This window comes from Microbacterium sp. JC 701 (assembly GCF_021026215.1).
Classification (GTDB): domain Bacteria; phylum Actinomycetota; class Actinomycetes; order Actinomycetales; family Microbacteriaceae; genus Microbacterium; species Microbacterium algihabitans.
Map to the genome: position 1 here is coordinate 1,071,581 of NZ_JAJNCV010000001.1, position 57,671 is coordinate 1,129,251.

The following is a 57,671-nucleotide window of genomic DNA, read 5'->3' on the forward strand; positions in this document are numbered from 1 at the left end:
CGGCGCGCGAGATCGTCGAGCGTCTCACCCCCGAGGGGGCCGACCTCGACGCGGTGTTCGACGTGAAGGCGGTGTTCCCCGGTCGCTGGGAAGACGTGGTCGACGTGCCGGATCTCTTCCGCCCGCGCTCGGGCCCGCTCGGCCTGACCGACTGGGAGAAGGTCTTCGCCGCCGCGCCCTCGGCCTGGACGAGCGCCGACATCTTCGCGGAGCGCGGGATCGCCGCCGAGGGAGCCGTGGTCGTGGTGCGTCCCGATCAGTACGTCGCCCAGGTGCTGCCGCTGACCGACCCGGCCGGCCTCGAGCGCTTCTTCGCCGGAGTGATGGCGCAGCCGGCGGAGGCGGTCGCGCGCTGACGCGGGCGGCGACGTGCGCCGGGGAGGGCTGGCCACGGCGGCGAGCACGCCACTCCGTTTGTACGCAACGTATATCGGCGCACCCTCGTGTGCTGACGAGAATGGGCGGGACACCCCCGCATCGATCCAGGAGGATTCATGACCGATTCGCGCGAGAGCGAGCTGCTGGCATCCGTACCCACCGGCCTGCTGATCAACGGGGAGTGGCGCGCCGCCACGGGCGGCAAGACCGTCGACGTCAACGACCCGTCCACCGGTGAGGTCATCCACCAGATCGCCGACGCGACCGTCGACGACGGCATCGCGGCGATGGATGCCGCGGCCGACGCGTTCCCGTCGTGGGCGGCGACCCCCTCGCGCGAGCGCGCCGAGATCCTCCGCCGCGCGTTCGACCTTCTGCAGGAGCGCAAGGAAGACATCGCGCTGCTCATGACCCTCGAGATGGGCAAGCCCCTCGCCGAGGCGCGCGGAGAGGTCGGCTACGGCGGAGAGTTCCTCCGCTGGTTCAGCGAGGTCACCGCGCACACCCAGGGCCGCTACGGCGCCAACCCCGAGGGCACCGGTCGCATGATCGTCTCGCAGCACCCCGTGGGCCCGTGCTACCTCATCACCCCGTGGAACTTCCCCCTCGCGATGGCCACCCGCAAGATCGCGCCCGCGCTCGCCGCCGGCTGCACGGTCGTCATCAAGCCCGCGACCCTGACGCCGCTCACGACGCTGTTCTTCGCGCAGATCCTGCAGGACGCCGGCCTCCCCGCCGGTGTCGTCAACGTCGTGACCACCACCAACACCGGCCCGGTCTCGGAGCGCATCATCTCCGACCCGCGCCTGCGCAAGCTCTCGTTCACGGGCTCGACCCCGGTCGGCGTGAAGCTGCTGCAGCAGGCCGCGCCCGGCGTGCTGCGCACCTCGATGGAGCTCGGCGGCAACGCGCCGTTCGTCGTGTTCGACGACGCCGACCTCGACAAGGCCGTCGAAGGGGCGATGCTCGCGAAGTTCCGCAACATCGGCCAGGCCTGCACGGCGGCCAACCGCTTCATCGTGCAGCGCAGCGTCGTCGCGGAGTTCACCCGGCGCGTCACCGTGCGCGTGCAGGGCATGAAGATCGGCCGCGGCACCGAGGAGGGCGTGCAGATCGGACCCCTCATCGACGACCGCGCCGTCGACAAGGCCAAGACGCTCGTCGGTGACGCCGTCGAGCGCGGCGCGACCGTCACCGTCGGCGGCTCGCCCATCGACGGCCCCGGCACGTTCTTCGAGCCCACGGTCGTCTCCGACGTGCAGCCGGGCAGCGACATCCTCCGCGAGGAGATCTTCGGACCCGTGCTCGCGATCATCCCCTTCGACGACGAAGACGACGCCGTGCGCCTCGCCAACGACACCGAGTACGGCCTCGTCTCGTACGTCTTCACCGAGTCGCTCGCGCGCGGTCAGCGCATGATCGACAAGCTCGAGACCGGAATGATGGGCCTCAACGTCGGCGTCGTCTCGAACGCCGCGGCCCCCTTCGGCGGGTGGAAGCAGTCGGGCCTCGGCCGCGAGGGCGGCGACGAGGGCATCCACGAGTACCTGCAGACCAAGTACACGCTGACGGCCAACCCCTACGCCTGATCCGGCAGGAGAAGACACCGGATGCCATGACCCTGGCGCCCCGCGAGGGCCCGGGGTCGTGGCATCCGTCGTTTTACCTGCTCACGGCGTGAGCCGCACTCAGCCGTTCGCGTGCCGGTCGAGGAACGCGAACACCTCCGCGTCGTCGACGCCGGGGAACATGCCACGGGGGAGGGGCGAGAACATGTGCCGGTGCACCCGCGCACTCGGCCACGCCTTGCCCGACCAGCGCTCGGCCGCCTCGGTGTCGGGGCGCCGGCAGCACGACTCGTCGGGGCAGTGCGACACGCCACGCGTCGAGGTTTCGCGTCCGCGGAACCACCGCGCGTCGTCGAACGGCACGCCCACGGTGATCGAGAAGTCGCCGTCGCTGGTGGTGCCCGTCTGGGTCGAGCACCAGAAGGTGCCGGCCGGGGTGTCGGTGTACTGGTAGTGCTCGGTGGTGCGGTTGTGCTCATCGAACGCCGACCGCGCCGAGAACTTCTTGCACACGACCTGGCCCTCGACGGATCCCGTGACGTCGGTGGGCAACGGCAGTCCGTCGTTCTCGTACACGCGCGAGATCGCGCCATCGCCGTCGACGCGCAAGAAGTGCAGATGGATGCCGAGGTGCGTCGTCATCAGATTGGTCATGCGCATCGCGGCGGCCTCGTGGGTCACCCCGAACGCGTCGCGGAAGTCTTCGACGGCGAGGTTGCGGTCTTTCTTCGCCTCCGCGAGGAAGGCGACCGAGCTCGTCTCGGGCATGAGGCAGCTCGCGGCGTAGTAGTTGATCTCGAGGCGCTGCTGCAGGAAGTCGGCGTAGTCGGTGGGCGGGCGGTGTCCGAGCAGGCGGTGCGCCATCGCCTGCAGGGCCATGGAGCGCAGGCCGTGACCGCCCGGGATCGATGCCGGCGGCAGGTAGATGCGTCCGTTCTCGAGGTCGGTGACCGAGCGGGCCGAGTGCGGCAGGTCGCTGACGTAGATCAACTCGAAGCCGAGCTGCTCGGCCATGATGCTCACCGTGCGGTGCGTGAGGGCACCGGTCGAGTGTCCGGCGGCCTTGAGCTGCTTCTCGGCGAGGCGCTCGATCTCGGGCAGGTGGTTCGCGATCTCGCGCATGCGCAGGCGCAGCTCGGTGTTGGCGCGGCGGGCTTCTTCGGGGCTCGCGATGGTGGCGCGTTCGCGGCGCTGCAGTTCGCGGTGCAGGCCCAGCACGGCCTCGATCGTGTCGTCGCTCGTGCCCTTGGTGACCTTGACCGGTGGGATGCCGAGCTGACGGAAGAACGGAGAGGTCTGCGCCTTCTCGAGCTCGATCTCGAGCGCCGCCCGCCGGTTCGGGGGTTCGCGCGAGAGGAGCTCGGTGACCTCGGTCTCGGTCGCGCGGGCGATCTCCTGCAGCAGCGAGAGCTTGGGTTCGCGCTTGCCGTTCTCGATGAGGCTCAGCTGGCTGCCGGCCACTCCGACCAGGGCCCCGAGCTCGTCGAGGGTGTAGCCCCGCGCGAGGCGATGATGCCGGATGCGATGACCCAGGGTCGTGAGTTCGAAGGTGGACGCCATTCCTTGACCATAGCGAAAGAATCCCGCTTCTTACATCGCGAAACCTCTATAAGACGGCGTTCCGCACCCGCACCATGGAGGAACGACACCGATATTCGCTCTCAACCGAGGAGAACGACATGGCACTCGCCGACTTCCTGGCCCCCCGCTCCACCGGCCGCGCCGCTGCGGCCCCCACCGCCCCCGCCCGTTCCGGCTACGGCGTGCGCCCGGCCGTCGACGGTCCCGGCCTCGCCGCCCTCACCGCCTGGGTCGACCAGGTCGCCGCTCTCACCCAGCCCGACCGCATCCACTGGGTCGACGGCTCGGCGGCCGAGAACGACGCCCTGCTCCGCGAGATGGTCGACGAGGGCAAGCTGATCAAGCTCAACCCCGAGTGGCGCCCCGGCTCGTACCTCGCCCGCTCGCACCCCGGCGACGTTGCCCGGCTCGAGTCGCGCACCTACATCGCCTCGAACCGCGAAGAAGACGCCGGTCCCACCAACAACTGGATCGCACCCGCCGAGATCCGCGAGACGCTGAACGGCGTCTTCGAGGGCTCGATGCGCGGTCGCACCATGTACGTCGTGCCGTTCTCGATGGGCGCGGTCGGCGGGCCCCTGAGCCACATCGGCGTGCAGATCACCGACAGCGCCTACGCCGTGGCATCCATCGGCGTGATGACCCGCGTCGGCACCTCGGTCACGCAGCAGATCGCGAACGGAGCGCCGTGGGTCAAGACCGTCCACTCGGTCGGTGCACCCCTCGCGCCGGGCCAGCAGGACGTCGCGTGGCCCTGCAACGACGAGAAGTACATCGTGCACTTCCCCGACACCCTCGAGGTCTGGTCGTTCGGCTCGGGCTACGGCGGCAACGCGATCCTCGCGAAGAAGTGCTTCGCTCTGCGCATCGCCTCGGTCATCGGCCGCGACGAGGGCTGGCTCGCCGAGCACATGCTGCTCATCCGCGTGATCGACCCGAAGGGCAAGGCGTACCACGTGGCCGCCGCGTTCCCCTCGGCCTGCGGCAAGACCAACCTCGCGATGCTCCGCCCCACGATCCCCGGCTGGCGCGTCGAGACGCTCGGCGATGACATCACGTGGATCCGCCCGGGTGAAGACGGGCGCCTCTGGGCGATCAACCCCGAGGCCGGCTTCTTCGGCGTCGCCCCCGGCACCGGCGAGTCGACCAACGTCACCGCGATCGAGACGCTCTGGGGCAACACGATCTTCACCAACGTCGCGCTCCGCCCCGACGGCGACGTGTGGTGGGAGGGCCTGACCGACGAGGCACCCCCGCACCTCACCGACTGGGAGGGCAACGCCTGGACGCCCGCGTCGGGCCGCCCCGCCGCGCACCCCAACTCGCGCTTCACCGTCGGCGCCGCGCAGTGCCCGCAGATCGCCGAGGACTGGGAGGCCCCCGAGGGCGTCCCCCTCGACGTCATCCTGTTCGGTGGCCGCCGCGCGACCAATGTGCCGCTGGTCGTCGAGGCGACCGACTGGTCGCACGGCGTGTTCATCGGCTCGACGGTCTCGAGCGAGAAGACCGCCGCGCAGGAGGGTACCGTCGGCGAGCTGCGCCGCGACCCCTTCGCGATGCTCCCCTTCTGCGGCTACAACATGGGCGACTACTTCGGCCACTGGCTGAAGGTCGGCCAGAAGCTCCGCTTCGACCGCGCTCCCCGCATCTTCCAGGTGAACTGGTTCCGCAAGGGCGACGACGGCCGGTTCCTCTGGCCCGGCTTCGGCGACAACGCCCGCGTGATCGACTGGATCATCCGTCGCGTCGACGGACAGGTGGATGCCGTGGACAGCCCGATCGGCCGCCTGCCCAAGGTCGAAGACCTCGAGCTGTCGGGTCTCGACCTGCCCGCCGCCGACCTCGAGGAGCTGTTCTCGATCGACCGCGCGTCGTGGCTCGCAGAGGCCGACCTGACCGAAGAGTTCTACGACACCTTCGGTTCGCACCTGCCGGCCGCCCTGCGCGCCGAGCTCGCCGCGCTGCGCTACCGCCTGCAGCGCGCCTGAGACCGGCTCGCCCTCCGCGCCGTTTCGCACGGACAGGGCGAGCCCTCGAATCGACGCCCCTCCCGTTCTTGGCGCGCGGGAGGGGCGTCGGTGTTCGTCCGCTCACGATGCCGCGGGCGACTTCTCCTTCTCGCCGGGGCTGTTGGGCGTCCAGCCGTACCAGCCGTCGGTCGTGGCGATCACCGACCACGCCCCGCACGCGAAGACGCGATCCTTCGCGTACACGTCGGGGGCGTCGTCGATGTGCACGGTCGGGGCCGACTGACGCTCCATCTCGACGCAGGTCGCCGTATCGAGGGGCGAGCCGCTCCGCGCCAGAGCGGTGGCGACCTCGCCGTCGCGCTTGGTCTTGACGACGATCGCGGTCGCATCGGCGGGCAGCCACGGCACCGTGGTGTCGGCCCGGGCGGCGACGTCGGCGGTGTCGGTGTACTCCGTGGTGACCTCTTGCGACAGGGCCTCTTCGATGCCGGTGCACCCGGCGAGCGAGAGGGTGAGGGCCCCGCCCGCGGCGACGGCCAGGGCGAACAGGAGCGGTGAGGTGCGGTGCGATGTCATGGTTCGATCGTGGCCGGGTGAGGTCGCCGGGTCGTCGTCCCCGGGGATGACGACCGTCCCTCTCGAGACGCATTTCACCCCGCCGCCCGTGCAGCGTCATCCCCGGGATGTACGACGAGACGACGTCAGGCCGATGCCGCCGGCCGGGGGTGGTTCGTAGCGTCGAAGTCATGCAGCAGAATCCTTCCGACACCGCGCCGATGGCCGCGCGAGTGCAGAACCTCACGAAGACCTTCGGTGCCGGCGAGTCGCGCGTCCACGCGCTCGACGACGTCACGATCGGCCTCCGCCGCGGCGAATTCACGGCGATCATGGGACCGTCCGGCTCGGGCAAGTCGACCCTCATGCACGTCATGGCGGGACTGGATGCCGCGACCTCGGGCCGCGCGTTCATCGGCGACACCGAGATCACCGGGCTCAGCGACCTCGACCTGACCGTGCTGCGTCGCTCGCGCGTCGGGTTCGTCTTCCAGTCGTTCAATCTCGTGCCGACGCTCGACGTGCTCGGCAACATCACCCTGCCGTTCGAGCTGGCCGGTCGGTCTCCCTCGCCCGAGGCCCGACGCCGGATCGACGCGCTCGTCGAGTCGATGGGACTGAGCGGTCGTCTGCGTCACCGCCCGCACGAGCTCTCGGGCGGTCAGCAGCAGCGGGTCGCCATCGCGCGGGCCCTGGCGACGCAGCCCGACCTGATCTTCGCCGACGAGCCGACCGGCAACCTCGACTCCCGCACCGGCCGCGAGGTGCTGGCGCTGCTGGCCGCGGCGAGCCGCGAGCACGGGCAGTCGATCGCGATGGTGACGCACGACCCCGTCGCCGCCTCGCACGCCGACCGGGTGATCTTCCTCGGCGACGGCCGCGTCGTGGCCGACACCCCGCGCCAGGGCGCCGAGGCGATCTCGGCCTACATGCTCTCGTCCGAGGTCGGAGCGTGAGCGCCGTCGCCGAGCGGCCCGTCGGCGCGCCGCGCCCCCGCCGCCTGCCGCGCGCCCTGCCGCGCGCGGAACGCGGTCTCGGTGCCTCGGTGCTGGTCGCCGCCATCTCGAGCGGCTTCGGCACGCTGCTCATCGCCGCCACCGGTTTCATCGGCGCGTGGTTGCTGGCGGCGCCCTACCTCGCGGGTCGCGAGAGCGTCGTCGTGGTCGTGGCGATCCTCAGCGCGCTGCTGGTCGGCGTGGCGATGTTCGTCGCGGCGATCGTGACGACGAACACCTTCGCGACGATCGTCGCCGGCCGGACGCGGCAGATCGCCCTGATGCGCCTGATCGGTGCCTCGGCGCGGTCGGAGCGCGTGCGGGTCGCGCGACAGGGTCTCGTGGTGGGGGCCATCGGAGCGGTCGTGGGGCTGATCGGCGGGACAGCGGTCGCCGCCGCGCTGCTGCCGGTGGCGCGCACCGCGTGGGGGATCGACGTCGACTACGCGCTTTTGCAGCCGGTGCTGGTCGCTCCCGCCGTGATCGTGACCCTCACGACGTGGGCCGCCGCGTGGGCCGGTTCGCGCCGGGTGCTCGAGGTGACGCCCCTGCAGGCGATCTCGGGGGCGACCGAGCGCAACCGGAGTGAGGCCGTCGGCGGTCGCGCTCGCCGCATCGTCGCGGGGATCCTCTTCTTCGGCGGCACGCTGGTGCTCGCCGCAGGGATCGCCCTGGGCCTTCTCTCACCCCTCGGCGTCGTCGTGGCGTTCGTGGGCGGAATCTTCTCGTTCACGGGACTGAGCCTCGGCGCCACCGTGGTCATGCCGCCTCTGCTCCGCGTGACCGGACGTCTGTTCGGCCGTTCGGCCGAGGCGCGCCTGGCTGCCGAGAACGCGCTGCGCTACCCCGAGCGCTCGAGCCGCATGGCGATCGGCGTCGTGATGGGAGTCACGCTCGTGACGATGTTCGCGGTCGCCTCGCAGTCGGCCCGCGACCTTCTCATCCGATCGGGCGGCGGCGAACCGCCGGAGGAACTGCTCGCGCTCATGGACACCTTCGCCACGATCATGATGTCGCTCGTCGCCGTGTCGGCCGTCATCGCCGCCGTCGGTCTGGTGAACCTGCTCACCCTCGGGGTGATCCAGCGCCGTCGGGAGCTCGGTCTGCTGCGCACGCTCGGCTTCGCCGCCCCGCAGATCCGGCGGATGGTGCTGCTCGAGGCCGCACATCTCACCGTGACCTCGGTGGCCCTCGGGCTCGTGCTCGGCGTGATCTACGGCTGGGCGGGAGCGCAGTCGCTGCTCGGTTCGGTCGGCGTCCCGCCGGAGTTCTCGTCGCCGACGTTCCTGCTGCCGAGCATCCCGTGGGCGACCGTGGGGACCGTCGCGGTGGCCACCGCGCTGCTCACCGCTGTCGCCGCCGTCGCGCCCACGCGCCTGGCCACCGCGGTGTCGCCGATCGACGCCCTCGCGGGCGACTGATCCGCCGGCCGGTCCCTGACCGCACCGGGGTCGGACATCGCGGCGGCCCGGGCCCATGCGATCGCGAGACTGCATCCGGCTGACATCTCGGCGTCAGGCTGCAACGGGCTTGTCAGCGAGATGCAGTCTCGCGTTCGGAGCGAGGCACGCGCCCGCCCCTGTCCCACCGCCCGCCGCCCCGCTCAGACGAGCAGCTGGTGCTTCGCGAGATCGCGGTAAAGGGGAGTGGATGCCACGAGCTCGCTGTGCGTGCCCCGACCCACGACCCGGCCCTTGTCGAGCACCACGATGAGGTCGCTGTCGACGACCGTCGAGAGGCGGTGCGCGATGACGAGCAGGGTGCGGTCGGTCGCGACGGCGTCGATCGCCTCGCGCATGCGCTGCTCGTTGACGCCGTCGAGCGACGAGGTCGATTCGTCGAGCAGCAGCACCGGGGGAGCGGCCAGCAGCGCGCGGGCGATCGCAAGGCGCTGGCGTTCTCCGCCCGAGAGCATGACGCCGTCTTCGCCCACGGGAGCGTCGACGCCGAGCGGGCTGCGCTCGAGCACGTCGCCGAGGTTGACCGCGCGCAGCACCCGCTCGCAGTCGGCGTCGGATGCCGCGGGAGAGGCGAGTCGCAGGTTGTCGGCGATCGTGCCGGCCAGGGTCGGCGCATCCTGCTCGACGTAGCCGAAGCGGGCGCGAAGGTCATCGCGGGAGAGGTCGCGCGCGTCGACGCCGTCGACGAGGATCGCGCCGCCGGTCGGGTCGTAGAAGCGCTCGATGAGGGCGAGGATCGTGCTCTTGCCCGCCCCCGAGGGGCCGACGAGGGCGACGCGCGATCCGCGCGGCACCTCGAACGACACCCCGCGCAGCACGTCGCGGTCATCGTCGACCTCGGCGGCGGTCTCGTCGGCCGCGCGCTCGAGGTGCGCCTGCTCGAGCACCGAGCGGGCCTCCGCGGCGGCGGCCTCGCGCGCCTTCACGACGTTGTCGGGATAGCGGAAGTGCACGTCGCGGAACGTCAGCGCCGCGGCATCCGGAACCGCCGCAGGCGACGAGGGACGGTCGGCGTCGTCTTCGAGGGGGAGGTCGAGCACCTCTTGGATGCGCCCCAGCGCGCCCAGCGCCTGGTTGACCGAGGTGATGGCGCCGATCGCCGAGGCCAGGGGCTGCACGAGCAGGAAGAGGAAGATCACGAAGGTGACGAGCGAGGCGACGTCGATGGCGCCGGAGGCCACGCGGTATCCGCCGACGCCGAGCACGACCAGCAGCGACACCTGCAGGGCGACGAAGGCGATCGGCACGATGAGCGCCGACACCCGCGCGATGCGCACGCCCGCGGCGTAGGCGGCCGTGGCGTTCTCGGTCACCGCCGCGATCTCGCGCTCGGTCGCGCCCGACGCGCGGATCGTGCGGATCGAGCCGACGGCGCGCTCGACGCCCGAGGAGAGTTCGCCGACCTTCGCCTGCTGATCGGCGGATGCCGCGCGGATCCGCGTGCTCAGCAGCACGACCACCGCGAGCGAGGCGCCGACCACCACCACGATGAGCCCGAGCAGCAGCGGGTCGATGAAGGCCATCGCGATGACCGCGCCGACGAGGATGAGGGCGTTGCCCACGGCATCCGCGAAGCCCTGCGTCAGCACCGCGTACAGCAGGGTCGTGTCGGTGCCCACGCGCGAGACGAGATCGCCCGTGCGACGCGCGTCGAACTCGCTGATGGGCAGGCGCAGGATGCGCGCGATGAGCCGCCGCCGGCTCGAGAAGACCACCGCGGTGCCGGTGCGCTGCAGGAGATAGTGCTGGAAGCCCGAGATGACCGACGACAGCACGACGAAGCCCACCAGCAGCCACACCAGGGCGCCGAGGGGCACGCTGGCCTGCACGCGCGAGATGACCTCGCCGACGAGCAGCGGCTGCGCGAGCGTGGCAGCGGCGCCGAGCACGCTGAGCACGGCGACGACGACGAGCGTGCGCTTGTGCTCGAGCAGGAAGGGGACCAGCTGGCGGAACGACGCGCGCGGGCCTTCGGGCGCGCGGCGGCCGCGCCGACCACGCGCGGGAGCGGGAAACGACATGCTCACCTCGGGAGAAGAATGGGGTGCTTCGACCGTACCCCGCACCACCGACACCGCCGGTCGGTCCGCTCGACGGCGTGCACAACTCCGGAGAATTCATCGACTCACCGCGATGCGAGCAGTCCGGGCTCCCCGCGCGGTTGCGGATCTCCGGAGTTCGGCCCGTACAACGACGAAGTCCTGTCGGAACGACGGATGCCACGAGGCCTGGGCCCCGTGGCATCCGGTGTCCGATGCGAACGCGTGGTTACGGCGCGGTCGCTCCGGCGGCGATGTTGTCGTCGTAGTCGACGTCCTTCGTCTCGGGCGAGAGCACGAGAGCGATGAGCGTCAGCACGCCCATGACCGAGAGGTACACGCCCACGAGCCACGGGTTGCCGTCGCCGGCGGCCCACAGCGCGACCGCGACGATCGGCGCGAGGGCGGCGCCCAGGATCGACGAGACGTTGTAGGAGATCGCCGAGCCGGTGTAGCGGGTGTTGGTCGGGAACAGTTCCGGCAGCACCGCGCCCATCGGGCCGAACGTCGCACCCATGAGCAGGAAGCCCAACACCAGGAACGCCTGCACCAGCGCTCCGGTGAACTTCGGGTCGGCCGCGGGCAGCAGGAACACTGAGAACAGCAGACCGAACACGATGATCGCGATGGTCACGCCGATGAGCAGGCGCTTACGGCCGATCGCGTCGGCGACGGGGCCGGAGAGCATCGTGAAGACGCCGAAGAACACCACGCCGATGATCTGCATGATCACGAAGTCGGTGTAGCCGAAGCCGAGGCCGGGCACGTAGGCGGCGGCGTCGAACGCGGTGCCGGCCTTCTCGGCCGCGGCGGCAGCTCCCTCGGCGGTGGGCTTGGTGCCGTACGACAGCGTGAAGCTCGTCATCAGGTAGAAGAGCACGTAGGTCGCCAGCATGATGAACGTGCCGAGGATCAGCTGCTTCCAGTTGCGGCGGAGCACCTCGCCGAGCGGGAACTTGCGGATCGCGCCGCTCTTCTCGGCCTTCGCGAACGACTCGCTCTCGACGAGCTTGAGGCGCACGTAGAGGCCGACGATGACCATGATCGCCGAGAACAGGAACGGCACGCGCCAGCCCCAGGTGAGGAACTCGGCGGAGCGCTGAGCGGTGCCGTCGGGGTGCGGCAGCGCGAAGTTGATCACGAGGAACACCGTGTTGGCGATGATGAAGCCGATTGGGGCGCCCAGCTGCGGGAACGTGCCGAACAGGGCGCGCTTGCCCTTCGGGGCGTTCTCGGTGGCGACCAGCGCTGCGCCCGACCACTCGCCGCCGAGGGCGAAGCCCTGCGCGAGACGCATGATCAGCAGCAGCACCGCGGCCCAGACGCCGATCTCGTTGAAGGTCGGCAGGCAGCCGATGAGGAAGGTCGCGACACCCATTGTGAGAAGGGATGCCACGAGGGTGGCCTTGCGGCCGAAGCGGTCGCCGAAGTGGCCGAACACGACGGCACCGAGGGGGCGCGCGACCATCGCGGCGCCGAAGACGCTGAACGACAGCAGCAGCGAGGTGGTCTCGTTGCCGGTGGGGAAGAAGAGCACGGGGAACACGAGCACGGCCGCCGTGGCGTACGCGTAGAAGTCGTAGAACTCGATCGTGGTGCCGATGAGGCTCGCGGTGATGACGCGCGAACGCGGGTTGGCCGGTGCGGCCGGGGTCGAGCGAGTGGAGGGGGATGACGTGGTCATGACTGCCTGACGGGAAGGGTCTTCGTTCGCGTCCGGGGTGGGGCGCAGCGGTGGCGCGCAGCGGTCACGGGGGTGGTGGTGAGAGAGCGCACGGGCGGAGGCACCGGCGACGTCCCCGAGTGAGGGGCGTCTAGACCCTCCAGTCTATGCGCGCGCTGAGCGTGGCCCCGACGCGGGTGGTCAGCGCCAGATGACGGCGAGACCGGCGTTGAGCAGGGCCAGGATGCCGATGGGCCAGAAGATCGCCGGAGACAGCGACCCGGTGCGCTTCTGTCGGGCCGAGCCGATGCCCAACAGTGCGCCGATGATGAGCAGCACGACGAGCTTCACGCCGATCTTGGCGTAGTTGAGGTCGTGGTCGAGGCCCCAGGGAGCCGAGAGAGCGAGGCCCGTCACGAGGGAGATGACCAGCGCGTAGTTCATCAGCGGGGTCACGCGGATGCGGCGGGCGACGGCCTCGACGACCCACGCGCCGAAGAGGATGGCGAAGCCGACGAGGTGGACCAGGACGACGACGTTCCGCAGGGTCTCCATACCCGTCAGGGTAGGGATACCGCGGCAGCGCCGCCAGCAAGGCGGGCCTCACAGCCCGCGCGGCCGCTGAGCCCGTCCCGCGAGCGGTCCCTGAGCTTGTCGAAGGGCCGCCCCCGACCCGCGGACGTCCGGTGGCTTCGACAGGCTCAGCCACCTCGCTTCGGCCTCGACCCGCGGACGCCCGGTGGCTTCGACAGGCTCAGCCACCTCGCTTCGGCCCCGTCCCGCGGACGCCCGGTGGCTTCGACAGGCTCAGCCACCTCGCTTTGGCCCTGAGCCCGCGAGCGGTCCCTGAGCTTGTCGAAGGGCCGCCCCCGACCCGCGGACGCCCGGTGGCTTCGACAGGCTCAGCCACCTCGCTTCGGCCTCGACCCGCGGACGCCCGGTGGCTTCGACAGGCTCAGCCACCTCGCTTCGGCCCCGACCCGCGGACGCCCGGTGGCTTCGACAGGCTCAGCCACCTCCCTCCGGCCCGCGAACGCGAACGGGCCCGGCGACCGCAGAGGTCGCCGGGCCCGTCGTGAAGAACGCGTCAGCCGCGCAGCTCGCGCAGCACGAGGGCGGTGCGGATCGCGGCATCCGCGGCCTCTTCGCCCTTGTCCTCCTTGGAGCCTTCCAGGCCCGCACGGTCGAGGCCCTGCTGCTCGTCGTCCAGCGTCAGCACGCCGAAGCCGACGGGCTTGCCGGCGTCGAGCGCGACGCGGGTCAGGCCGTCGGTGGCCGCCGACGAGACGAACTCGAAGTGCGGCGTGCCGCCCCGGATGATCACGCCCAGGGCCACCACGGCATCCGCCCCGCCCTCGAAGGCCGCGCTCGCGGCGACGGGCAGCTCGAACGAGCCGGGGACGCGCACGACGCGGTAGGTCGCGCCGGTCGCGTCGAGCACGCGCTTCGCGCCCGCGATCAGACCGTTCGTGATGACCTCGTGCCACGTTCCCGCGACCACGACGACGTTCAGACCCGACGCGTCGACGCCGCCGGTCTCGGGTGCTCCACTGCCGGCCATCAGGCGCTCTCTTCCTTCATGTGCGCGAGGGCGTCGCGCAGGTCGTCCTCGGCGATGATGTGACCCATGCGGTCGCGCTTCGTCTCGAGGTACTGGTGGTTGTTCGGGCCGACGCCCACGAGCAGCGGAACCTGCTCGACGACGTCGAGACCGAAGCCGCGCAGCTGCGCGACCTTGTCGGTGTTGTTCGTCAGCAGGCGCACCTTCTCGACGCCGAGGTCGGTCAGGATGCCGGCGGCGGCGGCGTAGTCGCGCGCGTCGGCGGGCAGGCCGAGGGCGAGGTTGGCGTCGACGGTGTCCATGCCGCGCTCCTGCAGGTTGTAGGCGCGCAGCTTGTTGATCAGGCCGATGCCGCGACCCTCGTGTCCGCGCATGTAGATCACGATGCCGCCGTCGCGGTCGATCGTGTCGAGGGCCGCCTCGAGCTGCGGACCGCACTCGCACTTGAGCGAACCGAAGGCCTCACCCGTCAGGCACTCGGAGTGCACCCGCACGAGCGGGGCTTCGTCGGACAGGTCGCCCGACACGACGGCGAGGTGGTCGGTGCCGGTGATGCGGTCCTTGTACGCGAGGAAGCGGAAGGTGCCGTGCGAGGTGGGCACGTTCGACTCGGCGCGCAGGCTCACCCGGCGGCGGGCGGGGGCGGTCGCGGGCAGCGGGTCGGTCTCGTTGAGGTAGCCGATGAGCTGTTCGATCGTGATGACCGGGATGCCGTCGCGCTCGCCGAGCTCGAAGAGTCCGGGCAGGCGCATCATGCTGCCGTCTTCGGCGACGACCTCGGCGATCGCGCCGACGGGCTCGAGTCCCGCGAGACGCATGAGGTCGACCGCGGCCTCGGTGTGGCCCGCGCGCTCGCGCACGCCGCCGTCGACGGCGCGCAGCGGCAGCACATGTCCGGGGCGGATGAGGCTGGTCGGAACCGACGCGGGGTCGGACAGCACGTTGAGGGTGCGCGCGCGGTCGGCGGCGCTGATGCCGGTGGTGACTCCGGATGCCGCGTCGACGCTGACCGTGTACGCGGTGCCGCGGGCGTCCTGGTTGACCTCGACCATGGGCGGCAGGTCGAGGCGGTCGGCCCACTCGCCGGGCATGGGGGCGCAGACGTATCCGCTGGACCACCGCACGGTCCAGGCGAGCCACTCGGGGGTCGCGAGCTGCGCCGAGATGATGACGTCGCCCTCGTTCTCGCGGTTCTCGTCGTCGGCGACCAGGATCGGTCGACCCTGACGCAGGGCCTCCAGGGCCTCGGGGATGGTGGACAGGCTCATCGGGAGCCCCTCTCGGTCTGTGCGGCGGTCGCCGCGGGATTCTCTGTCGTGCGGAAGGCGAGCATGCGCTGGACATGACGGGCCAGGATGTCGGTTTCGAGATTCACGGGGGTGCCGGCTTCGGCGCGGCCGAGGGTCGTGGCCTCGAGCGTTTCGGGGATCAGCGAGACCTCGAGCCACGGCTCGGGCTCGGAGGCTTCGCTCACGGCGCTGACGGTGAGCGAGACGCCGTCGATCGCGATCGACCCCTTGTCGACCACGAGCGGGGCGAGGTGGGCCGGGATACCGACACGCACGACGCTCCACTGCGCGCCGGGCCGCACCTCGCGCACGACGCCGGTGCCGTCGATGTGGCCCTGCACGATGTGCCCGCCCAGGCGTCCGTGCGCGGCGGTCGCGCGCTCGAGGTTGACCGGGAGGCCCGGGGCGACGCCCGCGAGCGTCGACATGTCGAGGGTTTGCTTCATCACGTCGGCGGTGAACCAGTCATCGCCCTGGTCGACGACGGTGAGGCACACGCCGCTCACCGAGATCGAGTCGCCGTGGCCGGCGTCCGACACCGACAGGGGGGCGCGCAGGGTCAGGCGCACGCCGTCGCCCGACGGCTCGACGGCCGTGACGGCGCCGATCTCTTCGACGATTCCGGTGAACATCAGGCGTCTCCTTCGTTCTCGCCCGCGGTCGCGGGCACAGTCTCGGGGTTTCGGGGCCCGGTCTCGGCCGGGCGGGCGACGATCAGCAGGTCGTCGCCGAGGGGGGTGACGGATGCCACGGTCAGGCGCTTCGCCGCGTCGATGCTCGGCACGCCCACATCTCCCAGAGCGAGGCGCGAACCGCCCAGCAGCACGGGGGCGACATAGACGAGCAGTTCGTCGGCGAGACCCTCGCGCACGAACGCGCTCGCCAGCGTCGGCCCGCCCTCGACGAACACGCGCTGCACGCCCTGTTCGGCGAGGTCGGCGAGCACCGCGTGCAGGTCGTGCGTCGAACAGAAGAGGGGGTCGCGGGGGTGGCGGCGCACCGCGGCATCCGGAGCCGTCTCGCTCTCGCCGATGATCACGGGCATCGGCTGGTGCTCGAGCAGCGTCCCGTCGTCCGCTCGCGCGGTCAGCGCGGGGTCGTCGGAGCGCACGGTGCCCGTGCCGGCGACGATCGCGTCGGCCTGCGCACGGCGCGCATGCACGTCGCGTCGGGCGTCGGGTCCGGTGATCCACTGGCTCGTGCCGTCGTCGGCGGCGGCGCGACCGTCGAGGCTCTGCGCCCACTTGACCGTGACGTGCGGGCGGCCGGTGCGCTGCAGGTGCGTCCAGTCGGCGACGAGCGCCTCGGCGGCATCCGCCTCGGGTCCCGACTCGACGTCGACGCCGGCTGCGCGCAGGCGATCGGCGCCGCCGGCCGCGGCGTCGGTGGGGTCGTCGAGCGCGAAGACCACGCGGGCGACTCCCGCCTCGATGAGCGCGACGGCGCAGGGGCCGGTGCGACCGGTGTGGTTGCACGGCTCGAGGGTCACGACGGCGGTCGCCCCGCGGGCGTCGCCGGGGGCGAGCTGCGAGAGCGCGTCGACCTCGGCGTGCGCGGTGCCGGCTCCGCGGTGGAAGCCTTCGGCGAGGATCTCGCCGTCGGGCGAGAGGATCACGGCGCCGACCTGCGGGTTGAGCCCGCGCGGGCCGCGCCGGGCGAGCTGCAGCGCTCGCCGCATGGCGTCGATCTCGACGGCGGATGCCATTTCCCTGTCCTTCCCGCGGATTCGGGGCAGGGCCAGCGGGAAGGCGCGTCGCGCCGTCCGTGCTGCCTCCTATCCGGACTAGCGAGGGCTGGCCCTCGCATCACCGTCGGTCCCGGAATTCCACCGGATCGGCCCCACCGCGTGAGCGGAGGGGTTCGCGGACTATCACCGCCGGTTCGGATTCTCACCGACCCCGGAGCACGTTTTTGCTCTTCGGAGTCTACTCAACGCCGCTCGAGCGGTTTCATTCCCCGTCACGCGGCGACGTTTCGTGGTACTCCCGCGCCGGGGCGCGGAGGCGCACACCTTGGCCGGACGCGCGCAGCGGGGCGGCGACGCGGGCATCGTGGCTGGCCGCGCGCATCGGGGCGCCGACGCGTGCAGGGGCGCGGGCGCACGGTCCGTGGCCGGAGCGCGCATCGCGGCGCGGACGCGCGCATCGTGGCCGGAACCATCGTGGCATCGGGTCACTTCAGCAGTCGCGACAGCCGGCGGTCGGCGAGCAGCTTTCCGCCCGTCTGGCAGGTGGGGCAGTACTCGAGGGAGTTGTCGGCGAAGAACACGCTGCGCACCTCATCGCCGCAGACGGGACACGCCTCGCCGCGCCGCCCGTGTACGCGCATGCCTCGCCGTTTTGCATCCTTCAACTCCGCCGGCGGTTTGCCGCGGGCCGCCTCGATCGCCTCGGCCAGCGTCGTCGTCATCGCGCCGTAGAGGTGGTCGACCTCGGCATCCGACAGATTCGCCGCCAGCGCGTACGGCGACATCTTGGCCGCGTGCAGGATCTCGTCGGAGTAGGCGTTGCCGACCCCCGCGATGATCGACTGGTCGCGCAGCACGCCCTTGATCTGCGTGCGACGGCCCTCGAGCAGCGAGCCGAACGTCGCGCGGTCGAAGCCGGCGCTCAGCGGGTCGGGACCGAGCCGCGCGATGCCCGGCACCTCGGCGGGGGAGCGCACGGCGTACACGGCGAGCGACTTCTTGGTACCGGCCTCGGTGAGGTCGAACCCCGAGCCGTCGTCGAAGCCGACCCGCAGCGCGATCGGCGTCTTGCCGGGCTTGATGATCGTCGCGGGTAGCGCGTCGTACCACCGCAGCCACCCCGCCTTGGCGAGGTGGAACACCAGGTGCACGCCCGCATCGGTCGAGACGTCGACGAACTTGCCGTGGCGATCGACACCCGTCACGTGGGCCCCGACCAGCGCGGTGAGCGGCGGGTCGTAAGTCTTCAGTGCGTTGATGGCCGACACGGTGGCCTTGTCGACACGCAGTCCCGTCACGCGCCCGCGCAGGTATTCGACGAGCCCCTCGACCTCTGGCATCTCCGGCATGCGGCCATGCTGCCACGGACCTCCGACATCGGCGCAGGCCCTTGCCCCCGGCCTACAGCACGGGCCAGGGTTGCGGGTCGCGGTCGTCGGAGCGCAGCAGCCCGCCCACCCACATGTCGGAGCGCCCCAGCGAGTTCGCGCCCGCCTGCCGCAGCAGCCCTTCATAGCGGAACCCCACCGCCTGCGCCACGCGCGCCGACCCGGCGTTGCCCACGACCGCCCGCCACTCGATGCGCTGCACCGCCGGCCGTTCGGCGGCGAAGCCCCAGTCGACCACGGCCCGCACCGCCTCGGTGGCCAGCCCCTGCCCGCGCACGCTCGACGAGACCCAGTAGCCGATCTCGGGACCACCCGACGGCAGTTTCGCCAGGCCCACCATGCCGACCAGTCGCCCTTCGAGGCGGATCGCCCACGTCGCCTCCGACCCGTCGCCCCACCACGTGCGCGTCAGTTCGACGAACGTCTCGGCGTCGGCCGGAAGGTAGGGCGACGGCACCGTCGTGAACCGCTGGATCGCGGCATCCTGACACTCCGCGTGGATCGCCGCGGCGTCGCTCTCGCGCGGCGCCGACAGCTCGAGGCGGGCGGTGCGCAGGATCTCCGGTTCCATCCGGCCACGCTACCGGTCGCGGCGGGCCTGTCCGCGGCACAGCTTACGCAGGAGTCGTGCCGCTCGCGCCGAGCACCTGCCGCCTAGCCCCGCCCCCGAATCACGACGCCCGCGCGACTCAGCGAGTCGCGCGGGCGTCGAACAGCCGAAAACTCAGCCGCGGCGGAGCAGGCCGATGCGGTCGTACACGTCGCTGAGGGTCTTCTCGGCGACGGATGCCGCTTTGCCGGCGTTCACGGCCAGCACGCGGTCGAGCTCGGCGGGGTCGTCGAGCAGTTCCGTGGCCCGCGCACGCACCGGCTCGAACTCGTTGACGACGACCTCGGCGAGGCCCTTCTTGAAGTCGCCGTACCCGCGGCCCGCGTACTCGTCTTCGATCGAGGTGATCTCGCGGCCGGTGAGGGCCGAGTAGATGACGAGCAGGTTCGACACGCCGGGCTTGGTCTCGCGGTCGAAGCGCACCGACCCCTCCGAGTCGGTCATGGCGCGCATGATCTTCTTCGCGCTGACCTTGGGGTCGTCGAGCAGCCACAGCACGCCCGCGTCGGACTCGGCCGACTTCGACATCTTGGCCGTGGGGTTCTGCAGGTCGTAGATGCGTGCGGTCTCGCGCTGGATCACGGGCTTCGGCACGGTGAAGGTCTCGCCGAATCGCTGGTTGAAGCGCTCGGCCAGGTCGCGCGTGAGCTCGATGTGCTGCTTCTGGTCGTCGCCGACGGGCACGACGTCGGTCTGATACAGCAGGATGTCGGCGGCCATCAGCACCGGGTAGGTGAAGAGGCCGACGTTGGTGGCATCGGTGCCGTAGCGGGCCGACTTGTCTTTGAACTGGGTCATGCGCCCGGCCTCGCCGAAGCCCGTGAGGGTCGACAGCACCCACTGCAGCTCGGCGTGCGCGGGCACGTGCGACTGCACGTACAGCGTGGAGCGCGAGGGCTCGATGCCGGCGGCGATGTACTGGGCGGCGGTGCGGCGGGTCTTCTCGCGGCGCTCGGCGGGATCGCCGGGCTGCGTCAGGGCGTGCAGGTCGACGACCGAGAAGAAGGCGTCGTACTGGTCCTGGAGGTCGCGCCACTGCAGGAGGGCCCCGATGTAGTTGCCGATCTGGAGGCTGTCGGCGGAGGGCTGCATTCCGGAGTAGAGGCGCTCGGTGGTCACCGTACGATCCTAGGCCGCGTGCGCGGGGCCGACCTTCCGTCGGAAAAGGGTCCGGATGTCGATACCCGGCCCCCGGCGACGACCAGTGCTCCGCACTCGGCGTCAGGCGACCGGATGCCGAGGTCGGGAGGGCCCGCGCGCGATGCGCACCGTGGCCCACGGCGGCACCCGCTGCCCGGCCGACGACCGGTGCGACGCCTGCGGTCAGCGCCCGAGCGTGTAGTCGACGATCACGGGGGAGTGATCGCTCCACCGGGTGTCGTACGACGGAGCGCGGTCGACCCGGTAGGAGGTGACGCGCTCGGCCAGGGCGGGAGTGGCGACGTGGTAGTCGATGCGCCAGCCGCTGTCGGTGTCGAACGCCTTTCCGCGCATCGACCAGAACGTGTACGGCCCCTCGATCTCGCCCATGGCGCGGCGGCCCACGTCGATCCAGCCGAGGCCGGTGCCGGTCGACCCGTCGACGCCCTCGACCTGCTCGCCCGCGGGGCCGAAGAAGCGGTCGAAGTAGGCCCGCTCGCGCGGGAGGAAGCCGGCGTTCTTGCGGTTGCCGCGCCAGTTCTTGATGTCGAGCTCGCGGTGGCCGACGTTCAGGTCGCCGGTGACGAGGGCCAGCTCGCTCGAGGCGGCGAGCTCGGCGAGGCGGCGCTCCATCGCGTCGAGGAACAGCCACTTCGCGTCTTGCTTGGGGGTGTCGACCTCGCCGCTGTGCACGTAGGCGCTGACGATGGTGACGGTCTCGCCGTCGATGTCGAAGTCGGTCTCGATCCACCGGCCCGACGCGTCGAGCGGCTCGGGGCCGAGGTGCGTGCGGGTCTCGACGCCGGGCAGACGGCTGATGATGGCGACTCCCGCGCGCCCCTTCGCGAGGGCTTCGTCGTTGACGATCTCCCACCCGGGGAGGGCCTCGGCGAGCTGGTCTGCGGTGGCCCGCACCTCTTGCAGGGTGACGATGTCGGCGCCGGAGGCGTCGAGCCACTCGACCATGCCCTTGCGGACGGCGGCACGGATGCCATTGACGTTGACGGAGACGATACGCACGGAACGAGCCACCCCACGAGCCTATCCACGACCTCCGACATCGAGCCCGTGCGGGCGGGACGGGGCTGCGCGCCCGGCCGCCGGCATCGGGATCCGAACCCGCTCAGTCGGGCAGCAGCGACGTCCGCCGCGGAGCGGGCACGTCGGCCTCGGCCCGCGCGAGGTTCTTCTCGGCGGCGATCACCCGACGCTTCGCACGCCAGCGCAGCGGCCATCGCGACATCGCGAACGCCTTCTCGGCCTCGCGCAGACCCACCTGGGCGGCGATGACGAGGGCGGCCTGCTCCATCGCCCGGCGGTCTTCGGGGGAGCGCAGCGGCACGTCGCGATCGCCCGCGGCCACCGCGATCCACGCCGCCGAGACGAGGATCACGATGCCGATGAAGCGGAACCACAGCAGAAATCCGATGAGCACCGTGAAGGTCGCCAGCAGCGGGTTCGAGGGGGTGTAGACGAAGAGGAAACCGGCGGCCACCTGCAGCACGACGATGCCGGTCGCCCCGACGATGGCGCCGGGCCACGCGCGCCGCCACGACAGCGTCGTGCCGGTCAAGAAGCGGAACAGCGAGGCGAGGGCGACGGTGTTGATGCCGAACGCCACGACGAGCGAGACCAGGCGCGCCCCGATCGACCAGCCGAGGGTCTCGCGATCCCACCCGATGAGCCCGAACACGAGGTCGACGGCGCCGGTGGTCACCGAACCCAGCAGAGCGCCGACGAGCAGCGAGATACCGAACAGCACCGAGGCCACGAAGTCGCGGGCCTTGAGCATCACGTAGTTGCGCAGGTCGAAGGGGAGCCCGAAGGTGTCGCGCACGGCGCGACGGGTGAAGGTAACGAAGCCGATCGCCGTCCAGACGACCACCACGACGGCGACGATGCCGGTGACGGTGAGCAGGCGCCCGCTCTCCTGCGCCACGGCCTCGACCTGGTCGCGGTCGACGAGTCCGTTCTCGCTGATCAGCCCGGGGATGTAGCTGTTGACGATGCGGATGAGCCCGGTGATCGCGCTCGTGCTGCCGCCCAGCCAGATACCCACGCCCGCGAACGCGAGGTACAGCGCCGAGAAGACGGCGAACAATCCCTGGTAGCTCATGCCGGCGGCGAGCAGGAAGCCGTTGTGCTGCAGGAAGTGCCGCCAGACCCGGATCGGGAACCACTGCGCGATGCGCTGCGCCCGCGCGAGGGGCTGGTCGAGTCGCCCGCGCACCGCCGTCTGGGCCTCCGCGAGGCGCTCCCGCAACGAGGTGTCCTCGGCGCGCACCGCGGGCAGCGGACGCGGGTCGGGGGCGGTCTCGGTCACCTGGAAAGCCTAGATGAACGGATGCCGGGGGCTCGCGTTGCGCCGGGTCGCGGCATCCGGACCCCCCTTTCCACCGGCGGAAGGTCACCCGGAAACGCGGAACGGCGGGGCGCCCCCTTCGACAAGCTCAGGGACCGCACCCGCCGTTCGAGAGGCTGAGGGTCAGCGACCGCCGCGGAGGACGGCCTGCTTGACCTCGGCGATGGCCTTGGTGACCTCGATGCCGCGCGGGCACGCCTCGGTGCAGTTGAAGGTGGTGCGGCAGCGCCACACGCCCTCTTTGTCGTTGAGGATGTCGAGGCGCACATCGCCCGCGTCGTCGCGCGAGTCGAAGATGAAGCGGTGCGCGTTGACGATCGCGGCGGGGCCGAAGTACTGACCGTCGGTCCAGAACACGGGGCACGACGAGGTGCACGCGGCGCACAGGATGCACTTGGTGGTGTCGTCGAAGACCTCGCGGTCGACGATCGACTGCACGCGCTCCTTTCCGGCCTCGGGCTTCGAGTTCGAGATGAGGAAGGGCTGCACCTCGCGGTAGGAGGCGAAGAACGGCTCCATGTCGACGATGAGGTCCTTCTCGAGGGGCAGACCCTTGATCGCCTCGACGTAGATCGGCTGCGAGATGTCGAGATCCTTGATCAGCGTCTTGCAGGCGAGACGGTTGCGGCCGTTGATGCGCATGGCATCCGATCCGCAGATGCCGTGCGCGCAGGAGCGGCGGAATGACAGCGAGCCGTCGACCTCCCACTTGATCTTGTGCAGGGCGTCGAGCACGCGGTCGGTGGAGTAGAGCTCCACGTCGTAATCGACCCAACGCGGCTCGTCGTCGACCTCGGGGTCGAAGCGACGGATGTTGAAGGTGACGAGGAACGACTGGATCCCGGTGTCTTCGGGGGTCTCCACGACCTCGTCGGAGGTGTCTACGGTCTCGACGACGGTGGATGCCATCTCAGTACTTCCTCTCCAGCGGCGGGTAGCGGAGCTCCCCGGCCTCGTTCTTGGTGAACACCACGGGCTTCCAGCCGAGTTCGATGTGATCGGCCGGGTGCGACGAGTGGGGGTCGCCCGACAGGTACGCCATGGTGTGCTGCATGTAGTTCTCGTCGTCGCGCGTGGGGAAGTCGTCGCGCATGTGACCGCCGCGGCTCTCCTCGCGGTTCTGCGCCGAGTAGACGACGACCTCGGCGAGGTCGAGCAGGAAGCCCAGCTCGACGGCCTCGAGCAGGTCGGTGTTGAAGCGCTTGCCCTTGTCGTCGACGTGGATGTTCTTGTAACGCTCGCGCAGATCGGCGATCACGTCCATGACGTGGGCCAGCGACTCGTGCGTGCGGAACACCTGCGCGCCCTTGTCCATCTCGTCCTGCAGCGTCTTGCGCAGCACCGCGATGCGCTCGGTTCCGCTGTTGTTGCGCAGGTCTTCGATGAGCCCGCGCACCTCGGCGGCGGGGTCTTCGGGGAGCGGCACGAAGTCGGCGGTCTTGACGTACTCGACGGCGTTGCGGCCGGCGCGCTTGCCGAAGACGTTGATGTCGAGCAGCGAGTTGGTGCCGAGGCGGTTCGAGCCGTGCACCGAGACGCACGCGCACTCACCGGCGGCGTACAGGCCCGGGACGACGGTGTCGTTGTCGGCGAGCACCTCGGCTTTGATGTTGGTGGGGATGCCGCCCATCGCGTAGTGCGCGGTCGGCATGACCGGCACCGGCTCGACCACCGGGTCGACGCCCAGGTAGGTGCGGGCGAATTCGGTGATGTCGGGGAGCTTGGTCTCGAGCACCTCGGCGCCCAGGTGCGTGCAGTCCAGCAGCACGTAGTCGCGGTGGGGGCCGGCGCCGCGGCCTTCGGCTACTTCCTGCACCATGCAGCGGGCGACGATGTCGCGGGGCGCGAGGTCTTTGATGGTGGGGGCGTAGCGCTCCATGAAGCGCTCACCGCTCGCGTTACGCAGGATCGCGCCCTCACCGCGGGCACCCTCGGTGAGAAGGATGCCGAGACCGGCGAGGCCGGTCGGGTGGAACTGGAAGAACTCCATGTCCTCCAGCGGCAGGCCCTTGCGCCACACGATGCCGACGCCGTCACCGGTGAGGGTGTGGGCGTTGGAGGTGGTCTTGAAGATCTTGCCAAAACCGCCGGTCGCGAAGATGACGGCCTTCGACTGGAACACGTGCAGCTCGCCCGTGGCCAGGTCGTAGGCCACGACACCGGCGACCTGGGTCTTGCCGGCGTCATCCTTCACGGTGACGAGGTCGAGCACGTAGAACTCGTTGAAGAAGTTGATGCCGAGCTTGACGCAGTTCTGGAACAGCGTCTGCAGGATCATGTGACCGGTGCGGTCGGCGGCGTAGCAGGCACGGCGCACGGGCGTCTTGCCGTGGTCGGCGGTGTGCCCGCCGAAACGGCGCTGGTCGATCTTGCCCTCGGGCGTGCGGTTGAACGGCAGGCCCATGTTCTCGAGGTCGATGACGGCGTCGATGGCCTCTTTGGCGAGGATCTCCGCGGCATCCTGGTCGACGAGGTAATCGCCGCCCTTGATGGTGTCGAAGGTGTGCCACTCCCAGGAGTCCTCTTCGACGTTGGCCAGCGCCGCGGCCATGCCGCCCTGCGCCGCGCCGGTGTGCGAACGCGTGGGGTAGAGCTTCGAGATGACGGCGGTCTTCGCGCCGGGGCCGGCCTCGATGGCCGCGCGCATGCCCGCGCCGCCGGCGCCGACGATGACGACGTCGAACTGGTGGTAGTGGACGCCGTCTTTGACGATCGAGTCCGAACTGGTCTGAGTGCTCACGTGTGCAATGCCTCTGCTGTCAGGGGGAAGACGTCGGGGGAGAAGGGATGCCGTCGGCTCAGGCCGCGCGGCACACGTCCCACAGGCTGCTGGACTCGGTCACGCCGATGCAGGGGTCGAAGGTGAAGACCACGAGAGTGCCGAGCAGGATGAGGAATCCGGCCGAGACCCACAGGGAGCCGACGAGGATCTTCCGGACGGTTGCGTTGCCGACGTAGTCGTTGACGATCGTGCGCATGCCGTTGGCGCCGTGGATCAGGGCGAGCCAGAGCATCAGCACGTCCCACCACTGCCAGAACGGCGAGGCGAGCTTGCCCGCGACGAACGCGAAGTCGATCTGGTGGATGCCCTCGCCGGTCATCAGGTTGACGAAGAGGTGGCCGAAGATCAGGACGATCAGCAGCACGCCGGAGGCGCGCATGTAGATCCAGCCCCACTTCTCGAGGTTGGAGCCCTTCTTGCGCACGCTGGGCGTGCGGGGGGCGGGGATCGTGGCGGCTTCTTGGGCGACGGACATCAGTGGCTCCCGGTGACGGCGCTGAAGACGTTGATCAGGTGGCGCGGGGTGAACCCGAGCATCGTGACGACCCACAGGCCCAGCACGCCCCACCACAGTTGACGCTGGTGGCGCGTGGCCCAGGGCCAGAAGTCCACGAGGATGATGCGCAGGCCGTTGAACGCGTGGTACGCGATCGCGGCCACCAGGGCCACCTCGCCGAGACCCATGATCGGGTTCTTGTACTGCGCGATGACGGCGTCATATGCCTCGGGCGAGACGCGGATGAGCGCCGTGTCGAGGATGTGCACCAGGAGGAAGAAGAAGATGGCGACGCCGGTGATGCGGTGAAGCACCCACGACCACATTCCTTCGCGACCCCGGTACAGAGTGCCGCGGGGCCTCTTCGAGGTGGTCTCTTTCACCGACGGCGTGGCACGTGCTGGTGCTGACACGGTCGTCCTCCCTGATCGAACACGGTGTGGGGCCTCGCACGGGCCCCGAGCGTCACACGGGCGCCATTGAATACTACGGCCGGGCTATGAACGGCGGGGATTAGGGGCGCCTAAGACTCTCTCGATATCGAGATATCCCGGATGCCGTTCACCCGGTGTTCCGTCCCCTGCGCGCGCGGGAAGAACGGGGTGCGAACGCTAGTGTCGGTGCCATGGCAAACCCTGCGATCGACGATTTCTACGCCGTGATCCCCGCCGGAGGGATCGGCAGCCGGTTGTGGCCCTTGTCCCGGGCCGACGCACCCAAGTTCCTCCACGACCTCACCGGCTCGGGACAGACGCTCCTGCGCGACACGTGGGACCGCCTCGCCCCGCTGTCGGGCGACGACCGCATCGCCGTCGTCACCGGTCGCGCGCACCGCGCCGCGGTCGAGCGCGAGCTGCCGGGCGTTCCCGACCACAACGTGTTCCTCGAGTCGGAGCCGCGCGACTCGTCGGCCGCGATCGGGCTCGCTGCGGCGATCCTCGTGCGCCGCGAGCCCGACGTGATCATCGGTTCGTTCGCGGCCGACCACGTCATCCGCCAGACGCGGCAGTTCGAGTTCGCGGTGCACCAGGCCGTGGCCGTCGCCCGCGAGGGCTACATCTGCACGATCGGCATCCAGCCGGCCGAACCCTCGGTCGGCTTCGGCTACATCAAGCAGGCGGCCGAGCTGATCGTCGAGGGCGCCCCCGAGGCCTACATCGTCGAGCGCTTCGTCGAGAAGCCCGACCTCGAGACGGCGAAGGAGTACTTCGCCGACCGCGCCTACCTGTGGAACGCGGGCATGTTCATCACCCGCGCCGACGTGCTGCTGGCGGAGCTCGCCGTCAACGAGCCCGAGCTGCACGCGGGTCTGCTCCAACTGGCCGAGGCCTGGGACGACCGCGAGCGCCGCGGCCCCGCGGTCGACCGCATCTGGCCGGGTCTGAAGAAGATCGCGATCGACTACTCCGTCGCCGAGCCCGCGGCCGAGAAGGGCCGGCTGGCCGTCATCCCCGGGCACTTCGACTGGGACGACGTGGGCGACTTCGCCAGCCTGTCCAAGCTCAACTCCTCGGGCGGCCGCAACGAGCTCGCCATCCTCGGCGAAGACGCGCGGGTGCTCTCCGACGCCTCCAGCGGCATCGTGGTCTCGCAGACCAAGCGCGTCATCAGCCTCATCGGCGTGCGCGACATCGTCGTGGTCGACACACCCGACGCGCTCCTGGTCACGACCAGCGAGAACGCCCAGCGCGTGAAGGGCGTCGTGGACGCGCTCAAGCTGACCGGTCGCGGCGACGTGCTCTGAGACCGGATGCCACACCACGTGGCATCCGGTGCCTTCGGGCGGAGGGCGTGTGGCGGTCTCATGACGCGAGATTGCGTCTTTGTAACCATTGGCTCGCACGGCGGCTCCCCGGTCACGAGCACCGCGACACAGTAGGTAACGTGACGGGATCGTCCCCCGAACCCGTTGGGGGCATCCGTCTTGGAGGACCATTCGTGAAGACCACGAAGAAGGCCGTCGTCAGCGGCCTCGCCATGATCGGCGCCGCGGCGCTGCTCGCCGGTTGCGGCGCCGCACCCGAGAGCAACGGCGCATCCGGTGGTGCCGCTGCCGGCGCCAGCGACTACCTGCCCTGCATGGTGTCCGACTCGGGTGGATTCGACGACAAGTCGTTCAACCAGCTCGGCAAGGAGGGCCTCGACGCCGCCGCGTCGGAGCTCGGCTCGAAGAAGCCCATCGAGGTGCAGTCGCAGTCCGAGACCGACTTCGCGTCGAACCTGCAGAACCTGGTCGACCAGGGCTGCAACACCATCATCACCGTCGGCTTCTTGCTGGCGCCCGCTGCCCTCGAGTCGGCCACGGCCAACCCCGACCTGCAGTACGTCTCGATCGACGACACCGTCGACCAGAACTTCGACGGCAAGACCGACGCCCCCAACATCAAGCCGATCATCTTCGACACCGCTCAGGCGGCGTACCTCGCCGGCTACCTGGCCGCGGGCACCTCGAAGACCGGTGTCGTGGGCACCTTCGGCGGCATGAACATCCCGACCGTGACGATCTTCATGGACGGCTTCGCGCAGGGCGTCGAGAAGTACAACACCGACAACGGCGCCAACGTCCGCGTGGTCGGCTGGGACCGCACCGCCAAGGACGGCTCGTTCACCGGTGGCTTCGAGGCCAACGACACCGCTCGTCAGACCGCTCAGGCCCTGATCGACCAGAACGTCGACGTGCTGCTGCCCGTCGGTGGCCCGATCTACCAGTCGGCCGCCGTCGCCATCCAGGACGCCGGTCGCGAGATCGCGCTCGTCGGCGTGGACGCCGACGTGTTCGAGACCGACCCCTCGATCGGCAGCCTGCTGCTCACCTCGATTCTCAAGGGCATCGACGTGGGTACGAAGGACGCCATCGTCGCCGCGGGCGAGGGCAACTTCGACGTCACCCCGTTCATCGGCACGCTCGAGAACGACGGTGTGGGCATCGCCCCGTACCACGACTGGTCCGACCGCGTGTCGTCCGACCTCACCTCGAAGGTCGACGCCCTGAAGGCCGACATCATCAGCGGCAAGATCAAGGTCGAGTCCTACCTGGCCGGCTGAGTCCGCTCGCTGTGCGGGGGAGGTCGGCGCACGCCGGCCTCCCCCTCCCTTGTGAGGCGGCGGTTTCTCCGCCTCACGCCCGGATCGGGACCGCTCACGAGGCGGGTCCCGGCCGCCGGACGCTTCCCGCGTCCGGCGCCACAGAACTTAGGATCGGGAACATGAAGCTCGAACTCCGCGGGATCACGAAAACCTTCGGGTCCCTGGTGGCGAATGATCACATCGACCTCACCGTCGAGGCCGGAGAGATCCACTGCCTGCTCGGCGAGAACGGTGCCGGCAAATCCACCCTCATGAACGTCCTGTACGGCCTCTACCAGGCCGACGGGGGAGAGATCCTGCTCGACGACGCCGTCCAGCACTTCTCCGGCCCCGGCGATGCGATGCGCTCGGGCATCGGCATGGTGCACCAGCACTTCATGCTCATCCCCGTCTTCACCGTCGCCGAGAACGTGATGCTCGGTCACGAGCCCACCAAGGTCGGTGGGCGTCTCGACCTCGCAGCCGCGCGGGCGAAGGTCAAGGAGATCTCCGACCGGTTCGGGTTCGCCGTCGACCCCGACGCCCTCGTCGACGACCTGCCCGTCGGGGTGCAGCAGCGCGTCGAGATCATCAAGGCGCTCTCGCGCGACGCGAAGGTGCTCGTCTTCGACGAGCCCACCGCCGTGCTCACGCCCCAGGAGACCGACGAGCTGATGGCGATCATGCGTCAGCTCAAGGAATCGGGCACCTCGATCGTCTTCATCACCCACAAGCTCCGCGAGGTGCGCGAGGTCGCCGACCGCATCACGGTCATCCGTCTCGGCAAGGTCGTCGGCGAGGCCGAGCCCACGGCGTCGAACGCCGAGCTGGCCTCGCTCATGGTCGGTCGTGCCGTGGAGCTCACCGTGCAGAAAGAGGCGCCGACCCTCGGCGACGTCGCCTTGCAGGTGTCGAACCTCACCGTGGTCGACCCGATCGGCCAGCTCGTCGTCAACGACGTCAGCTTCGAGGTGCGCCGCGGCGAGGTGCTCGCGATCGCGGGTGTCCAGGGCAACGGCCAGACCGAGCTCACCGAGGCGCTGCTGGGACTCCAGGAGCGCGTCGAGGGTTCGATCGTGCTCGACGGTGCCGAGTTGAACGGGCGCAGCGTGCGCGCCGTGCTCGAGGCCGGCGTCGGGTTCGTCCCCGAGGACCGCAAGGAAGACGGCCTGGTGGGGGAGTTCTCGATCGCCGAGAACCTCATGCTCGACCGCGCCGACGGGGCGCCGTTCGTCAAGGGCGGCGCGATCCAGCGGTCGAACCTCGCCGACTTCGCCCGCGAGAAGGTTTCGGAGTTCGACGTGCGCACCCCCTCGATCGAGACCCCGGTCGGGCGTCTGTCGGGCGGCAACCAGCAGAAGGTCGTGCTGGCGCGCGAGCTCAGCCGCGAACTGCGGTTGTTCGTGGCCGCGCAGCCCACGCGCGGCGTCGACGTCGGATCGATCGAATTCATCCACAAGCGCGTCATCGAGACGCGCGACGCCGGTGTTCCCGTCATCGTCGTTTCCACCGAACTCGACGAGGTCACCGCCCTCGCCGACCGCATCATGGTCATGTACCGCGGTCGCGTCGTGGGCATCGTCCCCGGCGACACCTCGCGCGATGTGCTCGGCCTCATGATGGCCGGCGAAGCGCCCCAGAACGAAGGAGTCGCCGCGTGAGCGATTCGTACAGCCCGCACGATCCGACCGCCTCGCGGGCCGATCGCGCGGCCGAGGTCGCCCAGGCCGCCCAGGCCGACGTCGCCCTCGAAGGCTCGACGGCCGTGGATCCCGCAGCGGGCGCCCGCAAGGTCGCCCCCGAACCCGCCACCGACGAGAACCGCTGGCGTCGGGCCTTCCGCGAGATCGCCACCGGCAACGCCATCATCTCGGTGCTGGCCGTGATCCTCGCGCTGATCGTCGGCGCGATCATGATCGCCGCCACCGACGAGAACGTGCAGGCGACGTCGGCCTACTTCTTCGCTCGTCCCGGCGACATGCTCTCGGCGATCTGGACGTCGGTGTCGGGCGCGTACTCGTCGTTCTTCCAGGGCGCGATCTACAACTTCCGTCGCCCCGAGTTCGCCACCGGCATCCGTCCGCTGACCGAGACCCTCACCTTCGCCACCCCGCTGATCGCGGCCGGCCTCGGTGTCGCCCTCGCGTTCCGCGTCGGCATGTTCAACATCGGTGGCCGTGGCCAGATGCTCGTGGCGGCAGCCGCCGGCGGCTGGGTCGCCTTCGCGTTCGACCTGCCGTGGGGCATCCACATGCTCGTCGCCCTCGTGGTCGGCGTCGCGGCCGGTGCCATCTGGTCGGGGATCGCGGGTGTGCTCAAGGCCCGCACCGGTGCGCACGAGGTGATCGTCACGATCATGCTCAACTACGTCGCGTTCTACATCGTGTACTACCTGCTGCGCACGCCCGGGCTCCTGCAGGCTCCGGGGTCGAACAACCCCACCACCCCGGCGATGAAGGACACGGCGGTCTTCCCCGACCTGCTCGGCTCGGGCTACAACCTGCACTTCGGCTTCATCCTGTCGCTCGTGGCCGTCGCCGTCGTCTGGTGGATCCTCGAGCGCTCCTCGCTCGGCTTCCGCTTCCGCGCGGTGGGTCTGAACCCCAACGCCGCGCGGGTGGCCGGCATCAACGTCAAGTCGATGTACGTCTACGCGATGCTCATCTCGGGCGCTCTCGTGGGCCTCGCCGGCGTCGACCAGGTGCTCGGCACCGTCACCACCGGCTTCTCCAGCGGCATCGACGCGGGCATCGGCTTCGACGCCATCACGGTGGCCCTGCTCGGTCGCTCCACCCCGGTCGGCGTGCTCGTCGCCGGCATCCTGTTCGGTGCGTTCAAGGCCGGCGGGTTCGCCATGCAGGCCGCCAACGGCGTTCCGGTCGACATCGTCCTCGTCGTGCAGTCGCTCATCGTGCTCTTCATCGCGGCCCCGCCGCTGGTGCGCGCGATCTTCCGTCTGCCGGCCCCCGGAGCGCGCCCGTCGAAGGCACGCGCCGCCAAGAAGAAGGAGGCGGCCCGGTGAGCACCACCGCCGCACAGCCCGAGGCCGCCACGCCCGACGCACTCGACACCGCCGTCGTCGTCGGCTGGAAGGCCCCCATCGTCTACGGCGTGATCACGCTGCTGGCGCTCGTGCTCTTCGTCATCGCCCGTCAGGACGGCGACGCGGTGTTCCGCATCTCGAGCCCCGGCGAGTTCCTGCAGCTGCCCGAGGTCGTGCTCGGCGGTGTCGTCACCGGCATCGTGTGCACGATCCTGCTCGCGGCCGTCACCGTGGTGAGCGTGCTCATGGTGCGCGCCCACCGGCGCCCGCCGATCTGGCTCGCCGTCATCTTCGCGCTGGTGTTCATGACCGGCTTCCTCACCTGGGCCGCCGCAGGCGCCACCACCTCGGTCATCCCTCTGACGGGTCTGCTCGCCGGTGGCCTGAGCCTCTCGGTCCCGCTGATCTTCGGCGCCATGGCCGGTGTGCTCAGCGAGCGGGTCGGCGTGGTCAACATCGCGATCGAGGGTCAGCTGCTCGCCGGCGCCTTCACGTCGGCGGTCGTCGCCACGGCGACGGGCAACCCCTTCATCGGTCTGCTGGCCGCGGGCGTCTCGGGCGTGCTGGTGTCGTTCGTGCTGGCGGCCTTCGCCATCAAGTACTTCGTCGACCAGGTGATCGTCGGTGTCGTGCTCAACGTGCTCGTGGTCGGACTGACGAGCTTCCTGTTCTCGCAGGTGCTCGCCCCCAACGCCGAGACGCTGAACTCGCCCCCGCGCTTCCCGCGTCTGCCGATCCCGCTGCTGGCCGACATCCCGATCCTCGGGCCGATGCTGTTCAACCAGACGATCATCGTCTACCTGATGTACGTCACGGTCGCCCTGGTCTACGTCGGTCTGTTCCACACCCGCTGGGGCCTGCGCCTCCGCGCGGTCGGCGAGCACCCGCAGGCCGCTGACACGGTCGGCATCAACATCGCCAAGACCCGCTTCTGGAACGTCGCCCTCGGTGGCGCCATCGCCGGCCTGGGTGGAGCGTTCTTCACGCTCGGCTCCGTCGGCGCCTTCAACAAGGAGATGACGGCCGGCGCCGGTTACATCGCCCTCGCGGCGGTCATCTTCGGCCAGTGGGACCCGATCCGCGCGACGCTGGCGGCCCTGCTGTTCGGTTTCGCCTCGAACCTGCAGAACACCCTCGGCGTCATCGGTTCGCCGGTGCCGAGCGAGTTCATGCTCATGCTGCCGTACGTGGTGACGATCTTCGCCGTCGCCGGTCTGGTCGGAAAGGTCCGCGGCCCCGCGGCCGCCGGCAAACCGTACGTCAAGGGCTGACCGGCCCGACCACCCTTCCCTTCACGAGAGGACCCACCACTCCACGATGACCGACATCGACTGGGACGAACTCCGTTCCGCCGCCACGGATGCCATGCACCGCGCGTACGCGCCCTATTCCCGCTTCAAGGTGGGCGCCGCGGCGCTCGTGGCCGACGGCCGGATCGTCTCCGGATGCAACGTCGAGAACGCCTCGTACGGCGTGACGTTGTGCGCCGAATGCGGACTCGTGTCCGACCTGCACATGAGCGGGGGCGGCCAGCTGGTCGCCTTCGTGTGCGTCGACGGTGAGGGTCGCACGCTCATGCCGTGCGGCCGCTGCCGCCAGCTGCTGTTCGAGCACGCGATCCCGGGCATGCTGCTCGAGACCGTCAGCGGCATCCGGACCATCGACGAGGTGCTGCCCGACGCCTTCGGCCCGCGCGACCTCGAGGAGGCGGCCCGATGACCGCCGAGCAGTTCGACGCGGTCGACATCATCCGTGCGCAGCGCGACGGCAAGGCGATCTCCGAGGGCGAGATCCGTTGGCTCGTCGACGCGTACACGCGCGGCTACGTCATGGACGCGCAGATGGCGGCATTCACGATGGCGGTCCTGCTGAACGGTCTCGGCCGCGAACAGATCCGCGTGTTGACCGACGCGATGATCGCCTCGGGCGAGCGCATGGACTTCTCGTCGCTCGGCAAGACCACGGTCGACAAGCACTCCACCGGAGGCGTGGGCGACAAGATCACGCTGCCGTTGGCTCCGCTGGTCGCCGCGTTCGGTGTCGCCGTGCCGCAGCTCTCGGGTCGCGGCCTCGGCCACACCGGGGGCACGCTCGACAAGCTCGAGTCGATCCCCGGCTGGCGCGCGGCGCTGTCGAACGACGAGATCATGGCGCAGCTGCGCGACGTGGGCGCTGTCATCTGCGCCGCCGGCACCGGTCTCGCCCCCGCCGACAAGAAGCTGTACGCCCTGCGCGACGTCACCGGAACCGTCGAGGCGATCCCGCTGATCGCCTCGAGCATCATGTCGAAGAAGATCGCCGAGGGCACCGACTCGCTCGTGCTCGACGTGAAGTTCGGCTCGGGCGCCTTCATGCAGGACATCGACCGCGCGCGTGAGCTCGCCGAGACCATGGTCGCCCTCGGCACCGACTCGGGGGTCAACACGACGGCGCTGCTCACCGACATGAACGTGCCGCTGGGACTCGCGATCGGCAACGCCAACGAGGTGCGCGAATCGGTCGAGGTGCTCGCCGGCGGCGGACCCGCCGACGTGGTCGAGCTGACCGTCGCCCTCGCGCGCGAGATGCTGACCCTCGCCGGCAAGCCCGACGCCGACGTCGAAGCGGCCCTGTCGGACGGCCGCGCGATGGACGTGTGGAAGCGCATGATCCGTGCGCAGGACGGCGATCCGGATGCCGCTCTGCCCACGCCCCGCGAGACGCACACGGTGGTCGCCGACCGCTCCGGCGTCGTCACGCGCGTCGACGCCCTGCCCTTCGGCATCGGTGCGTGGCGCCTGGGCGCCGGCCGCGCCCGCGCCGAGGACGCCGTGGTGCACGCCGCGGGCATCGACCTGCACGTGACGGTCGGTCAGTCCATCAGCGCCGGTCAGCCGCTGTTCACCCTCTCGGCCGACGATGAGACGCGCTTCTCGCGCGCGCTCGACGCGGTCGAGGGAGCGTGGGAGATCGGCGACACCGCTCCCTCCGGGCGGTCGCTCGTGCGCGAACGCATCACCGCGTGATGGCATCCGGAAAGAGGAGCACCATGGCCACCGAAGACGTCCGCATCGGCGGCCGGAAGATCAGCGAGCTGCCGAAGGTCTCGCTGCACGATCACCTCGACGGCGGCCTCCGCCCCGAGACGGTGCTCGAACTCGCCGACGAGGTGAGTCTCGACCTGCCCGCCGACGACGCGAAGGGCCTCACCGTCTGGTTCAGCGACCACCTCGACGGAGGCTCCCTCGAGGACTACCTCGAGAAGTTCGACGCGACCGTCGGTGTGATGCAGACCCGCGAGGGTCTCGTGCGCGTCGCGAAGGAGTTCGTCGAAGACCTCGCCGCCGACGGCGTCGTCTACGGCGAGGTGCGGTGGGCTCCCGAGCAGCACCTCACCCGCGGACTGAGCCTCGACGATGTGGTGGATGCCGTGCAGGAGGGCATCGAAGAGGGTGAGGACGCCGCCGACGCACGCGGACACGACATCCGCGTCGGTCAGCTGCTGACCGCCCTGCGCCACAACGACAACGCGCGCGACATCGCCGAGCTCGCCGTCTCGTGGCGCGGTCGCGGTGTCGTCGGCTTCGACCTCGCCGGCCCCGAGGACGGGTTCCTGCCGTCGCGCCACCGCGAGGCGTTCGACTACCTCGCGCAGGAGTTCTTCCCCACGACCGTGCACGCGGGCGAGGGGGCGGGACTGGCATCCATCCGCTCCGCCCTGATCGACGGTCGCGCACTGCGCCTCGGCCACGGCGTGCGCATCGCCAACGACCTCGACGTCGTCTCGCGTGAGGGCGAAGAGGTGCAGGTCACTTTCGGCGACCTGGCGCGGTGGGTGCGCGACCGCGAGATCACGCTCGAGCTGTCGCCGACGTCGAACCTGCAGTCGGGTGCCGTCACGGCCTGGGGCGACACGATGGACGCCCACCCGTTCGACCTGCTGTACCAGCTCGACTTCTCCGTGACCGTGAACGTCGACAACCGCCTGATGAGCGCGACCACGCTCACGCGCGAGCTCGGTCTGCTCGCTCAGGCCTTCGAGTACGACCTCGACGACCTCGAGGCGTTCCAGCTCAACGCCGCCGCCGGGGCCTTCCTGCCGGTGGAGGAGCGCGAGGAGCTCATCGAGATCATCAGCGAGGGCTTCCAGCGCTGAGCCGGGCTGTTGGGGGGGCGCGCACCTGCGGGTGCGCGCCCCCTCGCGCATTCCCTTGGTTGAGTCTCCAGGAAACGCCGCTGCCACGTCCGGCGCGCGGTGTGTGTGGACACTCAACGGGGGTGTGGACGGGGCGCCGAGTGAGCGGGACGCTCAGGGCGCGGCACCGACCACCGTGTAGCGCGTGCTCGGCCGACCGGCCGTCGAGTAGTCGAGGCTGCGGGTGCACTCGCCGTCCTCGGCGATGTGCTCGAGGTAGCGGCGGCAGCTGACCCGCGAGAGCCCGAGGCGATCGGCGACCTCCGAGGCGCTCGCGGAACCGAGCTCGACCAGCGCCGAGCGCACCAGATCCAGGGTGGGCCGCGACAGGCCCTTCGGCAGCGGGCGGCGGGTGACCGGTCGGAGCACGGCATCGACGCCCTGCTGGTCGAGAGAGCCCGCGACCGCGGCCGACGATCGGCGTTCGGCGAGCACGTCGTCGATGCGCGCGTGCAGCTCACCCGCGGTGAAGGGCTTCACCAGGTAGTGCTGCACGCCCATGAGCCGGGCGGTGCGCACGGTGTCGACGTCACGAGCGGCGGTGACGGCGATCACCTCGGGCTGGGGCAGGTCCGCGTCGGCGCGTACGGCGCGGAGCGCATCGAGTCCCGAGAAGCCGGGGAGGTGAACGTCGAGCAACACGAGGTCGGGGCGGAGACGGTCGATCGCCGTCACGGCATCCGGACCGCTTCCTGCCGTCCCGACCAGCTCGCACGCCGGATGCGCCGAGACGAACCGGCCGTGCAGAGACGCGACCGCGGGGATGTCGTCGACCACCAGCACCCGCAGCATCATGAGACCCTCTCCGCCACGGGCAGCGACACCTCGAACCGGGCGCCGCCCAGCGGGGACGGCACGACGCGGGCGTCGCCGCCGCGCCGCCGCGCCACACGGCGCACGAGGGCGAGCCCGATGCCGCGGGCACGGTCGCGGGTGTCCTTGGTGCTCACGCCCTCGTCGAAGACGTGCTCGCGCAGAGCGGCCGGCACCCCCGCTCCGCTGTCGTCGACCCGCACGTGCACCCCGGGCCCGGTGGCATCGACCTCGACCCGCAGACGATCGCCGGGGCGACAGGCCTCCAGCGCGTTGTCGACCAGGTTGCCGACGACCGTGACGAGGTCGCCGACCACCTCGGGAGCCGGGGTGCCGAGGGCCGCGACCTCGAGGGCGACGTCGAGCTCGCGCGAGCGGGCGAGCTTGACCGACAGCAGCGCCGTCAACTCGCTGCCCAGGGCCGCGGCATCCGGACCAGGATCGAGGGGACCGCCGGGCCGCACCCGCGCGATGAAGTCGCGGGCGTCGTCGTAGGCGCCGAGTTCCAGCAGGCCCGAGACCACGTGCAGCGAGTTGGCGAACTCGTGCGCCTGCGCCCGCAGTCCCTCGGTCAGCGATTGCTGGCCGTCCATCTGGCGCAGCGCCTCGTGGAGTTCGCTGTGATCACGCAGCAGCAGGGTCGCCCCCACCGAGCGACCGCGGTCGTCGCGCAGGCCGGTCGAGCGGGCGATGACGGGGCGTTCTCCGGCCAAGACCAGTCGCCCCTCGGGCTCACCGTCTTCCATGACCTGCAGCAGCGGGCCGTCGAGCGTCTCGTCCGCGCGCCGACCCACGAGCGGACCGCGGCCGATGAGCCTCTCGGCGGCGTCGTTGGCGCTCGTGACGATGCCGCGGTGGTCCACCCGCACCACGCCCTCGCTGAGGCGGTGCAGCATCGTCTCGCGCTCACCGACCATCTCGGCGATCTCGTCGGGCTCCAGACCGAAGATGCGGCGTCTGATGAGCGCCGCGACCCAGGCGGCGCCGAACACCCCCGCCACCGCCGCGCCGCCGAAGGCCAGCAGTAGGCCCGGCAGGCGCGATTGCAGGTCGGCGGCCAGCTCGGACTCCAGCACCCCGACCGAGACCGAGCCGATGACCTGCGCGCCCTCCTCGTCGCCGTCGGCGAAGACCGGCACCTTCACGCGATACGACTCGCCGAGCGTGCCGGTCTCGGTGCCCGACCAGACCTGCCCCGACAGGGGGATCGATGGATCGGTCGACACGTTCTCGCCGATGCGGTCGGGATTCGGGTGCGAGAAGCGGATGCCGGAGGGGTCGGTCACCACGACATAGGTCAGCGACGACGCCTCGCGGATCACCTCGGCGACGGGCTGGATCGCGACGGAGGGGTCGGGGTCGTCGAACGCCTCGACGATGACGGGCAGGCGCGCGATCGACAGGGCGACGCCCACCATGCGCTCGCGGTAGGAGTCGCGGATCGCGCTCTCCTGGATCCACACGGTGACGACGCCGGCTCCAAGGGTCACGACGCACACGATCAACGCCTGCAGCAGCAACAGCTGCAGTCTCAGCGACAGTGCTCGGACCACGGTTCATTCTCTCTCGTCACCCGCACCCGGCCGACGGTCGAGCGCGACCAATAGTTGCCGAACTCGGTCTTAGTTGCGCAAGCGCGACGGCATCCGCCTGCTCTGCCTACCGTGAGCGATCAGCGGGGAGGCGACGGAGCCTCCTCGAACTCGAAGAGGAGTACCGCGCATGCGTCGCACCACCTTTGCCCTCGTCCCGCTGGCCGCGCTGTCGGTCGTGGCCCTCACCGCGTGCAACCCGCAGGGTGCGGGAGCCGGGGGATCAGCGGCGTCGCAGGATGCCGCATCCATCGACGCCGTGAACATCGTCGTCCCCGCCGACCCGGGTGGTGGCTGGGACCAGACCGGTCGCGCCGTCTCGGACGTGCTCACCGCAGGCGACCTCGTCGGCACCGCGGCCGTCAGCAACGTCGGCGGCGCCGGCGGCACCGTCGGCCTGGCCTCGCTCGCCAACGAGCGCGACCCCTACACGCTCATGGTCACGGGCCTGGTGATGGTGGGAGCCGTCGAGACCAACGCGGCCGAGAACCGCATCGAGGACACCACCCCGATCGCCCGCCTCACCGAGGAGCCCCTCGTGGTCGTGGTGCCCGCGGCGAGCGAGTACAAGACGCTGAAAGACCTCGTCGACGCCGTCGTCGCCGACGGGCAGGCCGTGACCATCACCGGCGGTTCGGCCGGCGGTGCCGACCACATCCTCGCGGGCCTCCTGCTCGAAGAGGCCGGGCTCACAGGCGCCGACATCACCACGAAGCTCAACTACGTGCCCAACGCCGGTGGCGGCGAGGCCGTGTCGCTGCTGCTCGGCAACAACGCCGCGGCCGGAATCTCGGGCGTGGGCGAGTTCGCCGAGTACGTCGACTCGGGCGACCTGCGTGCGCTCGCCGTGTCGAGCGAGGAGCCCGCGACGCTGCTGCCCGACGTGCCGACGATGACCAGCGAGGGCTTCGACGTCGTCTACACGAACTGGCGCGGACTGCTCGCACCCGGCGGAATCAGCGAAGCGGATGCCGAGGGCCTGACCAAGCTCGTGACCGACATGCACTCCTCCGACGCGTGGAAGAGCGTGCTCGAGGAGCGCGGCTGGACCGACGCCTTCCTCACGGGCGAGGAGTTCACCACGTTCGTCGACGAGAACATTGTCGACGTGTCGGGCACCCTGAAGAACATCGGGCTGGTGTCGTGACGACGACCGACGCACCGGGGCCGGCGACCGCCCGCCCCCGGTGGGACGCCGACCGGATCGGCAACGCGATCTTCGCGGGCGTCGTCTTCGGCCTCGGCGTCTTCGCCCTCGCCGGGGCCTTCGCCATTCGGGTGCCCGCAGGGGCCGCGATCGGCCCCCAGGTGTTCCCCTTCGCCGTCGCGGTCATCCTGCTCGGCTCGGGTGCGGCGCTCGTCGTCGCGGCGCTGCGGGGCCAGGTCGCCCCGCGCGAAGAGGGCGAGGACATCGACCCCGACGCCACGACCGACTGGTGGACGATCCTCAAGCTCGTCGCCCTGATGGTCGCCGTGCTGCTGCTTCTCGAACTGCTCGGCTGGTGGATGGTCGCCGCCCTGCTGTTCGGCGGCGTCGCCTGGACCCTCGGTGCCAAGCGCCCCTGGGTCGCCTTCCTCGTCGGTCTCGTCATCGGCATCGGCACCCAGCTCCTCTTCGGTGAGGGCCTGGGCCTCTTCCTTCCTCGCGGGGCCGCCTTCGACTGGTGGTACGGCCCCGGACCCCTGTTCGGCTAGGAGACCGTCGACATGGATGCTGTCAACTCCCTCATGGAGGGATTCGCCACCGCGCTGCAGCCGGAGTACCTGCTGTTCGCGCTGCTCGGCGTCGTCATCGGAACCGCGGTCGGAGTGCTCCCGGGCATCGGACCCGCCATGACGGTGGCGCTGCTGCTGCCGCTGACCTACTCGCTGTCGCCGACGGCGGCCATCATCACCTTCGCCGGGATCTACTACGGCGGGATGTACGGGGGCTCGACCACCAGCATCCTGCTGAACACCCCCGGCGAGTCGGCCTCGGTCATCACCGCGATCGAGGGCAACAAGATGGCCAAGCTCGGTCGTGGAGCGGCGGCCCTGGCCACCGCGGCGATCGGCTCATTCATCGCCGGCACGATCGCCACGGCGTTGCTGACCCTGTTCGCGCCCCTGCTGGCGCGCTTCGCGGTCAACCTCTCCCCGGCCGACTTCGTCGCCCTCATCGTGGTCGCGTTCATCACCGTGGGGGCCCTGCTGGGCTCCTCGCCCGCGCGCGGCCTCGCCTCGCTCGGCATCGGACTGCTCGTGGGCTTGATCGGCACCGAGGCGACGACCGGTCAGGCGCGGTACACGATGGGCGTGCTGGCCCTCTCCGACGGCGTGAGCGTCGTGCTCGTGGCCGTCGGCCTCTTCGCCGTCGGCGAGACCCTGTACGTCGCCGCGCGCCTTCGGCACGGTACGGTCCCGGTCATCCCCGTCACGCGCGGCTGGCGCAGCTGGATGACGCGAGAGGACTGGAAGCGCTCGTGGAAGCCGTGGCTGCGCGGCACCTTCATCGGCTTCCCGATCGGCACCATCCCCGCCGGCGGGGCCGACGTGGCGACCTTCCTGTCGTACGCGAGCGAGAAGAAGCTGTCGAAGAACAAGGAGCAGTTCGGTCGCGGCGCAATCGAGGGCGTCGCCGGTCCCGAGGCGGCCAACAACGCCGCCGCGGCGGGCGTGCTCGTGCCGCTCCTGACCCTGGGTCTTCCGACGACGGCGACCGCGGCCATCATCATCACGGCGTTCCAGTCCTACGGCATCCAGCCCGGACCCCAGCTCTTCCAGAACCAGGGCGACCTCGTGTGGGCGCTGATCGCGAGCCTGTACATCGGCAACGTGCTGCTGATCGTGCTGAACCTGCCGCTGGCGGGCCTGTGGGTGAAGGTGCTGCAGATCCCGCGTCCGTACCTGTACGCGGGCATCCTCACCTTCGCGGTGCTGGGCGCCTACGCGGTGAGCTTCTCGACGCTCGACATCGTGATCCTGCTCATCGTGGGAGCGCTCGGGTACTTCATGAGGCGCTTCGGCTTCCCGATCGCCCCGCTCATCGTGGGTCTGATCCTCGGGCCCATGGGCGAGCAGCAGCTGCGCAAGGCGCTGCAGCTGAGCCAGGGCAACGTCGCCGACCTCGTGCTGCACCCGTTCGCCGCGAGCGCGTACGTGCTGTTGGCCGTGTTCCTCGTGGTGGGCCTGTGGCTGAAGCGTCGGCAGAGCCGGTACGAGCGGGCGCTGGAGGCCTCGCTCGCCGCGACCGAGGGGCACCCGCAGGCCGCGGTCGACCACCTGTGGGAGCCGGGCGAGCGCCCGACCGACGTGCGGACGGAGTCGATCCGCGCCGAACTCGCGGCCGAGAAGGCGGGGACTGCGCGGGGCGAGCCTCCGCGGGAGTGACACCCTGTCGAGTGTCCACGACACGCCGCTCCCGGGCGCGGGGAGCGGCGTGTCGTGAACGTTCGGCGGGGGTTCGAGCACCGCGATGTGCACAACTCCGGAGATCGAGTGACGATCGACCCCTCGGGGCGGTGTGAGGGCGGGTCCCGGCGCATATCTCCGGAGTTGGGTACCGAGGGAGCGGCGCGGGCCGACCGCGTCACAGGCCGGGCAGTAACGGCCCACGGCGAACGAGGGCTCGAGCGAGTGCCGAACCTCGTCGTGATGGAACAGCACATCTTCCGCGAGGAGTCTGATCGGAACGAAGCCGCGCTCGACGGCGGCAAGGTCACGACGTCGGTCGCGTTTGACGGTCTGCCAGTCGCCATGGAACTGCTGGCTGTCGCACTCGACGATGAGCCAGCCGTCGACCAGAAAGTCCACGCGGCCGACGCCCTTGATCCGCACCTGGAGTTCGACGTGGCATCCGATACTCCGCAAGACGAGCCGGACCAGCGACTCGATGCCGGACTCGCTGCGTCTGTCCAGCAGACCGCGGAGGACGCTGAACCGGTGAGGAAGCCTCACGAAGATGTCCGCGATGTCGCGTTCGTCGACATGGCCCAGGTGCCACGCGCTGTCGAGCGTGGCGACGGCGTCACGTGGCGTCTGGCATCGGACTGCCTGCACAAGCGCTTCCACGAGGTCGGTGACCGCGCTCTCTCGGGGCGCCGTGGAGCGCCGCCAGTGATAACGGACTCCCTTCGGAGCGGCTGGACGTCGGCTGGCGTGCGACTCCTGTTGGACGTGCAGCCCAGAGCGGCGACGGACGAAGACGCCGACTGCCTCCAATAGGCTGACGCAGTCGAGACGTCCGCCGAGGCTCGCGGACTCGACGAGATCCGGCCGGGAGCCGGCGGGCACGTACGAGCCCCGACGAACGCGCTGGAGTGCTCCGCTTCGTACCGCGGAATCGATCGCCCGGCGCGACATCCCCGCGTCGCGCAGCATCGACGAATTCCATACGAGCCGGGGGAGGTCGGTCGGCCACTCGAGAGGGTTCGTCATCGCTCCACCGTGGGGTCCAAAGCGCCCCCTGCACCTGCGTCAAAGCCGGATCTGTGAACAACACGCGGCGCCGGGCACCTGGGGAGGGACTGTGTGGAGGGGGCTGAACTCCGGAGAATCGGCTGCGTGCGGCGCGGGAGGCGGGTTTCCGGTGGCCCGGGTCTTTCGATCTCCGGAGTTACGCACGCAACGGAAGGAGCCCTCCGGCAGCCGTTCACGCCACCGACGTCTCGTCGTCGCGCCGCGTCATCGGCCGGTCGTGCGCGGGGCGAGCACAACTCCGGAGATCCTGACTCGAAGACCCTGATCCGGTCGCGATTTCCGCGGAAACGCGAGGAATCTCCGGAGTTCGGCCCAGGACCGCGCGCAGCCGCTCGCGACGCTCGCCCTCACGGCCGCGGCAGAAACCCCGCCAGCTCGTCGGCGATGACGCGGTCGACCTCGGCCGGATCGGCCGTGGGGGTGCCGTCGCCGGGCTGCGGGCCGTACGCGCCGAACGACGCGTGCGAGGCACCGGGGATCTCCACGAACGTCGCATTCGCGGGGAGTTCGCCTTTGGCATCCGCGATCTTCTGGGGAGTCGAGAGTCCGTCCTCCGAACCCGACAGGCTCAGGACGGGCAGACCGGATGCCGAGAGGTCGTTCGCGCAGTACGAGGCGAACAGCACCAGGGCATCGGCGTCGGATGCCAACTGGCAGGCCCGGACGCCGCCGAGGGAGTGACCGCCGACCGCCCAGCTCGACACTCCGGGCGCGAGCTCCGTGAACGTCGACAACGGCCGCGGGTCGAAGAAGGCGAGGTTCAGCCACGGACGGGTGATGACGACGGTGATGCCGTCGTCGACGACCGTGTCGACGAAGGTCGCGATATAGCCCTCGGCCTCGACCTTCGCGCCCGGGATGAACACGAGCCCCTGCCCGGTCGCGCCCGAGGTGGGGGAGAGCACGATGCCCGTGCCGTCGGAGCTGATCGTGAGGCCGGGGTTCGCCTCGGCGGCCGCGAGAGGCTCGGCTTCGGCACCCATGACACCCACCTGCGTGTAGATCAGGATGCCGCCGATCAGCAGGACGACGATCGCGGCCAGACCCCCGAGGATCCAGCGCAGAAGACGACGACGCCGGCGGGGCGCTCGGGGCGCTCCGCCGGCGTCGGACGGGGTCGTGTCGGTCACCTGTCGAGGGTAACGCGGGGCTCAGGCGGGCAGCGCCGCCCTGCGGGCCGCGACGATCTCGACGATGCGCGCGTACAGCGGGTGCGCAGCGTCCAGCCCGGTGACCTCGGCGGTGAACGCCTCGGCATCGAGCTCGCGCAGCATGCGCTGCAGGTCGACGGCCTGGGTGTCCTCGGTGTCCGAGAACTCGAGGGCGGCGGCCATGGCGGCGACGAGGGCGTCGACGGGCAGGCTCCGTTCCACAGCCTCGGCGGCGGGCCCGACGAAACGCTCGTGACGCGAGAGCTTGCGCAGCGGCTGACGTCCCACGCGCCACACGGTGTCGGGGAGGGCGGCGTTGCGGAAGCGGCGCAGGATCGTCGAGCGGTACTCGCTCTGCACGCCGGCATCCAGCTCGTGCTTCTCGACCAGCAGCGCGCTGGTCTCCTCGAGTGCGGCCTCGACCTTCGCCGCGATCTCGGGGTTCGCGAGGGCGTCGGAGATGCGCTCGATGCCCGCCTGCGCGCCGAAGTACGCGGTGGTGGCGTGCCCGGTGTTCACGGTGAAGAGCTTGCGCTCGATGTACGGCTCGAGGTCGTCGACGAAGTGCGCCCCCGGGATGTGCGGCGGGGTGTCGCCGAACGGCGCGGCCTCGATCGCCCACTCGTAGAAGGGCTCGACGGTGACGTCGACGCCGCCCTGGGCCTGCGCCGGAACGATGCGGTCGACCGCGGTGTTGGCGAACACGGCACGGGCCGCCAGGGCGTCCCACGACTCGCCGGCCAGCTCCACCACGTGCTCGCGCAGCTGGTCGGTCGCGCCGATCGCGTTCTCGCACGCCATGATCTGCAGCGGCGGGAGCGCGGGGTCGCGCAATGCGAGGCCCGCGACGATGTGCGGGGCGACGAACTTCAGGATCGTCGGGCCGACGGCGGTGGTCACCACGTCGGCGGTGGCGATCTCGTCGACGAGGGCCTCCGCGTCGACCGAGCTGTCGATCGCGCGGAAGTTGGTCACCTGCTTGTCGACGCCTCCGTCGCCCACCTCGTGGACCGTGTACGACGACGCCGAGTTGATCGCCTCGACGAGGGCCGCCGAGACGTCGGAGAAGACGAGGTCGTATCCGCCCTCGTGCAGCAGCAGACCGACGAAGCCCCGGCCGATGTTGCCGGCGCCGAAGTGGACGGCCTTCATGCGTTGACGGAGCCCGAGAGGGCCTGGAAGAGCTCCTCGGGGGAGGAGGCGGTCTTCAGGCGTGCGACGTCGTCCTCCTCGGAGAACAAGATCGCGATCTGCGACAGGATCTCGAGGTGCTCGTCGCCCTTGCCGGCGATGCCGATGACGAAGGTGACGGGCTCCCCGCCCCAGTCGACGCCGCCGTCGTAGCGCACGACGGAGAGGCCCGACTCGAGGATGGCCTGCTTGGTCTCGTTGGTGCCGTGCGGGATCGCGAGCTCGTTGCCCATGTACGTCGACACGGTCTCTTCGCGCTGCTGCATGGCGGCGAAGTAGTCGGCGGTGACGGCGCCGGTGGCCTGGAGCAGGTCGGCGGCCTCCTTCATCGCCTCCTCGCGGGTGGCACTGCCGGGGTGGATGCGGACGGATTCGCTGCGGAGGACGTTCGACATGGTTCTCGCCTTTCTCGTCGTGCTGTCCAGCCTCGCAAACCGCGGGCCGGACGGGAAGACGCCAGGGGTCGGGCTGACGCACCGACCCCTGGCGTGCTAGGGGATTACTTGGTCTCGTGCTGGGCGCGCACCATCTCCACGACCTCGTCGTACTTCGGCGAGTTCATGAAGTTGTCGACCGACACGTGCAGCGAGTCGGGCGACTGCGCCTTGGCGCGGTCGGTGAGCTGGTTCTGCGTGATGACCAGGTCGGCCGAGCCGTCGAGGTTCGCGATCGCCTGGTTGGTGACCGTGACGCCGTCGATGCCGGCCTTCTTGATCTTGTTGCGCAGGACGCTGGCGCCCATGGCCGAGGAGCCCATGCCGGCGTCGCAGGCGAACACGATGTTGTTCAGCTGCTTGGTCGCCACGGCTCCGGCGGCGCCGCCGAGGGCGGCGTCGACATCGCGGTCGGCCGCCTCGGTCGTGCCCGAACCGGTGGTGCCGGCGGCGCGGGTGCGGAGGGCGCCGAGGGCCGACGACTCCTTGCCCTTGTTCGCGGCGGTCTGGTCGATGGCGGCGGCGAAGCTGTCGCCCTCGGCCTCCTGGTCGCGCTTGCGCGAGGCGCGGAGGATGATGCCGGCCACCAGGAATGTCACGACGGCGGCGACGACCACCGAGAGGTAGACCACCAGGAGGTTGGCGGGACCGGCACCGATCGCGGCGACGGTGACGGCGATGATGCTGCCGGGCGCGGCCGGGAAGGCCAGGCCGCCCTGGAAGATCATGTTCGTCGCGACACCCGAGGCGCCACCGGCGATCAGCGCGAGGATCGTCATGGGCTTCGCGAGGGCGTACGGGAAGTAGATCTCGTGGATGCCGCCGAGGAACTGGATGATGATCGCGCCGGGAGCCGACGCCTTGGCCGCACCGACACCGAAGAAGGTGAAGGCGAGCAGCAGACCCAGGCCGGGGCCGGGGTTCGCCTCGATGAGGAACAGGATCGACTTGCCCGACTCCGCCGCCTGCTCGATGCCGAGCGGGGTGAAGACGCCGTGGTTGATGGCGTTGTTGAGGAACAGCACCTTGGCCGGCTCGACGATGATCGACAGCACCGGGAGCAGGTTGAACTGCACGAGGAACGCGACGATGCTGCCGAGGACCGCGCTGATGCCGAGGAAGACCGGACCGAAGGCGAAGAAGCCGATGATCGCGAGGATCATGCCCAGGATGCCGGCGGAGAAGTTGTTCACGAGCATCTCGAAGCCGGGGCGGATCTTGCCGTCCCACAGCTTGTCCATCTGCTTGGTGACCCAGGCCGCGAGCGGGCCCATGATCATCGCGCCGAGGAACATCGGGATGTTGGTACCGACGATGACACCCATCACGGCGATGGTCGCCACGACGCCACCGCGGGCGCCGTAGACGATGCGTCCACCGGTGTTGGCGATCAGCAGCGGCAGCAGGTAGGTGATCATGACGCTGACCAGGCCGACGTAGCCCTGGTAGGTGCTGCCGTCTTCGTTGGCCGTGAGCGCGGTCATGGCGCCGGGCCAGTTGATGGTCGCGGCGTTGCCGCCTCCGCCGAGGATCTCGGCGACCGGGGCCCAGTGCCAGCCGAACGGGCTGTTGGCACCGAAGAATCCGGCGGGGATGAAGAGCATGGTGATGAAGCCCCATGCGATGAACGCCGCGATGTTCGGCATGATCATGCCGGAGAGGAACGTACCGAATCGCTGGACTGCGATCCGTGCCCCTCCCGGCTTCTTGGCGGGTGACGTCGTCGTCATTGCTGTGTCTCCTTGACTGGCTGTACGGCCGGGGCCGTGTGGGGGGTACGGCTTTCGCCGCGGTGTCGACGGGGCGGCCGGAACCGCCCCGGGGTTCACGGGGTGTGGACGAGAGAGGAGGCGGCCTGGGCTGCCTCGCGGGCGGAGGCCGCGTCGTCCGCGGCCAGGGCGGCCTCGGCGATGCGGCGGGCATCGTCGAGAGTGTGGGTGAGCAGGGTCGCGCGCACGTCGGCGAGGGCCGTGGGGGCCATCGACAGCGTGGTGGCGCCGAGCCCGACGAGCACGACGGCGAGCATCGGGTCGGCCGCGGCCTCTCCGCAGATGCCGACGGGCTTGCCGTGCGTGCGGCCCGCGGCCCCGACCTCGCGGATGAGGCGGAGAACGGCCGGATGCCACGGGTCCTGGAACGACGCGACCGAGCCGAGCAGGCGGTCGGCGGCGAGCGTGTACTGCGTCAGGTCGTTCGTGCCGATCGAGGCGAAGTCGGCGATCTCGAGGATGCGGTCGGCCAGGAGAGCCGAGGAGGGGACCTCGACCATGACGCCGGTCGTCTTGAGGCCGTAGTCCTTCGCCAGCGCGGTGAAGTACCGGGTCTCCTCGACGGTCGAGACCATGGGCGCCATGACCCACAGGTCGGCGGGGCCGGACTCGGACGCCCGGGTCGCGGCATCCGCTTCGGCGAGGGCCGTCAGCTGCTCGCGCAGGATGTCCTCGCTGGCGCGGAGGGCGCGCAGGCCACGCAGACCCAGCGCGGGATTCTCTTCGTGCGCGTCGTTGAGGAACGGCAGGGGCTTGTCGGCGCCGGCGTCGAGCACGCGCACGACGACCTTCTTGCCGGGGAAGGCGCTGAGCAGCTCGATGTACGCCGCGCGCTGCTCCTCGACCGTGGGGGCCGAGCTGGAGCTGAGGAAGAGGAACTCGGTGCGGAACAGGCCCACGCCCTCGGCGCCGAGCTCGACGGCCTCGCCCGCTCCGCCGGGCTTGCCGAGGTTGGCCAGCAGGGGGACCTTCGTGCCGTCGGCGAGGGCGCCGTCGGTGATGGGGGCGGATGCCGAGGCGGCTCGGGCTGCGGCACGGTTCTCGGCCCGCGCCAGGTCGTCGGCGCTCGGGTCGACGGTCACGACGCCGGCGGCGGCATCCACGATCACCGTCTGGCCGTCGACGAGGTCCTTCGCGCCGGCGGCGCCGACGACCGCGACGATCGACTTCTCGCGGGCCAGGATCGCGGTGTGCGAGGTGGGGCCGCCCTCGGTGGTGACCAGGGCCAGCACCTTGTCGAGGTCGAGCAGGGCGGTGTCGGCCGGGGCGAGGTCTTTCGCGACCAGCACGAAGGGGTGACCGGGGTCGGGGATGCCGGGGGCCGCGACGCCGCGGAGGCGCGCGATCACGCGCTGGGCGACGTCGTCGAGGTCGGCCGCGCGCTCGCCGAGGTAGCCGCCGAGGGCCACGAGCTGCTCGCGGAACGAAGCGAAGGCGTCGTGCACCGCGAACTCGCCGGTCTTGCCGGCGGCCAGGCGCGCGTCGACCTCGGCTTCGAGGGTGGGGTCTTCGGCGATCATCGCCTGCGCCTCGAGCACGTCGCGGGCGGCGCCACCGGCCTCCGCGCCGCGGGCCTCCAGCTCGCGGGCGACGGCGCCGATGGCCTCGCGCACGCGGGCGGTCTCGTCGTCGACCGAGAGCTCGCTCTTGGCGTCCTTCGGGGCGGGCAGGGGCTCGGCCATGCGCGCGATGGGTCCCTGGGCGACGCCCAGTCCGATTCCGACTCCACGGAGTTCCGTCATGGTGCTGTGTTTCCTTTACTCGGCGTCGTGGTCGGTGGTCAGAAGTTCGGCGAGGCGCTCCAGCGTCGCCTCGGCGTTGTCGCCGTCGGCGACGAGGGTCACGTAGTCGCCCTGCTCGAGCCCCAGGGCGATGATCCCCAGGATGCTCGCGGCGTTGACCGGCTTTCCGGCGTCTTTGGCGAGGGTGACGGGGATGCCGGAGTCTTTCGCGGCCTGCGCGAAGAGCTTCGCGGGGCGGGCGTGCAGGCCGTGCGACGAGCCGATGCGGACGGTGCGGGTCAGGTGGGGCATGAGTGTCCTCTCCGTCGAGTTCAGATCGTGTCCGCGGGCTGGGCGGAACGCAGGGCGTCCTCGACCAGGGCGAGGGTTCGGATGCCGCTCTGGTCGGCGAAGACGTCGTCGGGCAGCAGCACGACGGTCACGCCGCGCGGGGCGGCCTCGAGGCGGATGCGCTCGAGTTCGGGCGCGAGGTGCGGGCCCACCAGCACGAGATCGGCGGCGTCGAGGTCGATCGGGAGGGACCGCGACGTTCCCGCCGAGGCGGAGTAGTCCAGGCCCTTCTCGTGCGCAGCACGACGAACGCGTTGCGCGACGAACGTGCTCGACGCACCCGCTCCACACACCACGAGGATCCTCATCGACCGGCCTTTCTTCCTCTCGATTGTCCGCACCCGTCTCACAGCGGACAACCAGGTTCGTTTCCCACCCCCCGGAACGCGGATGCCGCGGCCCCCCGCTGCGCGCACCGTCTCGCCCCGCGCCGGGGGCGGACGGGCGTGAAAGGATGGTCGGAACGCTGCCAACCGGGGCGGTGCGGAGGACGGATCGTGACGACCAAGGCTCGCCAAGACCGCCTGCTGGCCCTGCTCATGCGGGACGCGGAGTGGTCGACCGCGGCGTCGCTCGCCGACGCGCTGGGCGTGACCCCGCGCAGCGTGCGCTCGTACGTCACGGCGATCAACGCCCGCGTCCCGGGCGGCGCCGCGATCGAGTCGGGGCCCCTCGGCTACCGCGCCGGGTCCGACGCCGCGGCGGCCCTTCGGGCGTTGACGGGGGCGGATGCCGGCACCCCGCGCGACCGCCTGCACACGCTCGTGCGCCGGTTGCTCGATTCCGCCGACGGCATCGACGTGTTCGAGACCGCCGACGCCCTGCACGTGAGCACCGCGACCCTCGAGGCCGACCTCGCGCGCGTGCGCGGGCTGCTCGGCGGCACCGAACTGACCCTCGAGCGCTCGGCATCCACCGCCCGTCTTCGCGGCACGGAGGTCGCCCAACGCCGACTGCTGTCCAAGCTCGCGCACGACGAGATGGACGCCGGGCTCTTCGACCTCGACGCCCTGCGGCGCACGCTCGGCGAGCAGTCGGTCGGTGCCCGCGCGTTCGGGCCGTTCAAGGCCGAACTCGTCGCGGAACTCGGGGCCCTCGGCTACTACGTCAACGAGATCGGCATCGGCGACGTGGTCATGCACATCGCCATCGCCGCCGACCGCACCACGCGCGACCGGGCCCTCGGCTCTCCGGGCGGGGATTCGTCGGATGCCGCGGCCGCCGTCGTCGCGCTGCTCGACCGCCTGACGGTCAAGCACATCGGCGTGCAGCTCGGCTCGGGCGACCTGCGCCACCTCGCGACCCTCGTGCTGACCCGTATCGTCGCGCCCGGATCCCCGGCCGGCGACGACGTGCGCTCCCGCCTCGACCCGGCCGTCGAGGTGGCCGTCCGGCGGGTCGTCGAGAACGCGGCATCCGAGTTCCTCGTCGACATCGCCCACGACGACTTCATCCTGCGCCTCGCGCTGCACGTGCAGAACCTGCTGCACCGCGCGAAGGAGCAGGCGTGGTCGCGCAATCCGCTCACGCGCTCGTTGAAGTCGACGTACCCGATGATCTTCGAGGTCGCGGTGTACATCGCCAAGGGGCTGCAGGACGGCCTCGGCATCCCGATCCTCGACGACGAGATCGCCTACATCGCCATGCACGTCGGAGGTCGCCTCGAGCGCAGCCGTCGCGCGGACCAGCTGCTGACCGCGACGATCGTGTGCCCCGGCTACTACGAGCTGCACGAACTGCTGCGCTCGAGCATCGATCGCTCGCTCGGCCAGGCGATCGAGGTCGTCGGCGTCGAGACCCGCATCGACCCCGCGTGGGATTCCATCGACACCGACCTGGTGCTCACGACCATCGACCCGCCACGGCCGGGCGACCGGTTCGTGCGGATCCAGCCGTTCCTCACCGACGCCGACGTCGAGCGCGTGCAGGCCGCCGCCGGTCGCATCCGCCGCGGGCGTCGCCTCGCCCGTCTGCGGGCCGAGCTCGAGCGGTACTTCGCCCCCGAGGCTTTCGTGCGGGGGCTGGATGCCGCGAATGGCGAGGCCGGCGTGATCCAGCGCCTCGGCGGCATGCTCGTCGAACAGGGCGTCATCGATGACGCGTACGTGGACCGCGCGGTCGAGCGCGAGTCGATCTCGTCGACCGCCTTCACCGACGCGCTCGCCGTGCCCCACGCGATGGGCATGACCGCGACGCAGACCCGCATCGCGATCGGCATCGCCGACCCCTCGATCGAGTGGGGCGAGGGGCGCGTGCAGGTGGTCGCGCTCGTGGCCTTCAGCGAAACCGACCGCGAGGCCTTCCAGACCGTGTTCGAGCAGTTCGTCGAGGTGTTCAGCGAGCGCGACAGCGTGCAGCGCATCGTGCGCCGCGCGACCTCGTTCCCGGCGTTTCTGGATGAGCTGGTCGCGGTGATCGACGGCTGACGCGGGGTTCGCCGGGCTGACGCGGGGTCTCGCCGGGCTGACGCGGGGTCTCGCCGGGCTGACGCGGGGTCTCGCCCGGCGCGGGTCGCGCTCTTCGGGTTTGGGGCGCATTTCGCACCTTGGGGCGGGAAATTCACGCCCCAACTGACAAATCCCGCCCCAAACCCGTCCAGCCCTTCTCTCCGTCGCGCCGGGCGGCGTGATCACGCCCGGGCGCGGAGTGTCGGCGCCGTGTCGTGGGACACCCGATGATGTCGGTTTGGGGCGGAATCCGCAGTTTGGGGCGAGCAAATCTCGCCCCAAACTGCGAGATTCGCCCCAAACCGGGGGGGCAAGAGGGGCCCGCCTCAGCGCGCGCGGATCCCGAAGCTCGCCAGTCGCTGGGCGAGGGTCTCTGCCGAGCGGAGGTGGGCCCATTTCCACCGAGCGAACGGTCGCTGGGTGGTCCCTCGAATCCAGTCCTCGCGCTGCTTCTCCTGCAGCAGGACGTCTTCGAGCGTGAGACCCGAGCGCATCGCTTCGTCGCGGTACTTCTTCTCGCCATCGAACTCGCCCCAGGCCCTCGCGTCGTCGAGGCCGAAGTCCACGTAATAGTTCTGGCCGGAAGGGCCGGCGACGTGGACTTGGAGGTCGATCCGTGCGAAACCCAACTCCGTGAGGCGGATGCGACTGATGCTCTCTCCCGGCAGGTGGGCGCGTCCGTCGGCGAAAGCGAGGGCGCGGAGCGCACGAGCGCGACCATGGGCCGAGCGCGAAGCGATCGCGAGCACCTTCGCGCGGAGTTCGTCCGCCGCCTCGATGTCGTTCACACCGGGTTCTGGGGCGGTCACGGGCCGGAACGCGGCGTCGAGCGCGCAGACCGCGGTCTCGAACGACGCGGTGCGCGCGACGTCGGCCATCGTGCGCTCGAGGCTCGTGAATCGGACGCCGTGGCGCTGCACCTGCTGGTCTTCGGGCACCTCGCCGCGGTGCCTGACGACGAGTGACTGCGCGCCGGGCCGCTCGGACGGCAGGGTGATGTGCACCTTCGGCGAGGTCGGTGCCCGAACCGGGAGCCCGTGCAGAGCGGCGGCGGTCAGGTGGGAGAACAGCGGAGGCTCAGCGCTGGTCCGAGCCAATGCGCGAGCCCGCAAGATGATCCACTCCTCCGGGGTGGGCGGGTGGTCAGGGTCGGCGCGGATGTAGACACCGGGCCGGAGTCGGACCAGATCGCCCGACCGGACCATCCGTCCCGTCTGTGCTGGACCGACGCCGTCGGCCCGCAGATCCTCCCAGGAGAGAAGGGGAGGAAGCGCGAGCATGACCCGAGTCTGCGTGGCGGCGGATGCCGGCATCCGTCCATCGTCGCATTCGGGGGACGGTCGTCGAACGGTCGTCGCTGGGGAGGAGCCGTCCGTGAACTGCCCACAATGGGGTTTGGGGCGCATTCCGTTGTTCGGGGCGATCAAAATACGCCCCAGACGACGGGATGCGCCCCAAGCCGGGGACGCGGCGCGTCAGCGCACCGACACCAGCAACTCCTCGGCCCCGGCGCGCAGCGCGTCGAGGCGGCGGCGCGCCTTCTTCGCGGACGAGCCGCGCACGTCGAGGTACAGCTTGAGCTTGGGCTCGGTGCCGCTGGGGCGCACGATGAGGCGCGAGCCGTCGTCGAGCCACAGGCGCAGCACGTCGCCCGGGGGCAGTCCGTCGACGCCGAGCAGCAGGTCGTCGATGCGCGACACGGCGATCTCGCCCACCGCGGCGGGAGGCTGGGCGCGCAGGGCGGCCATGATCCCGGCGATCTCGCTGACGTCGCTCACGCGCACCGAGATCTGGTCGCTCGCGAACGCGCCGAACGTGTCGCGGAACTCCTGCAGCAGGTCGGCCACGGTGCGGCCCTGGGCACGGGCTTCGGATGCCATGCCCAGAAGAGCCACGGCGGCCGAGATCCCGTCTTTGTCGCGCACGGTCGTCGGGTTGACGAGGTAGCCGAGGGCCTCCTCGAAGCCGAACACGATGCCGGGCGCGCGCGAGATCCACTTGAACCCCGTGAGGGTGGAGTGGAATTCGAGACCGTAGTGCTCCGCGACGGCCTGGAGTCCGGGCGACGAGACCAAAGAACAGGCGAGGGATGCCGGCGCCCCGGCGTCTCCGCGCGCCTCGGCGGCGTCGTCGGAGGCGTCGCCCGTAGGGGAGGCCCCCTCGGCCGCGAGCCGCGCCGCCCGCCAGCCCAGCAGCAGGCCGATCTCGTTGCCGGTCAGCCGGCGCCACCCGCCCTCGGCGTCGGCGTCGGGGATGGCGACGGCCAGGCGGTCGGCATCCGGATCATTGGCGATGACGAGCTCGGCGTCGACCGCGCGCGCGGTCTCGAACGACAGGTCCATAGCCCCGGGCTCTTCCGGGTTGGGGAACGCGACGGTCGGGAAGCGCCCGTCGGGGTGGATCTGCGCCTCGACGACGGTGGGCTGGGGGTAGCCGGCCTCGGTGAGCACGCGCGAGACGGTCTCCCACCCGACGCCGTGCATCGCGGTGTACACCCAGTTCAGGCCCTCGGCGCCGGCGGGTGCGGGGGCCACCGCGGCGGTCGCGGAGACGTACGCCTCGACGACCGACTCGGGGGCGTTGGCGTAGCCGACCGAGCGGGGGAGCGTGGTGATGTTGCCCCCGTCGGCGATCCGCTGGATGTGCGCGGCGATCTCGGCGTCGGCGGGCGAGACGATCTGCGCGCCCTGGTCGTCGCCGCCCAGATAGACCTTGTAGCCGTTGTCGTCGGGCGGGTTGTGGCTCGCGGTGACCATGACGCCGGCGTCGGCGCCGAGGTGGCGCACGGCGAAGGCGAGCACGGGCGTCGGCAGCAGGCGGGGGAGCAGGATCGCGTTCAGGCCCGCGCCGGCGAAGATCTCGACCGAGTCGCGCGCGAACACGTCGGAGTTGCGGCGTCCGTCGTACCCGACCACCACGGTCGGTGCGGAGCCGGACGAGCGCTCGAGCAAGTACGCCGCGAAACCCGCCGCCGCCTGGGAGACGAGCACGCGGTTCATGCGGTTGGAGCCGGCGCCGAGGGTCCCGCGCAGGCCCGCGGTGCCGAAGGCGAGCCGCGTCGAGAAGCGATCCTCGAGGTCGGCCGCCGCCTCCGCATCGCCGTCCTCGACGCGCGCGAGCAGCGAGGTGAGCTCGTCGCGGGTCACGGCATCCGGGTCCTGCGCCAGCCAGGCGCGGGCCGCGTCGACGTACCCGCTCACAACGCGCCGATCACGCGGGCGAGCAGCGCCGAGATCACCGGCTCGGCCTCGCGGCCGGCCTCGAGCACCTCTTCGTGGCTGAGGGGCGTCTTCTGGATGCCGGCGGCCAGGTTCGTGATGAGCGAGAAGCCCAGGATCTGCATGCCGGCCTGACGCGCGGCGATCGCCTCGAGGGCGGTCGACATGCCGACGATGTGGCCGCCGATGGTCTTGGCCATCTGCACCTCGGCGGGCGTCTCGTAGTGCGGCCCGCGGAACTGCGTGTACACGCCCTCGTCGAGCGAGGGGTCGATCGACCGGGCGACGTCGCGCAGGCGCTTCGAGTACAGGTCGGTGAGGTCGATGAAGGTCGCGCCCTCGAGGGGCGAGTCGGCCGTGAGGTTGATGTGGTCGCTGATGAGCACGGGCTGGCCGGGCTTCCACGTCTCGCGGATACCGCCCGCACCGTTGGTGAGGATCATCGTCTTCGCGCCCGTCGCGGCCGCGGTGCGCACGCTGTGCACGACCCGGCGCACGCCGTGGTTCTCGTAGTAGTGCGTGCGCGCGCCGATGACGAGCACGTTCTTGCCGCCGGGGGTGCGGACACTGCGGAGCGTGCCGACGTGCCCCTCGAGGGCGGGCTTGGAGAAACCGACGACCTCGGTCGCGGGGAACGACGCCGTCTCCTCGCCGATGAGCTCGGCGGCGCGTCCCCAGCCGGATCCGAGGGTCACGGCGATGTCGTGGTGCTCGACACCCGAGAGGCGGGCGATGTCGGCGGCCGCGGCGGCGGCGATCTCGAACGGGTCGACCGCGGGGTCGTCGAGCGGGTGGGCTGTGCTGTTGGACATCCCCCCACTCTAGAAAAGGCGGGGCCCGCGGGCCAGACGGCACACACCTCGGATCATCGTGTCGGGCGCAGCTGAGTGGCGCATCGGCATCCGCCCAGCGCTGACAGAATGGATGCCATGGTGCAGAGCTTCGAGCGCAAGCAGTCCGTCGCGATCGTCGGCGGCGGCCCCGGCGGCTACGAGGCGGCCCTCTCCGCCGCACAGCTCGGCGCCGACGTCACCCTCGTCGAGCGCGCGGGAGTCGGCGGCTCGGCCGTCATCACCGACGTCGTCCCCTCGAAGACCCTCATCGCCACCGCCGACGCGGCCGTCGCGATCCGCAACGCCAGCAGCCTCGGCGTGCAGCTGTTCGCCAAAGACGACCGCGGCAAGCCGCTGACCCCCGAGGTGGCGATCAACCTCGCCGCGGTCAACCAGCGCCTGCTCTCGCTCGCGCGGCAGCAGTCCGACGACATGCGTTCGTCGCTCCTCGAGGCGGGCGTCCGCATCATCTCGGGTCACGGACGCCTCGACGGCAACGGCGCGGTGGTCGTCTCGACCGAGGCCGGCGGAACCGACTTCGACCGCATCGAGGCCGAGACCCTCGTCGTGTCAGTCGGCGCCTCGCCCCGCGAACTGCCTTCGGCGCAGCCCGACGGCGAGCGCATCCTCACGTGGACGCAGCTGTACAACATGAAGTCGGTGCCCTCGCACCTCATCGTGGTGGGCTCCGGCGTGACCGGCGCCGAGTTCGCCTCGGCGTACATGAACCTCGGCGCGAAGGTCACGCTCGTCTCGAGCCGCGACCAGGTGCTCCCGGGCGAGGATCAGGATGCCGCGGCCGTGCTCGAACGCGTGTTCCAGCGCGGCGGCATGACCCTGCTGGCGAAGGCGCGGGCCGACTCGGTCGTCAACACCGGCGAGGGCGTCACCGTCACCCTGTCGGACGGCCGCACCATCGAGGGCAGTCACTGCCTGATGGCGGTCGGATCGATCCCGAACACCGCGGGCATCGGACTCGAGCAGGCGGGGGTGCAGATGACGGCATCCGGTCACATCCGCGTCAACCGCGTAGCGCGCACCTCGGTGCCCAACATCTACGCGGCCGGGGACTGCACGAACTTCTACCCTCTGGCATCCGTCGCCTCGATGCAGGGGCGTCAGGCGATCTTCCACGCCCTCGGCGACATCGTGATCCCGCTCGAGACGCGCCGCATCACGGCCAACATCTTCACCGCGCCCGAGATCGCCACCGTCGGTTTCAGCGAGCAGGACGTCATCGAGGGCCGGATCGCCGGCAAGGTGCGCAAGCTCCCGCTCTCGGCCAACCCCCGCGCGAAGATGCAGGGCATCACCGACGGCTTCGTCAAGCTCATCGCCCGCGAGGGCAGCGGCACCGTGATGGGCGGCGTGATCGTCGGCCCCAAGGCGTCGGAGCTCATCTACCCGATTGCGATCGCCGTCGAGCGCCGCCTCACCGTCGACCAGGTGGCCCGCGTGTTCGCGGTGTACCCCTCGCTGACCTCGAGCATCACCGACGCCGCGCGCGCCATGCACATCGTCGACCGCGACGACCCCGGCGAGGACTGACGCAGGTCCCTGAGCTTGTCGAAGGGTCCGGTCTTCGTCGCGGGTTGCGGTGGCTTCGACAGGCTCAGCCACCTGTGTGACGGAGGTGCCTGAGCTCGCCGGTGGCTTCGACAGGCTCAGCCACCTGTGTGGCGCAGGTCCCTGAGCTTGTCGAAGGGTCCGGTCTTCGTCGCGGGTTGCGGTGGCTTCGACAGGCTCAGCCACCTGTGTGACGCAGGTCCCTGAGCTTGTCGAAGGGTCCGGTCTTCGTCGCGGGTTGCGGTGGCTTCGGCAGGCTCAGCCACCTGTGTGGCGCAGGTCCCTGAGCTTGTCGAAGGGTCCGGTCTTCGCGGCGGGTT

At 70.5% G+C, this 57,671-nt stretch carries 48 protein-coding genes and 1 pseudogene (1 of these 49 cut by a window edge); 19 read left to right on the forward strand and 30 right to left on the reverse strand.

Annotation, left to right across the window (positions count from 1 at the left end):
* Both LPW41_RS05145 and LPW41_RS05150 read left to right on the forward strand, forming a co-directional pair.
* Window positions 1-356 carry the 3' end of an FAD-dependent monooxygenase gene (locus LPW41_RS05145; protein ID WP_230704272.1) on the forward strand. The gene continues 1,495 nt to the left of window position 1, outside the view, so only the last 356 of its 1,851 coding nucleotides appear in the window; its start codon lies beyond the left edge, outside the window; the stop codon is at window positions 354-356.
* Between the two features lie 138 nt (window positions 357-494).
* A complete protein-coding gene (locus tag LPW41_RS05150) occupies window positions 495-1,967 on the forward strand; it encodes an NAD-dependent succinate-semialdehyde dehydrogenase (RefSeq protein ID WP_230704273.1) in 1,473 nt (490 codons plus the stop codon).
* 99 nt (window positions 1,968-2,066) lie between these two features.
* Here LPW41_RS05150 and LPW41_RS05155 read toward each other — a convergent pair whose 3' ends face one another.
* The gene (locus LPW41_RS05155) at window positions 2,067-3,506 is read right to left on the reverse strand and encodes a helix-turn-helix transcriptional regulator (RefSeq protein WP_230704274.1); all 1,440 of its coding nucleotides are present in this window, start codon (window positions 3,504-3,506) and stop codon (window positions 2,067-2,069) included.
* Between the two features lie 119 nt (window positions 3,507-3,625).
* Between LPW41_RS05155 and LPW41_RS05160 the strand changes: the two genes are divergently transcribed.
* Complete coding sequence (locus tag LPW41_RS05160) at window positions 3,626-5,515, forward strand: phosphoenolpyruvate carboxykinase (GTP) (protein WP_230704275.1); 1,890 nt, start codon at window positions 3,626-3,628, stop codon at window positions 5,513-5,515.
* Between the two features lie 102 nt (window positions 5,516-5,617).
* On the opposite strand, the gene LPW41_RS05165 is transcribed toward LPW41_RS05160, so the two are convergent.
* Window positions 5,618-6,073: a hypothetical protein gene (locus tag LPW41_RS05165; protein WP_154096076.1), complete on the reverse strand. Its 456-nt coding sequence runs from the start codon at window positions 6,071-6,073 to the stop codon at window positions 5,618-5,620.
* Window positions 6,074-6,243: 170 nt separating this feature from the next.
* Here LPW41_RS05165 and LPW41_RS05170 point away from each other — a divergent pair, with 170 nt between their 5' ends.
* Together LPW41_RS05170 and LPW41_RS05175 are read left to right on the forward strand one after the other, a co-directional pair.
* Entirely contained in the window at window positions 6,244-7,008 is a 765-nt protein-coding gene (locus LPW41_RS05170) for an ABC transporter ATP-binding protein (protein ID WP_230704276.1), read from the forward strand.
* Window positions 7,005-8,468, forward strand: coding sequence for an ABC transporter permease (locus LPW41_RS05175; RefSeq protein WP_308071691.1), 1,464 nt, complete (start codon window positions 7,005-7,007; stop codon window positions 8,466-8,468). Before LPW41_RS05170 ends, LPW41_RS05175 begins: the two co-directional genes overlap by 4 nt.
* A gap of 182 nt (window positions 8,469-8,650) precedes the next feature.
* Here the strand turns inward: LPW41_RS05175 and LPW41_RS05180 are convergent, their stop codons facing one another.
* The 16 genes from LPW41_RS05180 to sdhC all read right to left on the reverse strand — a co-directional run bounded on the left by LPW41_RS05180 (window position 8,651) and on the right by sdhC (window position 25,937).
* Window positions 8,651-10,528 carry an ABC transporter ATP-binding protein gene (locus LPW41_RS05180; protein ID WP_230704277.1) on the reverse strand — a complete coding sequence of 626 codons (1,878 nt, stop codon included), beginning with the start codon at window positions 10,526-10,528 and terminating at the stop codon, window positions 8,651-8,653.
* A gap of 247 nt (window positions 10,529-10,775) precedes the next feature.
* Window positions 10,776-12,230, reverse strand: coding sequence for an MFS transporter (locus tag LPW41_RS05185; protein WP_230704278.1), 1,455 nt, complete (start codon window positions 12,228-12,230; stop codon window positions 10,776-10,778).
* Window positions 12,231-12,410: 180 nt separating this feature from the next.
* A complete protein-coding gene (locus LPW41_RS05190) occupies window positions 12,411-12,764 on the reverse strand; it encodes a Fe-S protein (RefSeq protein WP_230704279.1) in 354 nt (117 codons plus the stop codon).
* 532 nt (window positions 12,765-13,296) lie between these two features.
* Window positions 13,297-13,770, reverse strand: a complete 474-nt coding sequence (ribH, locus tag LPW41_RS05195; protein ID WP_056226723.1) for a 6,7-dimethyl-8-ribityllumazine synthase — start codon at window positions 13,768-13,770, stop codon at window positions 13,297-13,299.
* On the reverse strand, window positions 13,770-15,038 hold the full coding sequence (gene ribA / locus LPW41_RS05200) for a GTP cyclohydrolase II (RefSeq protein ID WP_144829050.1): 1,269 nt from the start codon (window positions 15,036-15,038) through the stop codon (window positions 13,770-13,772). Before ribA ends, ribH begins: the two co-directional genes overlap by 1 nt.
* The gene (locus LPW41_RS05205; protein WP_230704280.1) at window positions 15,035-15,691 is read right to left on the reverse strand and encodes a riboflavin synthase; all 657 of its coding nucleotides are present in this window, start codon (window positions 15,689-15,691) and stop codon (window positions 15,035-15,037) included. The genes ribA and LPW41_RS05205 overlap by 4 nt, the downstream gene beginning before the upstream one ends.
* Window positions 15,691-16,764 carry a bifunctional diaminohydroxyphosphoribosylaminopyrimidine deaminase/5-amino-6-(5-phosphoribosylamino)uracil reductase RibD gene (gene ribD / locus LPW41_RS05210; protein ID WP_230704281.1) on the reverse strand — a complete coding sequence of 358 codons (1,074 nt, stop codon included), beginning with the start codon at window positions 16,762-16,764 and terminating at the stop codon, window positions 15,691-15,693. The genes LPW41_RS05205 and ribD overlap by 1 nt, the downstream gene beginning before the upstream one ends.
* Window positions 16,765-17,231: 467 nt before the next feature.
* Entirely contained in the window at window positions 17,232-18,095 is an 864-nt protein-coding gene (locus tag LPW41_RS05215; protein WP_144829041.1) for an Fpg/Nei family DNA glycosylase, read from the reverse strand.
* A gap of 52 nt (window positions 18,096-18,147) precedes the next feature.
* Window positions 18,148-18,705 (reverse strand): GNAT family N-acetyltransferase, encoded by a 558-nt coding sequence (locus tag LPW41_RS05220; RefSeq protein WP_230704282.1) that lies wholly within the window; start codon window positions 18,703-18,705, stop codon window positions 18,148-18,150.
* Between the two features lie 153 nt (window positions 18,706-18,858).
* Window positions 18,859-19,863, reverse strand: a complete 1,005-nt coding sequence (trpS, locus tag LPW41_RS05225; RefSeq protein WP_144829036.1) for a tryptophan--tRNA ligase — start codon at window positions 19,861-19,863, stop codon at window positions 18,859-18,861.
* 204 nt (window positions 19,864-20,067) lie between these two features.
* Window positions 20,068-20,916, reverse strand: coding sequence for an exodeoxyribonuclease III (locus LPW41_RS05230; RefSeq protein WP_144829034.1), 849 nt, complete (start codon window positions 20,914-20,916; stop codon window positions 20,068-20,070).
* 91 nt (window positions 20,917-21,007) lie between these two features.
* Window positions 21,008-22,207, reverse strand: a complete 1,200-nt coding sequence (locus tag LPW41_RS05235) for a YihY/virulence factor BrkB family protein (protein WP_154096066.1) — start codon at window positions 22,205-22,207, stop codon at window positions 21,008-21,010.
* Between the two features lie 162 nt (window positions 22,208-22,369).
* Window positions 22,370-23,155 (reverse strand): succinate dehydrogenase iron-sulfur subunit, encoded by a 786-nt coding sequence (locus tag LPW41_RS05240; RefSeq protein ID WP_144829030.1) that lies wholly within the window; start codon window positions 23,153-23,155, stop codon window positions 22,370-22,372.
* A 1-nt stretch (window position 23,156) separates the two neighbouring features.
* The gene (gene sdhA / locus LPW41_RS05245) at window positions 23,157-24,986 is read right to left on the reverse strand and encodes a succinate dehydrogenase flavoprotein subunit (RefSeq protein ID WP_144829028.1); all 1,830 of its coding nucleotides are present in this window, start codon (window positions 24,984-24,986) and stop codon (window positions 23,157-23,159) included.
* A gap of 58 nt (window positions 24,987-25,044) precedes the next feature.
* Window positions 25,045-25,503, reverse strand: a complete 459-nt coding sequence (locus LPW41_RS05250; protein ID WP_144829026.1) for a succinate dehydrogenase hydrophobic membrane anchor subunit — start codon at window positions 25,501-25,503, stop codon at window positions 25,045-25,047.
* The gene (gene sdhC, locus LPW41_RS05255; RefSeq protein WP_144829024.1) at window positions 25,503-25,937 is read right to left on the reverse strand and encodes a succinate dehydrogenase, cytochrome b556 subunit; all 435 of its coding nucleotides are present in this window, start codon (window positions 25,935-25,937) and stop codon (window positions 25,503-25,505) included. The genes LPW41_RS05250 and sdhC overlap by 1 nt, the downstream gene beginning before the upstream one ends.
* A gap of 212 nt (window positions 25,938-26,149) precedes the next feature.
* Here sdhC and LPW41_RS05260 point away from each other — a divergent pair, with 212 nt between their 5' ends.
* The 8 genes and pseudogenes from LPW41_RS05260 (at window position 26,150) to LPW41_RS05295 (ending at window position 35,768) form a co-directional block, all read left to right on the forward strand.
* Window positions 26,150-27,268 (forward strand): mannose-1-phosphate guanylyltransferase, encoded by a 1,119-nt coding sequence (locus LPW41_RS05260; RefSeq protein WP_230704283.1) that lies wholly within the window; start codon window positions 26,150-26,152, stop codon window positions 27,266-27,268.
* Window positions 27,269-27,462: 194 nt separating this feature from the next.
* Window positions 27,463-28,569 carry a BMP family protein gene (locus LPW41_RS05265; RefSeq protein WP_230704284.1) on the forward strand — a complete coding sequence of 369 codons (1,107 nt, stop codon included), beginning with the start codon at window positions 27,463-27,465 and terminating at the stop codon, window positions 28,567-28,569.
* Window positions 28,570-28,730: 161 nt separating this feature from the next.
* Window positions 28,731-30,251 carry an ABC transporter ATP-binding protein gene (locus tag LPW41_RS05270; protein ID WP_144829020.1) on the forward strand — a complete coding sequence of 507 codons (1,521 nt, stop codon included), beginning with the start codon at window positions 28,731-28,733 and terminating at the stop codon, window positions 30,249-30,251.
* Window positions 30,248-31,612 (forward strand): ABC transporter permease, encoded by a 1,365-nt coding sequence (locus LPW41_RS05275; protein ID WP_222846062.1) that lies wholly within the window; start codon window positions 30,248-30,250, stop codon window positions 31,610-31,612. Before LPW41_RS05270 ends, LPW41_RS05275 begins: the two co-directional genes overlap by 4 nt.
* Window positions 31,609-32,904 (forward strand): ABC transporter permease, encoded by a 1,296-nt coding sequence (locus tag LPW41_RS05280; protein WP_144829018.1) that lies wholly within the window; start codon window positions 31,609-31,611, stop codon window positions 32,902-32,904. Before LPW41_RS05275 ends, LPW41_RS05280 begins: the two co-directional genes overlap by 4 nt.
* Before the next feature lie 34 nt (window positions 32,905-32,938).
* A pseudogene (locus LPW41_RS05285) lies at window positions 32,939-33,352 on the forward strand (cytidine deaminase); the annotation flags it as partial.
* The gene (locus LPW41_RS05290) at window positions 33,349-34,638 is read left to right on the forward strand and encodes a thymidine phosphorylase (protein WP_230704285.1); all 1,290 of its coding nucleotides are present in this window, start codon (window positions 33,349-33,351) and stop codon (window positions 34,636-34,638) included. The pseudogene LPW41_RS05285 and the gene LPW41_RS05290, both read left to right, overlap by 4 nt.
* A gap of 23 nt (window positions 34,639-34,661) precedes the next feature.
* A complete protein-coding gene (locus LPW41_RS05295) occupies window positions 34,662-35,768 on the forward strand; it encodes an adenosine deaminase (protein ID WP_230704286.1) in 1,107 nt (368 codons plus the stop codon).
* Window positions 35,769-35,921: 153 nt separating this feature from the next.
* Here LPW41_RS05295 and LPW41_RS05300 read toward each other — a convergent pair whose 3' ends face one another.
* Both LPW41_RS05300 and LPW41_RS05305 read right to left on the reverse strand, forming a co-directional pair.
* Window positions 35,922-36,599, reverse strand: coding sequence for a response regulator (locus tag LPW41_RS05300; RefSeq protein WP_186325399.1), 678 nt, complete (start codon window positions 36,597-36,599; stop codon window positions 35,922-35,924).
* Window positions 36,599-38,173, reverse strand: a complete 1,575-nt coding sequence (locus tag LPW41_RS05305) for an ATP-binding protein (protein ID WP_230704287.1) — start codon at window positions 38,171-38,173, stop codon at window positions 36,599-36,601. The genes LPW41_RS05300 and LPW41_RS05305 overlap by 1 nt, the downstream gene beginning before the upstream one ends.
* A gap of 169 nt (window positions 38,174-38,342) precedes the next feature.
* Between LPW41_RS05305 and LPW41_RS05310 the strand changes: the two genes are divergently transcribed.
* The 4 genes from LPW41_RS05310 to LPW41_RS05325 all read left to right on the forward strand — a co-directional run bounded on the left by LPW41_RS05310 (window position 38,343) and on the right by LPW41_RS05325 (window position 42,415).
* Window positions 38,343-39,359 (forward strand): tripartite tricarboxylate transporter substrate binding protein, encoded by a 1,017-nt coding sequence (locus tag LPW41_RS05310; protein ID WP_230704288.1) that lies wholly within the window; start codon window positions 38,343-38,345, stop codon window positions 39,357-39,359.
* Window positions 39,356-39,907 (forward strand): tripartite tricarboxylate transporter TctB family protein, encoded by a 552-nt coding sequence (locus LPW41_RS05315; protein ID WP_230704289.1) that lies wholly within the window; start codon window positions 39,356-39,358, stop codon window positions 39,905-39,907. Before LPW41_RS05310 ends, LPW41_RS05315 begins: the two co-directional genes overlap by 4 nt.
* Window positions 39,908-39,919: 12 nt before the next feature.
* Window positions 39,920-41,581 (forward strand): tripartite tricarboxylate transporter permease, encoded by a 1,662-nt coding sequence (locus tag LPW41_RS05320; protein WP_230704290.1) that lies wholly within the window; start codon window positions 39,920-39,922, stop codon window positions 41,579-41,581.
* A 246-nt stretch (window positions 41,582-41,827) separates the two neighbouring features.
* Window positions 41,828-42,415, forward strand: a complete 588-nt coding sequence (locus LPW41_RS05325) for a hypothetical protein (RefSeq protein ID WP_230704291.1) — start codon at window positions 41,828-41,830, stop codon at window positions 42,413-42,415.
* A 602-nt stretch (window positions 42,416-43,017) separates the two neighbouring features.
* Here LPW41_RS05325 and LPW41_RS05330 read toward each other — a convergent pair.
* From LPW41_RS05330 to LPW41_RS05360, 7 genes are all read right to left on the reverse strand, one after another.
* Entirely contained in the window at window positions 43,018-43,800 is a 783-nt protein-coding gene (locus LPW41_RS05330; protein ID WP_144828993.1) for an alpha/beta hydrolase, read from the reverse strand.
* Between the two features lie 21 nt (window positions 43,801-43,821).
* Window positions 43,822-44,973, reverse strand: coding sequence for a mannitol-1-phosphate 5-dehydrogenase (locus LPW41_RS05335; RefSeq protein WP_154096055.1), 1,152 nt, complete (start codon window positions 44,971-44,973; stop codon window positions 43,822-43,824).
* Window positions 44,970-45,407, reverse strand: a complete 438-nt coding sequence (locus LPW41_RS05340; protein ID WP_144828987.1) for a PTS sugar transporter subunit IIA — start codon at window positions 45,405-45,407, stop codon at window positions 44,970-44,972. The genes LPW41_RS05335 and LPW41_RS05340 overlap by 4 nt, the downstream gene beginning before the upstream one ends.
* A gap of 104 nt (window positions 45,408-45,511) precedes the next feature.
* Window positions 45,512-47,176, reverse strand: coding sequence for a PTS mannitol transporter subunit IICB (locus tag LPW41_RS05345; RefSeq protein ID WP_230704292.1), 1,665 nt, complete (start codon window positions 47,174-47,176; stop codon window positions 45,512-45,514).
* Window positions 47,177-47,271: 95 nt separating this feature from the next.
* Window positions 47,272-48,957, reverse strand: coding sequence for a phosphoenolpyruvate--protein phosphotransferase (ptsP, locus tag LPW41_RS05350; RefSeq protein WP_230704293.1), 1,686 nt, complete (start codon window positions 48,955-48,957; stop codon window positions 47,272-47,274).
* A 15-nt stretch (window positions 48,958-48,972) separates the two neighbouring features.
* Window positions 48,973-49,248, reverse strand: a complete 276-nt coding sequence (locus LPW41_RS05355; protein ID WP_144828979.1) for an HPr family phosphocarrier protein — start codon at window positions 49,246-49,248, stop codon at window positions 48,973-48,975.
* 20 nt (window positions 49,249-49,268) lie between these two features.
* Window positions 49,269-49,595 (reverse strand): PTS sugar transporter subunit IIB, encoded by a 327-nt coding sequence (locus tag LPW41_RS05360; RefSeq protein ID WP_144828975.1) that lies wholly within the window; start codon window positions 49,593-49,595, stop codon window positions 49,269-49,271.
* A 231-nt stretch (window positions 49,596-49,826) separates the two neighbouring features.
* On the opposite strand from LPW41_RS05360, the gene LPW41_RS05365 reads away from it, so the two are divergent.
* Window positions 49,827-51,713 (forward strand): transcription antiterminator, encoded by a 1,887-nt coding sequence (locus LPW41_RS05365; RefSeq protein WP_187358373.1) that lies wholly within the window; start codon window positions 49,827-49,829, stop codon window positions 51,711-51,713.
* A 347-nt stretch (window positions 51,714-52,060) separates the two neighbouring features.
* Here LPW41_RS05365 and LPW41_RS05370 read toward each other — a convergent pair whose 3' ends face one another.
* The 3 genes from LPW41_RS05370 to LPW41_RS05380 form a co-directional block, all read right to left on the reverse strand.
* Window positions 52,061-52,831 carry a hypothetical protein gene (locus LPW41_RS05370; protein WP_144828972.1) on the reverse strand — a complete coding sequence of 257 codons (771 nt, stop codon included), beginning with the start codon at window positions 52,829-52,831 and terminating at the stop codon, window positions 52,061-52,063.
* Window positions 52,832-53,209: 378 nt separating this feature from the next.
* On the reverse strand, window positions 53,210-54,934 hold the full coding sequence (locus LPW41_RS05375; RefSeq protein ID WP_230704294.1) for a phospho-sugar mutase: 1,725 nt from the start codon (window positions 54,932-54,934) through the stop codon (window positions 53,210-53,212).
* The gene (locus tag LPW41_RS05380; protein ID WP_230704295.1) at window positions 54,931-55,764 is read right to left on the reverse strand and encodes a purine-nucleoside phosphorylase; all 834 of its coding nucleotides are present in this window, start codon (window positions 55,762-55,764) and stop codon (window positions 54,931-54,933) included. Before LPW41_RS05380 ends, LPW41_RS05375 begins: the two co-directional genes overlap by 4 nt.
* A gap of 108 nt (window positions 55,765-55,872) precedes the next feature.
* On the opposite strand from LPW41_RS05380, the gene LPW41_RS05385 reads away from it, so the two are divergent.
* A complete protein-coding gene (locus LPW41_RS05385) occupies window positions 55,873-57,333 on the forward strand; it encodes an NAD(P)H-quinone dehydrogenase (RefSeq protein ID WP_186316529.1) in 1,461 nt (486 codons plus the stop codon).
* Window positions 57,334-57,671 lie beyond the last annotated feature (338 nt).

What these genes read in the sequence shown, in the direction of transcription:
- LPW41_RS05240 (WP_144829030.1), bottom strand. Translation starts at nt 23,155, where the DNA reads ATGGCATCCACCGTCGTCGAGACCGTAGACACCTCCGACGAGGTCGTG.
- ribA (WP_144829050.1), bottom strand. Translation starts at nt 15,038, where the DNA reads ATGAGCCTGTCCACCATCCCCGAGGCCCTGGAGGCCCTGCGTCAGGGT.
- LPW41_RS05340 (WP_144828987.1), bottom strand. Translation starts at nt 45,407, where the DNA reads ATGTCGAACGTCCTCCGCAGCGAATCCGTCCGCATCCACCCCGGCAGT.
- LPW41_RS05155 (WP_230704274.1), bottom strand. Translation starts at nt 3,506, where the DNA reads ATGGCGTCCACCTTCGAACTCACGACCCTGGGTCATCGCATCCGGCAT.
- LPW41_RS05360 (WP_144828975.1), bottom strand. Translation starts at nt 49,595, where the DNA reads ATGAGGATCCTCGTGGTGTGTGGAGCGGGTGCGTCGAGCACGTTCGTC.
- LPW41_RS05310 (WP_230704288.1), top strand. Translation starts at nt 38,343, where the DNA reads ATGCGTCGCACCACCTTTGCCCTCGTCCCGCTGGCCGCGCTGTCGGTC.
- ribH (WP_056226723.1), bottom strand. Translation starts at nt 13,770, where the DNA reads ATGGCCGGCAGTGGAGCACCCGAGACCGGCGGCGTCGACGCGTCGGGT.
- LPW41_RS05355 (WP_144828979.1), bottom strand. Translation starts at nt 49,248, where the DNA reads ATGCCCCACCTGACCCGCACCGTCCGCATCGGCTCGTCGCACGGCCTG.
- LPW41_RS05260 (WP_230704283.1), top strand. Translation starts at nt 26,150, where the DNA reads ATGGCAAACCCTGCGATCGACGATTTCTACGCCGTGATCCCCGCCGGA.
- LPW41_RS05365 (WP_187358373.1), top strand. Translation starts at nt 49,827, where the DNA reads ATGCGGGACGCGGAGTGGTCGACCGCGGCGTCGCTCGCCGACGCGCTG.
- LPW41_RS05380 (WP_230704295.1), bottom strand. Translation starts at nt 55,764, where the DNA reads ATGTCCAACAGCACAGCCCACCCGCTCGACGACCCCGCGGTCGACCCG.
- LPW41_RS05205 (WP_230704280.1), bottom strand. Translation starts at nt 15,691, where the DNA reads ATGTTCACCGGAATCGTCGAAGAGATCGGCGCCGTCACGGCCGTCGAG.
- ribD (WP_230704281.1), bottom strand. Translation starts at nt 16,764, where the DNA reads ATGGCATCCGCCGTCGAGATCGACGCCATGCGGCGAGCGCTGCAGCTC.
- LPW41_RS05250 (WP_144829026.1), bottom strand. Translation starts at nt 25,503, where the DNA reads ATGTCCGTCGCCCAAGAAGCCGCCACGATCCCCGCCCCCCGCACGCCC.
- LPW41_RS05345 (WP_230704292.1), bottom strand. Translation starts at nt 47,176, where the DNA reads ATGACGACGACGTCACCCGCCAAGAAGCCGGGAGGGGCACGGATCGCA.
- LPW41_RS05320 (WP_230704290.1), top strand. Translation starts at nt 39,920, where the DNA reads ATGGATGCTGTCAACTCCCTCATGGAGGGATTCGCCACCGCGCTGCAG.
- LPW41_RS05385 (WP_186316529.1), top strand. Translation starts at nt 55,873, where the DNA reads ATGGATGCCATGGTGCAGAGCTTCGAGCGCAAGCAGTCCGTCGCGATC.
- ptsP (WP_230704293.1), bottom strand. Translation starts at nt 48,957, where the DNA reads ATGACGGAACTCCGTGGAGTCGGAATCGGACTGGGCGTCGCCCAGGGA.
- LPW41_RS05150 (WP_230704273.1), top strand. Translation starts at nt 495, where the DNA reads ATGACCGATTCGCGCGAGAGCGAGCTGCTGGCATCCGTACCCACCGGC.
- LPW41_RS05170 (WP_230704276.1), top strand. Translation starts at nt 6,244, where the DNA reads ATGCAGCAGAATCCTTCCGACACCGCGCCGATGGCCGCGCGAGTGCAG.
- LPW41_RS05270 (WP_144829020.1), top strand. Translation starts at nt 28,731, where the DNA reads ATGAAGCTCGAACTCCGCGGGATCACGAAAACCTTCGGGTCCCTGGTG.
- LPW41_RS05215 (WP_144829041.1), bottom strand. Translation starts at nt 18,095, where the DNA reads ATGCCGGAGATGCCAGAGGTCGAGGGGCTCGTCGAATACCTGCGCGGG.
- LPW41_RS05300 (WP_186325399.1), bottom strand. Translation starts at nt 36,599, where the DNA reads ATGCTGCGGGTGCTGGTGGTCGACGACATCCCCGCGGTCGCGTCTCTG.
- LPW41_RS05335 (WP_154096055.1), bottom strand. Translation starts at nt 44,973, where the DNA reads ATGAAGGCCGTCCACTTCGGCGCCGGCAACATCGGCCGGGGCTTCGTC.
- LPW41_RS05290 (WP_230704285.1), top strand. Translation starts at nt 33,349, where the DNA reads ATGACCGCCGAGCAGTTCGACGCGGTCGACATCATCCGTGCGCAGCGC.
- LPW41_RS05180 (WP_230704277.1), bottom strand. Translation starts at nt 10,528, where the DNA reads ATGTCGTTTCCCGCTCCCGCGCGTGGTCGGCGCGGCCGCCGCGCGCCC.
- LPW41_RS05165 (WP_154096076.1), bottom strand. Translation starts at nt 6,073, where the DNA reads ATGACATCGCACCGCACCTCACCGCTCCTGTTCGCCCTGGCCGTCGCC.
- LPW41_RS05185 (WP_230704278.1), bottom strand. Translation starts at nt 12,230, where the DNA reads ATGACCACGTCATCCCCCTCCACTCGCTCGACCCCGGCCGCACCGGCC.
- LPW41_RS05160 (WP_230704275.1), top strand. Translation starts at nt 3,626, where the DNA reads ATGGCACTCGCCGACTTCCTGGCCCCCCGCTCCACCGGCCGCGCCGCT.
- LPW41_RS05190 (WP_230704279.1), bottom strand. Translation starts at nt 12,764, where the DNA reads ATGGAGACCCTGCGGAACGTCGTCGTCCTGGTCCACCTCGTCGGCTTC.
- LPW41_RS05295 (WP_230704286.1), top strand. Translation starts at nt 34,662, where the DNA reads ATGGCCACCGAAGACGTCCGCATCGGCGGCCGGAAGATCAGCGAGCTG.
- LPW41_RS05220 (WP_230704282.1), bottom strand. Translation starts at nt 18,705, where the DNA reads ATGGAACCGGAGATCCTGCGCACCGCCCGCCTCGAGCTGTCGGCGCCG.